At 68.2% G+C, this 57671-nt stretch carries 44 protein-coding genes (1 of these 44 running past the window's edge); 25 read left to right on the forward strand and 19 right to left on the reverse strand.

The annotated features are described in order from the left end of the window. The first annotated feature begins 71 nt into the window (after nt 1–71). The 3 genes from E8A74_RS22095 (at nt 72) to E8A74_RS22105 (ending at nt 2457) form a co-directional block, all read left to right on the forward strand. Nucleotides 72–353: a hypothetical protein gene (locus tag E8A74_RS22095; RefSeq protein ID WP_136931040.1), complete on the forward strand. Its 282-nt coding sequence runs from the start codon at nt 72–74 to the stop codon at nt 351–353. A 27-nt stretch (nt 354–380) separates the two neighbouring features. Next, the gene (locus E8A74_RS22100) at nt 381–1286 is read left to right on the forward strand and encodes a hypothetical protein (RefSeq protein WP_170229285.1); all 906 of its coding nucleotides are present in this window, start codon (nt 381–383) and stop codon (nt 1284–1286) included. A gap of 67 nt (nt 1287–1353) precedes the next feature. Then, nucleotides 1354–2457: a sterol desaturase family protein gene (locus E8A74_RS22105; RefSeq protein WP_136931042.1), complete on the forward strand. Its 1104-nt coding sequence runs from the start codon at nt 1354–1356 to the stop codon at nt 2455–2457. Between the two features lie 105 nt (nt 2458–2562). On the opposite strand, the gene E8A74_RS22110 is transcribed toward E8A74_RS22105, so the two are convergent. Next, a complete protein-coding gene (locus E8A74_RS22110) occupies nt 2563–2904 on the reverse strand; it encodes a hypothetical protein (RefSeq protein WP_136931043.1) in 342 nt (113 codons plus the stop codon). Between the two features lie 251 nt (nt 2905–3155). Between E8A74_RS22110 and E8A74_RS22115 the strand changes: the two genes are divergently transcribed. The 3 genes from E8A74_RS22115 to E8A74_RS22125 all read left to right on the forward strand — a co-directional run bounded on the left by E8A74_RS22115 (nt 3156) and on the right by E8A74_RS22125 (nt 8008). Beyond that, entirely contained in the window at nt 3156–4901 is a 1746-nt protein-coding gene (locus E8A74_RS22115; RefSeq protein WP_136931044.1) for a serine/threonine protein kinase, read from the forward strand. Between the two features lie 313 nt (nt 4902–5214). Then, nucleotides 5215–7683: a sodium-translocating pyrophosphatase gene (locus E8A74_RS22120; RefSeq protein WP_136931045.1), complete on the forward strand. Its 2469-nt coding sequence runs from the start codon at nt 5215–5217 to the stop codon at nt 7681–7683. A gap of 118 nt (nt 7684–7801) precedes the next feature. Continuing rightward, nucleotides 7802–8008 carry a hypothetical protein gene (locus E8A74_RS22125; RefSeq protein WP_136931046.1) on the forward strand — a complete coding sequence of 69 codons (207 nt, stop codon included), beginning with the start codon at nt 7802–7804 and terminating at the stop codon, nt 8006–8008. Nucleotides 8009–8119: 111 nt separating this feature from the next. Here E8A74_RS22125 and E8A74_RS22130 read toward each other — a convergent pair whose 3' ends face one another. Both E8A74_RS22130 and E8A74_RS22135 read right to left on the reverse strand, forming a co-directional pair. Further along, entirely contained in the window at nt 8120–8887 is a 768-nt protein-coding gene (locus tag E8A74_RS22130) for an AgmX/PglI C-terminal domain-containing protein (RefSeq protein ID WP_136931047.1), read from the reverse strand. 57 nt (nt 8888–8944) lie between these two features. Next, entirely contained in the window at nt 8945–10765 is a 1821-nt protein-coding gene (locus E8A74_RS22135) for an AMP-dependent synthetase/ligase (RefSeq protein ID WP_136931048.1), read from the reverse strand. 215 nt (nt 10766–10980) lie between these two features. Here E8A74_RS22135 and miaB point away from each other — a divergent pair, with 215 nt between their 5' ends. The 3 genes from miaB to E8A74_RS22150 all read left to right on the forward strand — a co-directional run bounded on the left by miaB (nt 10981) and on the right by E8A74_RS22150 (nt 14584). Next, nucleotides 10981–12495, forward strand: coding sequence for a tRNA (N6-isopentenyl adenosine(37)-C2)-methylthiotransferase MiaB (gene miaB, locus E8A74_RS22140; RefSeq protein WP_136931049.1), 1515 nt, complete (start codon nt 10981–10983; stop codon nt 12493–12495). A gap of 4 nt (nt 12496–12499) precedes the next feature. Continuing rightward, the gene (locus E8A74_RS22145) at nt 12500–13024 is read left to right on the forward strand and encodes a gamma carbonic anhydrase family protein (protein ID WP_136931050.1); all 525 of its coding nucleotides are present in this window, start codon (nt 12500–12502) and stop codon (nt 13022–13024) included. 117 nt (nt 13025–13141) lie between these two features. Further along, a complete protein-coding gene (locus E8A74_RS22150) occupies nt 13142–14584 on the forward strand; it encodes a VanW family protein (RefSeq protein WP_170229286.1) in 1443 nt (480 codons plus the stop codon). On the opposite strand, the gene E8A74_RS22155 is transcribed toward E8A74_RS22150, so the two are convergent. Next, on the reverse strand, nt 14529–15335 hold the full coding sequence (locus tag E8A74_RS22155; RefSeq protein ID WP_232379696.1) for a formylglycine-generating enzyme family protein: 807 nt from the start codon (nt 15333–15335) through the stop codon (nt 14529–14531). The genes E8A74_RS22150 and E8A74_RS22155 overlap by 56 nt on opposite strands. Before the next feature lie 134 nt (nt 15336–15469). Between E8A74_RS22155 and E8A74_RS22160 the strand changes: the two genes are divergently transcribed. Beyond that, nucleotides 15470–16117 carry a hypothetical protein gene (locus E8A74_RS22160; protein ID WP_136931052.1) on the forward strand — a complete coding sequence of 216 codons (648 nt, stop codon included), beginning with the start codon at nt 15470–15472 and terminating at the stop codon, nt 16115–16117. On the opposite strand, the gene E8A74_RS22165 is transcribed toward E8A74_RS22160, so the two are convergent. The 7 genes from E8A74_RS22165 to E8A74_RS22200 all read right to left on the reverse strand — a co-directional run bounded on the left by E8A74_RS22165 (nt 16118) and on the right by E8A74_RS22200 (nt 21215). Further along, on the reverse strand, nt 16118–17107 hold the full coding sequence (locus E8A74_RS22165; protein WP_170229287.1) for a hypothetical protein: 990 nt from the start codon (nt 17105–17107) through the stop codon (nt 16118–16120). A 6-nt stretch (nt 17108–17113) separates the two neighbouring features. Next, nucleotides 17114–17392, reverse strand: a complete 279-nt coding sequence (locus E8A74_RS22170; RefSeq protein ID WP_170229288.1) for a PqqD family protein — start codon at nt 17390–17392, stop codon at nt 17114–17116. Continuing rightward, nucleotides 17389–17814: a lasso peptide biosynthesis B2 protein gene (locus E8A74_RS22175; protein ID WP_136931055.1), complete on the reverse strand. Its 426-nt coding sequence runs from the start codon at nt 17812–17814 to the stop codon at nt 17389–17391. Before E8A74_RS22175 ends, E8A74_RS22170 begins: the two co-directional genes overlap by 4 nt. 20 nt (nt 17815–17834) lie before the next feature. Beyond that, the gene (locus tag E8A74_RS22180) at nt 17835–18890 is read right to left on the reverse strand and encodes a radical SAM protein (RefSeq protein WP_136931056.1); all 1056 of its coding nucleotides are present in this window, start codon (nt 18888–18890) and stop codon (nt 17835–17837) included. A gap of 43 nt (nt 18891–18933) precedes the next feature. After that, nucleotides 18934–19113 (reverse strand): hypothetical protein, encoded by a 180-nt coding sequence (locus E8A74_RS22185; protein WP_136931057.1) that lies wholly within the window; start codon nt 19111–19113, stop codon nt 18934–18936. Between the two features lie 141 nt (nt 19114–19254). Further along, nucleotides 19255–20109 (reverse strand): class I SAM-dependent methyltransferase, encoded by an 855-nt coding sequence (locus tag E8A74_RS22190; protein ID WP_136931058.1) that lies wholly within the window; start codon nt 20107–20109, stop codon nt 19255–19257. A gap of 473 nt (nt 20110–20582) precedes the next feature. Then, nucleotides 20583–21215 (reverse strand): glutathione S-transferase family protein, encoded by a 633-nt coding sequence (locus E8A74_RS22200; RefSeq protein ID WP_136931059.1) that lies wholly within the window; start codon nt 21213–21215, stop codon nt 20583–20585. Between the two features lie 390 nt (nt 21216–21605). Here E8A74_RS22200 and E8A74_RS22205 point away from each other — a divergent pair, with 390 nt between their 5' ends. Together E8A74_RS22205 and E8A74_RS22215 are read left to right on the forward strand one after the other, a co-directional pair. Next, entirely contained in the window at nt 21606–23036 is a 1431-nt protein-coding gene (locus E8A74_RS22205) for a WD40 repeat domain-containing protein (protein WP_136931060.1), read from the forward strand. A gap of 720 nt (nt 23037–23756) precedes the next feature. Continuing rightward, the gene (locus tag E8A74_RS22215) at nt 23757–24086 is read left to right on the forward strand and encodes a four helix bundle protein (RefSeq protein WP_136931061.1); all 330 of its coding nucleotides are present in this window, start codon (nt 23757–23759) and stop codon (nt 24084–24086) included. A gap of 867 nt (nt 24087–24953) precedes the next feature. Here the strand turns inward: E8A74_RS22215 and E8A74_RS22220 are convergent. Continuing rightward, a complete protein-coding gene (locus tag E8A74_RS22220; RefSeq protein WP_136930881.1) occupies nt 24954–25766 on the reverse strand; it encodes an ABC transporter permease in 813 nt (270 codons plus the stop codon). Further along, nucleotides 25763–26422: an ABC transporter ATP-binding protein gene (locus E8A74_RS52540; RefSeq protein WP_170229264.1), complete on the reverse strand. Its 660-nt coding sequence runs from the start codon at nt 26420–26422 to the stop codon at nt 25763–25765. The genes E8A74_RS22220 and E8A74_RS52540 overlap by 4 nt, the downstream gene beginning before the upstream one ends. Before the next feature lie 473 nt (nt 26423–26895). Here E8A74_RS52540 and E8A74_RS22230 point away from each other — a divergent pair, with 473 nt between their 5' ends. After that, nucleotides 26896–32325 carry an AAA family ATPase gene (locus E8A74_RS22230; protein WP_136930883.1) on the forward strand — a complete coding sequence of 1810 codons (5430 nt, stop codon included), beginning with the start codon at nt 26896–26898 and terminating at the stop codon, nt 32323–32325. Then, nucleotides 32325–32702: a response regulator gene (locus tag E8A74_RS22235; protein WP_136930902.1), complete on the forward strand. Its 378-nt coding sequence runs from the start codon at nt 32325–32327 to the stop codon at nt 32700–32702. The genes E8A74_RS22230 and E8A74_RS22235 overlap by 1 nt, the downstream gene beginning before the upstream one ends. Nucleotides 32703–32723: 21 nt before the next feature. On the opposite strand, the gene E8A74_RS22240 is transcribed toward E8A74_RS22235, so the two are convergent. Further along, entirely contained in the window at nt 32724–33446 is a 723-nt protein-coding gene (locus E8A74_RS22240; RefSeq protein WP_136930884.1) for a class I SAM-dependent methyltransferase, read from the reverse strand. A gap of 259 nt (nt 33447–33705) precedes the next feature. On the opposite strand from E8A74_RS22240, the gene E8A74_RS22245 reads away from it, so the two are divergent. The 7 genes from E8A74_RS22245 (at nt 33706) to E8A74_RS22275 (ending at nt 46001) form a co-directional block, all read left to right on the forward strand. After that, nucleotides 33706–37572, forward strand: coding sequence for a serine/threonine-protein kinase (locus E8A74_RS22245; protein ID WP_136930885.1), 3867 nt, complete (start codon nt 33706–33708; stop codon nt 37570–37572). A gap of 235 nt (nt 37573–37807) precedes the next feature. Beyond that, on the forward strand, nt 37808–38122 hold the full coding sequence (locus E8A74_RS22250) for a hypothetical protein (RefSeq protein ID WP_170229265.1): 315 nt from the start codon (nt 37808–37810) through the stop codon (nt 38120–38122). 356 nt (nt 38123–38478) lie between these two features. After that, nucleotides 38479–38907: a SpoIIAA family protein gene (locus tag E8A74_RS22255; protein WP_136930887.1), complete on the forward strand. Its 429-nt coding sequence runs from the start codon at nt 38479–38481 to the stop codon at nt 38905–38907. A gap of 19 nt (nt 38908–38926) precedes the next feature. Further along, entirely contained in the window at nt 38927–40030 is a 1104-nt protein-coding gene (locus tag E8A74_RS22260) for a terpene synthase family protein (protein ID WP_136930888.1), read from the forward strand. Nucleotides 40031–40065: 35 nt separating this feature from the next. Then, complete coding sequence (locus E8A74_RS22265; RefSeq protein ID WP_136930889.1) at nt 40066–41865, forward strand: acyl-CoA dehydrogenase; 1800 nt, start codon at nt 40066–40068, stop codon at nt 41863–41865. Between the two features lie 198 nt (nt 41866–42063). Then, entirely contained in the window at nt 42064–44055 is a 1992-nt protein-coding gene (gene traA, locus E8A74_RS22270; protein WP_136930890.1) for an outer membrane exchange protein TraA family protein, read from the forward strand. After that, complete coding sequence (locus E8A74_RS22275) at nt 44052–46001, forward strand: OmpA family protein (protein ID WP_136930891.1); 1950 nt, start codon at nt 44052–44054, stop codon at nt 45999–46001. The genes traA and E8A74_RS22275 overlap by 4 nt, the downstream gene beginning before the upstream one ends. 192 nt (nt 46002–46193) lie before the next feature. Here the strand turns inward: E8A74_RS22275 and E8A74_RS22280 are convergent, their stop codons facing one another. Beyond that, nucleotides 46194–46811: a hypothetical protein gene (locus E8A74_RS22280; RefSeq protein WP_136931062.1), complete on the reverse strand. Its 618-nt coding sequence runs from the start codon at nt 46809–46811 to the stop codon at nt 46194–46196. Nucleotides 46812–46963: 152 nt separating this feature from the next. On the opposite strand from E8A74_RS22280, the gene serA reads away from it, so the two are divergent. Next, nucleotides 46964–48211, forward strand: coding sequence for a phosphoglycerate dehydrogenase (gene serA / locus E8A74_RS22285; RefSeq protein WP_136931063.1), 1248 nt, complete (start codon nt 46964–46966; stop codon nt 48209–48211). Here serA and E8A74_RS22290 read toward each other — a convergent pair. Continuing rightward, nucleotides 48208–49599 carry an FAD-binding oxidoreductase gene (locus tag E8A74_RS22290; protein ID WP_136931064.1) on the reverse strand — a complete coding sequence of 464 codons (1392 nt, stop codon included), beginning with the start codon at nt 49597–49599 and terminating at the stop codon, nt 48208–48210. The genes serA and E8A74_RS22290 overlap by 4 nt on opposite strands. Before the next feature lie 84 nt (nt 49600–49683). Between E8A74_RS22290 and E8A74_RS22295 the strand changes: the two genes are divergently transcribed. Next, on the forward strand, nt 49684–50988 hold the full coding sequence (locus E8A74_RS22295; RefSeq protein WP_136931065.1) for a type III PLP-dependent enzyme domain-containing protein: 1305 nt from the start codon (nt 49684–49686) through the stop codon (nt 50986–50988). 8 nt (nt 50989–50996) lie between these two features. Here the strand turns inward: E8A74_RS22295 and E8A74_RS22300 are convergent, their stop codons facing one another. The 3 genes from E8A74_RS22300 to E8A74_RS22310 all read right to left on the reverse strand — a co-directional run bounded on the left by E8A74_RS22300 (nt 50997) and on the right by E8A74_RS22310 (nt 53452). Beyond that, nucleotides 50997–51698 (reverse strand): class I SAM-dependent methyltransferase, encoded by a 702-nt coding sequence (locus tag E8A74_RS22300; protein ID WP_136931066.1) that lies wholly within the window; start codon nt 51696–51698, stop codon nt 50997–50999. Nucleotides 51699–51761: 63 nt separating this feature from the next. After that, nucleotides 51762–52679: a DNA adenine methylase gene (locus E8A74_RS22305; protein ID WP_136931067.1), complete on the reverse strand. Its 918-nt coding sequence runs from the start codon at nt 52677–52679 to the stop codon at nt 51762–51764. A gap of 146 nt (nt 52680–52825) precedes the next feature. After that, nucleotides 52826–53452 carry a CDP-alcohol phosphatidyltransferase family protein gene (locus E8A74_RS22310; RefSeq protein ID WP_136931068.1) on the reverse strand — a complete coding sequence of 209 codons (627 nt, stop codon included), beginning with the start codon at nt 53450–53452 and terminating at the stop codon, nt 52826–52828. 146 nt (nt 53453–53598) lie between these two features. On the opposite strand from E8A74_RS22310, the gene E8A74_RS52545 reads away from it, so the two are divergent. Further along, the gene (locus E8A74_RS52545) at nt 53599–54804 is read left to right on the forward strand and encodes an LIC_10091 family protein (protein WP_170229289.1); all 1206 of its coding nucleotides are present in this window, start codon (nt 53599–53601) and stop codon (nt 54802–54804) included. Nucleotides 54805–55035: 231 nt separating this feature from the next. Beyond that, nucleotides 55036–57671: the 5' portion of a carboxypeptidase-like regulatory domain-containing protein gene (locus E8A74_RS55570; RefSeq protein ID WP_136931071.1), read on the forward strand. The gene runs 304 nt beyond the window's last position; 2636 of the gene's 2940 nt are visible here — the first part of the coding sequence; the start codon lies at nt 55036–55038; its stop codon lies off the right edge, out of view.

Here is a 57671-nt window from a genome sequence, read left to right on the forward strand (position 1 = left end):
GCTACCGGCTGGTGTAGGTCCACCCTGGGCCGGGTGGGTTTCGCACCCACTGGACGACGATTCAGAATTTCATGAACCTCGCATGTTCAATCCTTCCTGACCAGTCTTTCCTGGTCGCACGGCAAGCGCACCATATCTACGAGACGGCAAGGATGATCGAGGCCGGCCTCGATGCCCTGGATGGACCGGCGGTGATCCTGTCGAAGGAGGCGCACACGGTGATGACGAACAAGCTGCGCGACGCTACGACGGGCATCGGTCGCGACCAGCTACCGAGGCTCTGGAACGCATACAAGAAAGTCTATGCTGATTGTCCCCATTGGCTCAAGGCGATCAAGCATTACTTCGATTGACGGGTTGGGTGAACCGGACATCGAGCGATGAAAACCAAGGTAAAAATATCTTTCCATGGCCACCATGTCCCTGGGGGAGAGCAGGCTATCCTCGCTCCGGCGGGCTGCGGGACGGATGTCGTCACCGTGCACGATTACAAGGCTCTACGGCAGGTTCTCGTCGACGTCACCATGGCCGTTGACGACCCTCGTCTGCCTCTCCTCCTCCAGCTCCTCCTCGCCTACAAGGTCGAATGGTTCGAGGATCGCTGGGACGAGTACACGGACGACGACTTCGAGTCCGCGCATTTGATCCTGGTGACCGATACCTTCGAAATCTGCGTCCTCGGAGGCCCGCGGTTCGGCACGGAGTACGACCTGTCGAATGCGTGCCCCGCGTGCGGGGCGGGGATGCGGCAGACCTCGGCGTACGTGCTCGATGGTGCCGACGCCGAGAGCATGGGAAAGCTCGGAACGTTTCGCGCCGTGGATAGCTACAGCGACATTTTGGTCGACCATCGGCTGGCAGAGACCCTCGAAGGCGCAGGCCTCTCGGGGCTCTCCTTCCAGAGCGTGTACGCCCGGCAGGAAGACATGCGTCAGATCAAGCTGCCCTGGCGGCAGATGTGGGCATCCCACACGCTGCCCCCCATGTCCCGGCAGTCGACGGGGGTCTCCTGGGACCGCGTGTGCAAGTCTTGCGGGCACAGCAAGGTGGAGATGACGCACCCTGGGCCTCTGCGGGTCGCCTACCGCATCCAGGATCTCATCGGGGCAAAGGACGTGAACCGGATGTGGGAGCACTTCGGTCTTGCGCGGTGGAACGGCGACCTGAAGACAGCCGTACTCTCGCAACCCAAATTTCTCGTCACCCCCAAGGTCTGGCGCATCTTCCGCGATGCAGGCGTAACCGGCTTCCAATGGCTCCCCATCCGCGTCGTCGAGGAGGAATGACGAGACAGCCCGGACGCCCCGCCTCTCCCGTGACGCCGCCCTCCCACCCCGCTACCATCTCCCCGCCGTGAACGTCGTCACCCTCTCGATCCCAGCCTTCTTCCTCCTCATGGGCCTCGAATGGACCGTGGGGCGCTTCAAGAAGCGGCGTGTCTACCGCGGCCCGGACGTGCTCGCGGATCTACTCCTCGGCTCGGCGCAGACGCTTTTTGGGGTCGTCGCGGCGGGCGCGCTCCTCGGCGGGTACCTCTTGCTTTACGAGCGGCGCTTCTTCGACGTCTCGCCGAGCTCGGCGCTCGCATGGGTCGGTCTGCTCGTCGGCCTCGACTTTCTTTATTACTGGTTTCACCGCGCCTCGCACCGCATGAACCTCGCCTGGGCCGCGCACGCCCCGCACCACCAGAGCGAGGATTTCAATTTCGCCGTCGCCCTCCGCCAGGGGCCCGTCCAGCCGCTCGTCTCGCGCTTCTTTTACCTCCCGCTCGCCCTCTTCGGATTCCCGCCCGCCATGTTCGCGACGGCCCTCGGAATCAACACCGTCTACCAGTTCTGGATCCACACCGAGCTCGTCGGCAAACTCGGCCCGCTCGAATGGGTGCTGAATACGCCCTCCCACCACCGCGTGCATCACGGTTGCAATGGGCGGTATCTCGATCGCAACCACGCCGGCATGCTGATCATCTGGGATCGGCTCTTCGGGACGTTCGAGCCCGAGGCGGAGAAGCCGGTCTACGGGACCGTCAAGCCCGTCGCCTCGTGGAACCCGCTCGTCTGCGCGTGGGCGCCCTTCGGCGACATCGTGGAGACCGCCGCGCGCGCCCCACGCTTCCTCGACAAACTCAAGGTCTGGTTCATGCCCCCCGAGTGGCGGCCGCAGGGGTTGGAGCCGGCCGCGCTCGACATCACGCCGGATCGGCCGAAGTACGACGCGCGCCCGACGCGCGGCGCGGGGATCTACGCGGCCGTGATGCTCGTCCTCACGCTCGCCGTCACGGTGTACTTCCTCGTGAAGGGCGCGTCCGCGCCGCTCGGCACGCAGCTCGTGTTCTCGGCCTGGTTCGTGGCGGCGCTCGGCGGGCTCGGGGGCGTGCTCGAAGGGCGCGCGTGGGCGAAGCCGCTCGAAGCCGCGCGTCTCGTCGCCACGCCCTTCGTGCTCTGGATGCTCGTCTGACGATCCCGCACCGAGCGTTTGCCGAGGAACCAACGGCCTGGCGCGCCGAACCCGCGCGCCGCTCGCGCGTCGTGTTCGTGCTCCGTTCGTCCCGCGAGGTGTTGGTCAGCCGACGCGGACTTTGGCGTCGCCGCGATGCCGGCCGGTGCGGGAGCGGATCTCGATCCTGTACACGCCGAGGGCCGACACGACGAACTCGATCGGCGGAGGGCTTTGCGGCGCGCCGGTCGGCGGATCACGCACGAGGGAGTCGACGATGTTCGTGCCTGACGGCGCGAAGACCTTGAGGGAGTAGGGCGGGTCCGCCGTCTCGCCGGGGACGAAGACGAGCGAGAGCCGTTCCCCCTGCGGGATCTTCTCGAAAAACGGCACGGTGCCGCGGTTCGAGGAGCGGGCCGGGTGGCAGTAGATCTCGATGTCGCCTGAGCTCTCGATCGGTCCTGACATTGTTGGCGGTGTCGCCCTCCGCGGCGGCTGTGAGGCCAGGGGCGAGGAGAGGACGCTAGCAGCCTTGGGGCTGCGCCATCAAGCCCCGTCGACGTGGCGCGCGCTCCCCTGGTAGTATCCGCGATGATGCCGAAAGGCCTCGCCTCCGCGAGCGCAAGACACCACGTCGGGCGCATCCGCGGCAGATCGAGCGGGCGGCGCGTGGATCGTCACGCGAGCCAGCCCCGTACCCGAGGAGAACACGAAGGAACATGGATCAGCGCGCTCTCCAGCGATCATCGTTAGGCCCGAAGACCGCGAGCGCCGACCCGATGATCGGCAAGGTCGTCGCAGGTCGTTACCGCCTCGAGACCCGGATCGGCGAAGGCGGTATGGGCGTGGTCTACCGCGCCCGCCACGTGCTCATCGATCGGGTCGTCGCGCTCAAGCTCATCCGGCCCGATCTCCGCGGCGAAACGCACCTCCGCGCATGGATGCTCCGCGAGGCTCGCGCCGCGAACCGGGTGGATCACGCCCACATCATCGACATCCACGACATCGGCGAGACCGAGGAAGGCGAGCTCTATCTCGTGATGGAGTACCTCGTCGGCACGCCGCTCAGCGCCGAGCTCGCGCGCGGGCCCATGCCGATCGCGCGCGGCGTCGACATCCTCGAGCAGATGTGCGCCGCCCTCGCCCGCGCCCACGACCTCGGCGTCGTGCACCGCGATCTGAAGAGCGACAACATCCTCCTCACGCAGCGCGGCGGTCGAAAGGACTTCGTCAAGATCCTCGACTTCGGTCTCGCCGCCATCGCGCGCGACCCGCGCCTCGCGCCGAAGGGCGCGGTCTTCGGGACCCCGGAGTACATGTCGCCCGAGCAGGCCCGCGGCGAGGAGGCCACGCCGCACGCGGACCTCTACGCGCTCGGCGTGCTCTTCTACGAGATGCTGACGGGGCAACTTCCTTTCCGTGCAAACGATCGCGAGACGTTGCTCGAGATGCAGCGGACGGCGATCCCCCGTCGCCCGCGCACGGTGCGCCCCGACGCGCACCCGCAAGGCGAGACGATCGCGATGCGGCTGCTCGAAAAGGACATCCGCAAGCGCTACCGCGACGCCCACCATCTCCAGGAAGAGCTGAAGGCCCTGCAGCGCAGCCTGCCGAGCACGCCCTGGGAGATGGAGACGGGCGAGGCCCTGCCCGCGCCGCCGCCGCCGCCGCCGCCGCAGTCGGCCGGCGTGACGGAGTGGGCGAACCGGACGGCGCTCTTCGCCCGCATGGCGGCGCGCGCGTACCCGGCGGGCAACGCGCCGCCCGACATCCAGACCGCGCTCGCGCAGCTCTGGGAGCTCGCGGCGAAGGCGAACCGGCTGGAGGGCGAGGTCGCGAGCCACACGCGCAAGCTCGACGCCCTCGAGCGGCGCGGGCGCGCGCTCCGCGCAGAGATCGGCCGCAAGGTCGAGGAGCTCGCGCACGAGGAGTCGCGCGTGATGCGCGAGGCCGGGGCCGACGGCGAGGACGTGGACAAGGTGCGCGGCGAGCTCGCGCAAGCCGAGAAGCTCGCGACGGAGGCGAAGCTGCTCGCCGACGGAGCCGCGCGGCAAGGCGCGTTCGATCGGACGGTGTTCGAACGCGCGGGCGCGACGGGCGCGACGGTGCAGGCGAAGCGCGAGCAGCTCGCGCGCTACGAGGCGAAGAAGAACACGCGCGAGACGACGGCGCGGGATCTGCGGCGCCAGATCGACGAGCTCCGCGGGCAACTGACGCGGTACGCAGAGGCGCTCGAAGAGGATCTCGGGCAGGGGCGCGAGAAGGTCGCGCAGCGGACGCGCGAGGGCCTCAGCTTCGAGAAGTCGTTCAGCGACGCGTCGAACCTCCTGCTCGCCCACCTGCGCAACAAGCCCGAATGCCGGGATCTCGTGGCAGAGCTGCTCACGGCGAACAAGGACGCGAACCCGGCGTCGAGCGAGAGCGGTGAGCCCAAAGCCACGCTCGACAAACGCCCGGGGAATTGATCTCCCGGGTCCCGCCAGGGGGCCGGCCGGGGCCGGCCCCACCTCCAACAAAAGATGGATGACGGCGAAGGCGTGCTGTGGTAGTCAGCGCGCGCCTCGGCGGGGAAAACCGTCGAGGGCGAGGCTGTGCTGAAGCGTCGGCGTCAGGGCTAGCGGGTCGATTTCGACGGAGCCTGCGCCGCGGGGGCGAACCCCGTCGGTGCCCGCTCATCCGCGTCTCACGCAGGCGGCCAACCCCTCGGAACCTGGGAGATCGCCGCGGCGGCGGAAGCCGGACGTCGGCAGTCTCCTCGTTTGAAGGAGGCACACCGTCATGAACGTAGAGGGTTCTTCGCGCCCGAGCGGGGCGCGAGCGTGGCCCGCGCGCGCCTTGGCCGTCGTCGGCGCGCTGTTTGCTATCGCCCTGGCTCGTCCCGCGCACGCGGACGAGGCTTCGCTGAAGCTCCCCGATCTGGGCTCTGTTTCCTTCGCCGGAAACATGGACGGACGCACCCTGCTCCTCGCGGGCATGGGCGTCTGCGCGCTCGGGTTGATCTTCGGAATGACGATCTACTTGCAGCTCAAGAAGATGGCCGTGCATCGCTCGATGCTCGAGATCTCGGAGCTGATCTACGCGACCTGCAAGACGTACCTGATCACGCAGATCAAGTTCATCATCCTGCTCGAGGTCCTCATCGGGGCCGTCATCGCCGTCTACTACGGCTATTTCAAGCACTTCGACGTCGGTCGTGTCGCGCTCATCCTGTTCTGCAGCCTCGTCGGCATCGCAGGCAGCACGGGCGTCGCCTGGTTCGGCATCCGCATCAACACGTTCGCAAACAGCCGCACGGCGTTCGCGTCCCTCCGCGGCAAGCCCTTCCCGACCTACGCGATCCCGCTCAAGGCAGGCATGAGCATCGGCACGGTGCTGATCAGCGTCGAGCTGCTCGTCATGCTGATCATCCTGCTCTTCGTGCCCGGCGAGTACGCGGGTCCGTGCTTCATCGGCTTCGCGATCGGCGAGTCGCTCGGCGCCTCGGCGCTGCGCATCGCCGGCGGCATCTTCACGAAGATCGCCGACATCGGCTCCGATCTCATGAAGATCGTCTTCAACATCAAGGAAGACGACGCGCGTAACCCCGGCGTCATCGCCGACTGCACCGGCGACAACGCAGGCGACTCGGTCGGCCCGAGCGCCGACGGCTTCGAGACCTACGGCGTCACCGGCGTCGCGCTCATCTCGTTCATCCTGCTCGCGGTCGCGGACGTCAAGACGCAGGTCCAGCTCCTCGTCTGGATCTTCGTGATGCGCATCATGATGGTCGTGGCGAGCGTCTTCAGCTACCTCGTCAACGAGGCGATCGCGAAGGCCCGCTTCGGCACCGTCGACAAGATGAACTTCGAGGCGCCGCTCACCTGGCTCGTGTGGCTCACCTCGTTCGTGTCGCTCGGCCTCACGTTCGTCGTGTCGTACCTGCTCATCCCGAACCTCGGCGACGGGACGCTCTGGTGGAAGCTCTCGCTGATCATTAGCTGCGGCACGCTCGCCGGCGCGATCATCCCCGAGGCGGTCAAGATCTTCACCTCGACCGAGAGCAGCCACGTGCGCGAGGTCGTGACCTCATCGCGCGAGGGCGGGCCTTCGCTGAACGTCCTCTCCGGCATGGTGGCCGGTAACTTCAGCGCCTACTGGCTCGGCATGGTCATCGCGGGCCTCATGGGCGCTGCGTACCTGGTCGCGCTCCAGGGCCTCGCGACGATCTTCACGTCGACGATGGCGGCGCCGGTCTTCGCCTTCGGCCTTGTGGCCTTCGGCTTCCTCGGCATGGGCCCGGTGACCATCGCGGTCGACTCCTACGGCCCGGTGACCGACAACGCGCAGAGCGTCTTCGAGCTCAGCGTGATCGAGTCGCTCCCCGGCATCAAGGAGGAGATCAAGAAGGAACACGGCTTCGACGTCGACTTCGAGAAGGCCAAGCACTACCTCGAGGAGAACGACGGCGCGGGCAACACGTTCAAGGCGACGGCGAAGCCGGTGCTCATCGGCACCGCGGTCGTCGGCGCCACGACCCTGATCTTCTCGATCATCCTGGAGCTGCAGGCGGAGTTCGGCGTGGTGCAAGCGATCGAGCGCCTCTCGCTCATCAACGCGCCCTTCCTCCTCGGCCTCATCGTCGGCGGCGCGGTGATCTACTGGTTCAGCGGCGCCTCCTGCCAGGCCGTCGTGACCGGCGCCTACCGCGCCGTCGAGTTCATCAAGGCGAACATCAAGCTCGAAGGCGCCGAGAAGGCGAGCATCGAGGACAGCAAGAAGGTCGTCGAGATCTGCACGCAGTACGCGCAGCGCGGGATGATCAACATCTTCCTCGCGGTCTTCCTCGGCACGCTCGCCTTCGCGTTCCTCGATCCGTTCTTCTTCATCGGCTACCTGATCTCGATCGCGCTCTTCGGTCTGTATCAAGCGCTCTTCATGGCAAACGCCGGCGGCGCCTGGGACAACGCGAAGAAGCTCGTCGAGGTCGAGCTGAAGGAGAAGGGCACCCCGCTCCACGCAGCGACGGTCGTCGGCGACACCGTCGGTGATCCCTTCAAGGACACCTCGTCGGTCGCCATGAACCCCATCATCAAGTTCACCACGCTCTTCGGCCTCCTCGCCGTCGAGCTCGCGATCAAGATCCCGCACCAGACGAGCATCGTGCTCGCGGGCATCTTCTTCGTCGCGTCGACGATCTTCGTGTGGCGTTCGTTCTACGGCATGCGGATCAAGACGGACGTGAAGGCAGCGGCGCCCGCGGCGCACTGATCACGTCCCACACAGCGGACCCACGATAAGGTCCCGGTCGAGCGCCCTCGCTCCCCACAGAGCGAGGGCGTTCGCTTTTTCGAAGCGAGCGTTACGCCTTCGAACTATAAATCAGGCCATGCGTGCCCTCTGTCCGTCGTGCGGTTTCCACCACGAGGTCGTCCGCGTACTCGAAGACGGGCACGGAGAAAGCCGCAAAGACGTCTACCAAGTCGCCCCGCTGGCCGAGTGCGAGCGCACATGGATCAGCGACCAAGAGCTGCTCGAAGCACGCGCCCGCTTCGGCACCGAAGCCATCGTGCAGGACGACGAGTACGACGTGTAGCCGGCTGCCGGGGTTTCACCCCGGGCCCCACCAGGGGCTGTCCGCCCCTGGACCCGGACCAGGCACGGCCTGGACCGAGGCTGCATCGACCGCGATGCGGTCGATGCAAGGTCAGAAGACGACGGGGACGAGGACTTTGACCTGTTGCGCAGGCGCAGGGAAGCGGAACGTGCCCACGACCTGCGCAACGCAGCTCGCGAGCTCGCGCTGCCAGAAGGTCGACTCGGGGACCCACACCTCGTCCACGCGGCCCGCGCCGTCGATCGTGAACGACAAGGTCATGCGGCCCCGGACGCGGTTGCCACGCTTGGCTTCGAGCAAGTAGCAGTCCTGCACGTCCTCGCGGTGATCCGCGAGGATGCGCTGCACGACGTCGTCCGTGAGCGGCCCCGAGATCGTGGCAGCCTCGATGCGAGCCTTCACGCGCTCCCCCGGGCGACTCGAACCGTAGCCGTAGCCATGCCCGACGGTGCCGATCGAGCCAAGGCCAAGGACCCCCTCGCCCGTCCCACCGCCGCCGATGCCGATCCCACTCAGGCCGATGCCGCCGGTGCCAAAGACCTTGCTCGGGCCGCCGAGGACGCCGCCACCGGCGACGCCACCAAAGACCCCGCCTTCCACGCCGCCGATGAGCTCCCCCGGGCCTCCTTGAAGCACGCCGACCATCCCGTACTCGGCGGCCTCTTCGAGCGCCTTCCTGCGCGCGTCATTCGGATCGTTCGTGGCGGTCGTGCCGGGTTTGTCCGCCGCCTTGGCCTTGACCCCGTCGCCGACCATCACGACGGGCTCGGGCCCCGCGGAGCGCGCGGCGCCGCTCGCGCAGCCCCCCACGAGCCACGCCGCCGTCGCGAGTGCCGCCACGCGAGCCTGATTGTGCATGAAGCGAGGGTAGGAGCGGAGGCGTGAGGCGTCAACGAACGACGCCCCGAGGAGGCTTCACGCAGCGGTCGACGCGTCCTCGCCCCGGGACTTGCCCTCGGCGTAGAGCGCCTCGATCTGCTGGCCATAGCGCTGCCACACGACGCGGCGCTTCACCTTGAGCGAAGGCGTGAGCAAGCCGTTCTGCGTGGTGAAGTCCTCGCTCGTGAGCGTGACCTTCTGGATCTTCTCGAAGCCCTTCCACTCAGCCGAGTACGTCTGGATCTCGTCCATCACGAGCTGCTTGACGCGCGCGTTCTCGCACATCGCCGCGTCGCTCTCGAACGAGAGGCCCTGCCCTTGCGCCCACGCCTTCACGGCCTCGACGTCGATCGCCACGAGCGCGACGTTGTAGAGGCGGTTGTCGCCGTAGACCATCGCGTTGAGGATGTAGGCCGAGAGCTTGAGCTGCTCCTCGAGCGGAGCCGGCGAGACGTACTTGCCGTTCTCGAGCTTGTACTGCTCCTTGATGCGGCCCGTGATGTAGAGGTAGCCCTCGTCGTCGAGGTAGCCGAGGTCGCCCGTGCGGAAGCCGCGATCCTCGGTGAAGACCGCTTTGTTCTCCTCGTCGCGGTTGTGGTAGCCCTGCATGATGTTCGGGCCGTGAATCACGATCTCGCCGTGCTTCGGGTCGCCCGAGGCTTCCTTGTCGATGACGATCTTCACGTGCGGGATCGCCTTGCCGACGCTGCCGATGCGTTGCGCGCCGGGCCGATTCGCCGTCGCGATCGGGCTCGTCTCCGTGAGGCCGTAGCCCTCGTAGACCGTGATGCCGAGCGCGTCGATGAACTCGGCGACCTCGCGCGAGAGGGCCGCGCCGCCGCTGAACGCGTACTTCATGCGGCCGCCGAACTTGGCGCGGATCTTCGAGAAGACGAGCTTGTCGGCGAGCGCGAGCTTGATCTTCTCGCCAAGCGAGAGCGAGCCCTCGCCCTCCTTGCGCTTCTTCGTGGCCGCGCGGATGCCAGCCTTGAAGAGCGCCTGGATGGGCTTCGGCTTGCCGGCCATCTGCTTGTTCACGCCGTCGTAGATGCGGTTGAAGATGCGCGGGACGCTGCAAAGCATCGTCGGGTGCACCTCCGCGAGGTTCGCGATGATCTTGTCGACGCCCTCGGCGAGGGCCATCGCGCCGCCGAGCGAGAGCAGCGCGTGGAGCTCACACGTGTGCCCGAACGAGTGCGCCCAGGGCAGGAACGAGAGGCTCCGGTCGTCGGTGACGAGCGGCAGGATCTCGTGCACGGCGTTGATGTTCGAGGCGACGTTGCCGTGCGAGAGGATCACGCCCTTCGGGTTGCCCGTCGTGCCCGAGGTGTAGATGAGGCACGCCGTGTCGGCGGGCGTGGGCTTGATGGCCGGGACCGGGCTCTTCGCGCCGGCTTCGAGCAGCGCCGCGTAAGACGAGGGCTCGCTCTTCGGCCGGGTGAGGCCGATGATGTGCTTGAGCGAGGGCGCCTTCTCCGGGATCTCCTGAGCCGTCTGGTAGATCTCCTCGGTCGCCACGATGAGCGCGACGGCCTCGCAGTCGTTCACGATGAAAACCCACTCCTTCGGGAGCTGCGCCTCGTACATCGGCACGAGCGCCGCCCCGAGCCCGTAACACGCGTAGGCCGCGACGGCCCACTCGATGCGGTTGTTCGAGATGATCGCGACGTTGTCGCCGCGCTTCACCCCGAGCGACGCGAGCCCCGCGCGGAAGTCGTCGACAAGCTTGCCGACCTCGCCGTAGGTGGTCCACACCCACGTGCCGTCCTTCTTCACGCCGAACAGATCCTTGTTCTTGAACTGTTTGACGGAGCGCTCGAACAGGTCCACGAGTGTCTCGAATTTCGCCGACGACATGTCCACTCCTTAGCTCGGTCCCTTGAACCCGTCTTGTCGTGCACGTCCGCCGTGCCTGCAAGGGGCCACGCGCGGTCGGACGTCGGAAGAGCGCCTTTTCCCCGCGCTGGCCGCCATCATCGCGGCTCCTTTCGCCCACTGCAACAGCCTCGGCGTGAAGAAGCGCGTCCGCGCGCTGGCCGCCCCTCCGCCGTTTTGTTACATGAGCGGCGCCCATGCCTCGTTACGCCATCACGACGTTCGGATGCCAGATGAACGTCCACGACTCCGAGCGGATGCACGAGGTCCTCCGTCGCGCCGGTTATACGGAATCGGAAGACCCGAAGGCCGCGGACGTGGTCGTGCTGAACACCTGCAGCGTCCGGGAAAAGGCCGAGCAGAAGCTCCTCAGCGAGGTCGGCCGTCTCGCGAAGTGGAAGCAGACGCACCCCGAGATGGTCCTCGTGGTGGCCGGGTGCGTGGCCCAGCAGGAGGGCGAGCGGCTGCTCACGCGCAGCCAAGGCATCGATCTCGTCCTCGGCCCCGACAACATCCCCGAGCTGCCGCGCCTGCTCGACGACATCGGCCTCGGCGCGCCTCCGCTCGTGCGGACGGTCTTCGACCTCGAAGCCCCGCGTTTCCTGACCGCGCTCTCCGACGAGGGGGACGTCGCTCGAAACCCCACGGTCGACGCGCGTGCGCCCACGGCGTTCGTGACCACGATGAAGGGCTGCAACGAGCGTTGCTCCTTCTGCATCGTCCCGTACACGCGGGGGCCGGAGCGGTACCGGCCGAGCGCGGAGATCATCGCGGAAATCGCGGGGCTCGTCGCGGCGGGCGTCCGCGAGGTGACGTTGCTCGGGCAAACGGTGAACAGCTACCGGGACCCGAGCAGCGAGCTTTCGCGCGCGCCCGGCGCCTCGCCCGATGACCCGGACGAGAGCGAGTTCGCCGCGCTCCTGCGGCGCATCGCAGCCGAGGTCCCCGGGCTCGTGCGGCTCCGGTACACGAGCCCGCACCCGCGGCACCTCACGCCCTCGCTGATCGAGGCGCACACGGATCTCCCGGTCCTCGCCCGCCACGTGCACATGCCCGTGCAGTCGGGCGCCGATCGCATCCTGAAGCGCATGATCCGGCGCTACACGCGGGCCGAGTACGTCGCGCGGGTGGGCTCGCTCGTGGCGCGGCTGCCCGATCTCTCGCTCTCGACCGACATCATCGTCGGGTTCCCGGGCGAGACCGAGGAGGACTTCGCCGCCACGCTCTCGCTCGTGCGGGAGGTGGGCTTCCGGGGACTGTTTGGGTTCAAATATTCGCAGCGTCCGTACACGCCGGCCCGCAAGCTCGCGGACGACGTGCCCGAGGCCGAAAAGAGCGAGCGCCTCGCGCGGCTCTTCGAGGTGAGCGAGGAGCTGCTCGGCGCGCATTTGCAGCGGCTCGCAGGCAGTCGCCAGCGTGTGCTCGTGGAGGGCGCGGGCAAGGAGGGCACGAACGCCTGGACGGGTCGCACGGAGCGCAACGAGATCGTGCACGTCGCTGGGGCCGAGCGGCTCGATCTGCGCGGGTCGATCGTCGAGGTCGTGATCACGCGCGCGAACAAGCACTCGCTCCAGGCCGAGCTCTCGGACGAGGCGCGCGCGGCGGCCAAGCCGCTCCCCGCGGCCCCGCCCGCGGCGCCGGTGGAGGCGCCGAAGCCACGCGCGGCCGGCGAGCGGCGCTCGCTCCCGATCGTGGCCGCCGGGGGAGGGTAGGCGCTTGGCGCTCGTCCTTCCTTACGGAGACCATGCCCCGCGGCTCGGCCGGGACGTCTTCCTCGCGCCGAACGCGACGCTCGTCGGCGACGTCGAGCTCGGCGACGAGGCAAGCGTGTGGTTCGGCGCCGTCTTGCGCGGCGACATCGGCCCGATCCGCATCGGCCCTCGCACGAACGTGCAGGATCTCGCCTGCCTGCACCTCACGGACGGCGTCTCGAAGACGACGATCGGCGCGGACGTCACGATCGGCCACGGGGCGATCCTGCACGGCTGCACGGTCGAGGACGGTTGCCTCATCGGCATGGGCAGCATCGTGCTCGACAACGCGGTGATCGGCGCGGGCTCGGTCATCGCGGCCGGCGCGCTCGTGCCGCCGCGGATGGTGATCCCGCCGCGATCCATGGTGAAAGGCAGCCCCGCGAAGGTCGTCCGCGAGGTGACCGACGAGGAGGCGCAGCTCGGCCTCGCCGGCGCGGTTCATTACGTGGTGAACGCGCAGAGGTACCGCGGGATCTGCGGCGGCTGAGCGAAGCGAATCGGCGGCGCGGGCGTTCTTGGTCACGCCATGCGTGATCTTCCTCCATCGCCGATCGAGAAACTTCCAAAGACGGAAAGGTCTCCGCTACGATCGCAGCGGTCTTCCGTGCAAAAGTCCACTCTCCTCCTCGTCCTGGGCATCGGCACCTCGGTCGCCGCAGGGCTCGGGCTCGGCGCCTATCGGTACGGGCCACGTTCGCCGGTCGTCGAAGGCTTGTTCCTCGGCGAGCAACGCGTGCCCGACGAAGGCTCGCCCGCCTCGTGGCTTGCCCGCCGTCAGCTCGACGCGCTCGGCTGGGAGGCGCGGTTCCATCACGACGGCGAGATCGTGGAGACCACGCTCGGCGCGGTCGGCGTCGAGATCGACGTGCAAGCCTCGCTCGATCGTGCCGGCGAGGTCGGGCATGTGGGCTCGCTCCTGCGTCGCATGCGGGAGGCGCGCCTCGCGCGGAGCAGCCAGGTCTTCGTGCCGCTCGCCTTCTGGATCGACGAGGCGAAGGCGCGTCGTTTCCTCGAGTCGATCGCGCCGCGCTTCTCCGTCGCGCCTGTCGACGCGGTGCTCGACCTCGAGAACAAGCGCAAGATCGAGGACGTCCCTGGCCGTGAGCTCGACATCGACGCCTCGCTCGCGGAGATGCGCGCGACGAGCTTCGAGGACGGCGTCGTGATCCGCCTCGTCACGAAGCGCGTGCCGGCGAAGGTGACCGCGCTCGATCTCGCGCAGGTCGACGTGACGAAGGTCGTCGCCGCGTTCGAGACCTCGTTCTCGCTCTTCGGCTCGGGCGCGGGGCGCGCGGTCAACATCCGCAACGCCGCGCGCAAGATCGACGGCGTCGTCTTGCCGCCGGGCGCCGGGTTTTCCTTCAACGACCGCGTCGGGGCGCGCACGCGGGAGAACGGTTTTACGCTCGCGCCCGAGATCCAGGGCGACGAGCTCACGGACGGCATCGGCGGCGGCACCTGCCAGCTCTCCTCGACGTTGCACGGCGCGGCCGTCTACGGCGCGCTGGAAGTCCTGCATCGGCAGGGGCATTCGCGCGCGTCGAGCTACACGAAGCTCGGCCTCGACGCGACCGTGAGTTTTCCCGTTGTCGACCTCAAGCTCAAGAACCCCTATCCGTTCCCGGTCATGATCCACGCCCATTTCCCGCAGCCGAACAAGGTGCGCGTGGAGATCCTCGGCGGCGAGCCGGTCGCGAAGGTCGAGTACGGCTACGGGGTCGGGCAGTCGTATGATTTCGTCCGTCGGATCACGGTGAAATCGCACCTGCCGCCCGGGAAACGCATTCATCGGCAGAAGGGCGTGCGCGGGTACGACGTCACCTCGACGCTCCGCATTTCGTATGTCGACGGCCGCGTCGAGGAGCGGCGCTGGTTCAGCGGTTATCGCCCTTCGCCCGAGGTCTACTGGGTCGCGCCCGGGTACGACGAGGCGAACCTGCCGCCGCTGCCCGAGCATGCGAAGGGCATCGAGGGCCGGCTCGCGGACGCCTCTACGGCGACGGCGTCGTTTCCGGTGTCGACGCCTGCGCAGGCTCCGGCGCCGTGACGGGCTCCTCGGGGTCCTTGCAGCAGCGGAAGCCAATCTCGTAATAACGAAACATCGGCCCGTGCGAGTCGTTCGTCCCGCGGCAATGGGCCCAGGGTTTGGCCCAGAATCCCCCCTTGAGCGACGAGCGGTAGCGCCACTCCTTGCGTGACGTCCGCACCCACTCCTCCACGTTGCCCACGAGGTCCTTCACGCCGAAGCTCGACGCGCAGCGCGGCCGGGATCCGCTCGCCTCGCCCTGGTAGAGGCGCCACGTCTCGATCTCGCGCACGCGCCGCTCGTCGGCGTTCAGCTTCCCCTCGTCGTACGGGATGAAATCCTTCGAGGCGTTGCAGGCGTTCGGGTCGAAGGTGTGGCCGTAGGGCCAGGGCGTCGTCTCCGGGCCCTCGCACGCGAGCTCCCACTCGAATTCGGTGCAGAGGCGCTTGCCCACCGAGGCGCATTTCTTCTCCGCCTCGACGAACCGCATCATCACCTCGGGCCGCTTGCCCTCGCGGTTCGGCCACTCGTGCTCGTCCATGCACACGTGCACCGGCGTGGCCACGGGCTCCTGCGCCAGCATGCCCGGGAGGAACGAATAACAGTGCCCGAGGCGCCACGTCGTGCAGAGCCGCTGCACGTGCTCGTAGTGCGTGCCCGAGACGAGCCGCGTGCCCGAAGGACAGACGTCGGCCGGGGGTGTGACCTGAACGGCGGCAGGCGTGGCCTGCGGCGCGGCGAAGAGCTGGGCGAGGAGCGTCGGAAGGAGCACCGAGGCGGGGCATCCTAGCGCAGAAAACGCGCCCTCGGGCGGCGCAACGCTGCGACGCGACGAACCCCCTCGACGAGAGCGTGCCCGCCGTCCACGTTCTCGCCCGTCCCATCTGTCCAGGCTACGATGCCGCGATGCAACGGACGATGCTTGGCTTCCTGGGGATCATGACGCTCGCGGTTGCGGGGGTCGGTGCTTGCGGCGGCAAGGTGGTGATCGACGCGGACGGCACGGGCGGCGCGGGCGGCGCCGGCGCGGGAGGAAGCGGGAGCGCCGGGACGAACACGACGACGAGCTCGAGCGGGACGGGGGGCGGCGGCCTGCAGAGCCTCTGCGAGGCGGCGTGCGCGAGCATGAGCAAGATCCCGGGGTGCGCGGAAGAGGACTGCGTCGACGATTGCGTGCAGGAGTTCGAGGACGAGGCCGGCCCGTGCTTGAACGAGGTCACCGCCTTGCTCGAGTGCGTCATCGAGAACGCGGGCTTGAACGGCGAGTGCTTCAGCTCGACCTGCTTTCCGTTCGTCGAGGCGCTCGATGCGTGCAAAGCCCCGAGCACCGGCTGCTCCAGCGTGCTTTGCTCCCAGGGCTCGGACGGGTCGTGCGACTGCTCGGGCCAGTGCAACGGGGCCTCGGTGACCACGCAGTGTTTCTCCCAGCCGGGCAGCACGCAGGTCTGCGTTTGCTCCATCAACGGGCAGGACGTCGGCAAGTGCGAGGCCAGCCTCGGCATCTTCGCCTGCAGCGTCGACCAGGGCTGCTGCGCGCAGTTCTTCCTCCCGTAATTAGAAGTCGAGGCTGTCGATCCCGGCCGCGAGGATCGAGGGGTCGTCGAGCAGATCCCGGCCCATGCGCAGCTCGTAGTGGCGCGCGCCGTTCGTGAGGCGGGTCAGCAGGGCGAGGTGCTCGGCCTTTCCGGGCACGTCGTCGATCACGAGGCCGCCGCTCGACGCGATCAGGTGGCCGAGGCCCTCGGCCTTCGCGATGGGGGCGAGCTGGGTCGGCTGATCCGGCTCGACATGCGGGTAAAGCACGAGGGTCGGCGCGAGGCAGGTGGACCGGGCTTGGCCCGGGAAGGCGCGCTTCGGGTCGACGTCGCGTCTGTCGCCGTGGCTCTTCGGGGGGCCTGCAAAGGGCGCGAGGCGCGGGAAGGCCGAGAGCGTGGCCGGGCCGACGTGAAAGGGGCGCGGGAAGGCGCAGAGGCGCGGCCGTCCGACGGGGGTCTCTTCGAGGAGGAGCGCGTCGTCGCCGAGGAGGTCGTAGCCGGCGGACGCGAGCGTGATCGTGGTGGTCGTCTTGCCCGCGCCCGTGCCGCCGACGACGAGGATGGCCTCGCCGTGCGTGCGATGAACGAGGGCCGCGGCGTGGAGGTGATAAAGGCCGTGCGCGCGGAGGGCGAGCGAGAGCGCGATCTCGAGCGCGCCGCGGGCCGAGCCGGGGACGACCTCTTCGCCGGCGAGGAAGGCCTCGATGTGCGAGGTTCCCTCGGGGACGAGGATGCGGCTCTTCCGATCCCAGAGCAGGAAGGCCCGAGGCAAGCCCACGGGCTCGCGGTAGGCCTGCACGATGCCGTGGAAAAACGACGGACGATACCCCTCGACGAACGGATCCGTGTCGAGCGGAGCGACGCCGTGGCGGAGGGCGATCTCGATGCGGCCGCGGCTGCCGTCCGTCTGGCCGATGCCTTCGTCGAGGCCGAGCTCGCGCACGAGATCGGGCGCGCCGTCCTCGGTCGTCCAGGCGAGCGTCACGCCGTGCAGCGCCGCGGTTTGCATCACGCCTCAGGGCGGTAGCACGAGGCCGTCTTCGAGCATCTCGCGCAGCACGCTGTCGACGTCGCGCGCGGCGGTCTCGCGGTCGACGCGGAAGAGCGCGGTGATCCGCTCGGCGATCGCGCCTGGATCGGCGATCGACTCGGCGAGGGATTTCCACACGATCACGGCGGCCGCGTTCAGCGTGAAATAGAACTTCGTGTCGAGGTGGAGCAGGACGCCCGTGCCGTCGTCGAGCTCGGTGAAGAGCACCTGGGGGTTTGGCCTGGGAAGGTGCGGCTCGGTCACGCGGCGGGCTCCTTGAGGGATGAGGCGTAACAAGGGTAGGCGTACGTCACGACGAGGTCGGGGTCGAGCTCTTCGCCGTACGGCGCGCCGTCGAGCTCCACCCACGCGTGCCCCTCGATCTCGCCGGGCCGCGAGAGGCCCATGACGAACCGCGCGGCATGCCCGGCACGTCGGAGCAGCGAGAAACGCGCGAGCGAGCGGTAGAGGCAGGTGTCGGGGACGAACGGCAAGTGATGGGTGATCACGTCCGCGTGCGCGAGCGCCTCGTCGATCACGTCGAGCGGCGCGGGCTCGATCGTGCCCCGCGCGAGCGCGTCGAGCAGCGCGGGCAGGCTCGACTGCGCGACCCGCAAGGGCAGCGAGAGGCGCAGGCCGACAGCGGTCGCGGAGAGGCGGAGGTGCTTGGGCCAGGCTGAAGGCATCCCGCGTTCCCCCGCGCCGCCTAGCGCACGACGGGCAGGGTGACCTTCTTCGCCCACGCGCCGCGCCACCGCTCCCGCTGCGCCGACGGGCCGCCTGCGCCTTCGTCGGTCCAGTGGGGCTTGTCGAAGTGCTTCATGCACCAGTTGCAGGGGAAGTGGTCCCACGTGTCGAGCGAGCCCCGGGCCATGGCGGCGAGCCGCGCGGTTTGGGTCTCGTGGATGATGCCGAGCAGGCGGCCGTGGGCCTCGCGCAGGCTCGTCGTGGCGAGGTCGGCGGCGACGTCGCGCGGCGGGCCCTCGCTCGGGACGCCCGCGTGCTGGCAGCAGAGGTTCAGGCGGCCCTCGACGTCGACGTGGAGCGACTCGCTCTTCATGGCCTCGCAGACGTGGAAGGTCTGCTCGCGGTAGAACCCCTCGGGCATCGTCACGGGCATGGTGAGCGCGGCGGAGAGGCGCTCGATGCGGTGCTGCGCGTCCTGCCAGGCGCGGGGCGGCAGGTACAGCGCCTCGTCGTGGTGCGTGCCGGTCGCCTGGAGCATGGAGAGCGACGCGCGCGCCGCGCCGAGCTGCGCGGCCATGAGGCCAAACGCCTCGATCTGATGCACGTTGCGCGCGTGGAGGACCATCTGGAGCGCGAACGGGAGGCCGTGCGCGGTGCAGAGGGTCACGGCCTTCATGACATCACGAAAGCTCCCCTTGCCGCGGATGCCGTCGTGCGTGATCTCGTCGGCGCCGTCGAGGCTCAGGTTGACGGCGGTGAGGCGCTCGCGCCGCGCGGGGCCGTCGCGCAGGAGCCCGAGGAGCTGCTCGAAACGCCTGCCGTTCGTGACGATGTGCCACGTGAGATCGTGCTCCACGATCGCGTCGAGCACGCCTTCGAGCTCGGGGTGGAGCGTGGGCTCGCCGCCGGTGAGCGCGACTTGGCGGGTGCGGTAGAGCCGCTTGGCCTCGGCGAGGACCTTGCGGATCGTGGCGAGCGAGAGATCCTTCGGTTTCTGGCCGGGATCACGCAGGCAATGCTGGCAGTCGAGCTGGCAGCGATCCGTGAGGTGGAAGGCGATCCAGGTGACGGCCATGGCGGTGGGGGCTCCGGGGCGGGCGCGCGGGGAGGGTGGCCGCTCAGCCCATGACGGTCATGCCCGTGGCGGGACCCATCGGCGTGAAGAGCGTCGCGCGGGCCACGGAGCGCTTCTTCGTGAGGCGCGGCGGCTCGTAGGGCTTGCGCGGATCCTCGACCGGCTCCCTCGCGTCGCCCTCCGAGCCTTCGAGCGTTGCGTTCCGGTCGTCGATGTCGGCCATGCGCGTCGTTCTCCTTCTGCCGCGCCGCGGAGGCGAGCGCCTCGAGGACACTCCGCGCAGCGTATCACCGGGGCGCAGAGGTCACAACGAGGGGCAGCCGTGGGTTCGTTGCGCACGCGCGGCGTGGCATTCATGCCTCACTCAGGCCGCGCGCGGGAAGGGGACGAGGAGCGCGTGCGGATAGGGTCCCTCCTCGAAGAGCGCGACCTCGTAGCCGGACTCGAAGGCGACGCGCGGGATCTCGTCGGGCGAGAGGTACGAGAAGAATCCACCATCCGCGTAGAACTGATCGCCGGGCTCACTGCGGCCCGGCGCGCCCATCGCGGTGAAGGCGCGGCGAAGCGCGTCGCGCAGGCGTCCCTTGGTCTCGGTCTTCGCTTCGCTGTCATGGCGGAGCTGGAAGCTCGTGAGCACGACGGCGCGCGGCGCGAGCGTGCGGACGGCGCGAAGGAGGCCGAGCCGCGCAGCGCCGGGCAAGACGTGCGAGAGGCTGCCCCAGCCGAGGATCACGGCGTCGAAGGAGAGAGGATCGCCGAGCGAGGCGAGGGGCCCGCCGCGGCCCTGGGCAGCGGCGACGAGGTCGTCGTAGGAGCCGAGGAGGATGTCGGCGGGGCGGTCCTTGGCGAGCGCGCGAGCGCTCTCGACGAAGGCCTCGCAGGGGTCGAAGGCGGTGACCGTGTAGCCACGTTCGAGCAGCGCGACGACTTCGCGACCGGCGCCGGCCGCGCCGACGAGGACACGGCCCGCGCGGGGGAAGGCGGGGGCGTCGAGGGCGCGTTTTTCCCAGGTGAAGAGGCCGCTTTCGAAGCGGTGGCCGCCGGGGAGGTAGGTCTTCTGGCGCGCGTAGAGCGCGGCGGTGAGGGCGGCGCGATCCGCTTCGGGGATCCAGGCGAGGAGGAGCTCGTCGCGCAGGCCTTCGCGTGCGGTGGCGATGCGGTGCGCGAGGCGGTCGGCCGCGAGGAGGGCGCGGACCCAGGGGGGGATCCTGTACGTCACGGGCGGGCATCGTAGCGGGTGGAAGCGGGAGCGGGAGGGGGAGCGGGAGCGGGAGCGGGAGCGGGAGGGGGAGCGGGAGCGGGGGCGGGGGCGGGAGCGGGGGCGGGAGCGGCAAGCGGGATCTTTTGTGTACCGCTGTTGAGGAGGGGGATAGGTCCAGTGCCGGATAGGCCATGGGCCTTGCGAGGTGTGGCGGGCCGTCAGGGATGATCGATGAAGAGCTCGGCAATCGGCGCGCCTTTCGTTTGGCACGGCGTGCGCGATGGCGCCGCGCGTGGGTTCTTCCAACGCGCTTTCCGCATTGTACGGCGCCCTGTCATGCTGTAGCTGGGGATACAGCCGCGGCGGCGGCGCCGCGGTGACGGTGTTCGGGCGTGAGGGCAAATGGGCGGGTTGTTCACCCTATGCGCTCGGGGAGGTAGAGCGAGTCGAAGCCGCGCGCTTCTACGGCGCGCGCCAGCCTTCAGGGCGCTCTAAGCCCCAGGCATCTTGAGGCCGCGCTCGGCCATTACGGATTTGTTGCGCGCCTCGCTCTTCGCGTACGCCGGGCGGGCTTTGACCCGCTCGGCATATCCGGTGAAGCTCGGGCGCGGCTCGAGCATCTTGAAGTCGAGCATGTACGCGATGGTGCCGCCGAAGATGACGTCGGCCATCGAGAATTCCTTGCCGAGGACGAAGTCACGGCCAGAGATGGCCGATTCCATCGTCGCAATCATGTCGTCGTAGTTGCCCCAACCGGCGGAGCCGGCGCGGAACTCCCAGTTGCCGGCCTTGGCCATCGAGCCGGGCTCGATGACCGAGGGGGCGAAGAGCGACCAGCGAAAATAAGTGCCGCGCGCCGCGTCGTCGAGCTTCGGCGCGAGGCGGCCCGGGGCATAACGATCCGCGAGATAGAGGCCGATCGCCGCGGATTCGGTGACGACGGTGTCGCCGTCGACGAGCAAGGGCAGCTTGCCCATCGGATTGAGCTTCGTGACGTCCTCCTTCTTCTGGCCGCCGGCCATGATGTCGACGAACTTGAGCTCGTACTCGACGCCGACTTCCTCGAGCATCCACACAGTGTTGGCGGCGCGCGAAAACGGGTGGTGGTAAAGAACGATGGCCATGGTGGTGTCTCTTTCTCCGTTCGTTTCCGCCGGTCGGTCGGCGGCGCGGCGGAGGCTACCAGAGGCCGGTCCCGTTGGGCGCGGCGCCAGGTGCGGCAGATTTGAATTCCTCTGCCCGCCGCGTTCATGGCGCCCGTCTCGGCGCGTGGCGACCTCGACCGCTACCCGGCGATGATCACCGGCTCGAGCCGCGGCCACACGAACGAGAGCGCGCAGGCGCCGCGTCGGCGCCTCCAAAGCTCGTCCAGCGGGCCGAGCACGCGGGCCTGCGCCGCAGGCTGTGGAGTGAGGGCGGCCCCCTGGATGGGATGAGGCAGCCCAAGCGGCGCCGGATCCGCCGTTTGGGGTTGACGCGCGGGACGGGGACGTACCCAATCCCGAGCGATTTCGATGAAGAGCCACCTTCACAGGCCGGGCACGAAGCTCACCGGCCATTCCACGAGTATCCTCGCCGCGGACTTCAACGCAGACGGGTCCCGGCTCGTCTCGACGGCATGGAAGGACCGCACCGTTCGCGTATGGGACGTCGAAGCCGCGCGGACCGTATCGACGCTCGAGATCGCGAAAGACGTCAACAAAGCACGCCTCTTCCCGACCGGGGACCGGCTGGCTGCCACGTTCGACGACCAGGTCGTTCGCATCTACGAGCTCGAAAGCGGCAAGGAGCTCTCGCGCGCGCGCCAGAGGCTCCATCCCCGGGCGCTTTGCGTGTCTCCGGGCGGCGGGGTGTACTGGGCGGGCTGGGGCAGCGACGACACCGTCGTCTGGTCGTGGCTCCCCGACGAAGCCCCGAAGCCGCTCCTTCGGGAGATTCAATCCTTCGAGCCCGAATGCAGCTTATCGCTCGCCCGGGACGGCGAGGAGCTGTGGTGCTTCTTCGAGTGGGATCTCGTGGGATTCGACACGCGGACGGGCGCGGAGATCGCGCGGTTTCACGGCGACAGGGACGTGGCCCTCGGGGAAGGCTTCGTGCTCTCTCCCGAGCGATGCGCCGTGGCCGTGAAAGCAATGCTCAACCGTGATGACGATCCGGTCCGGCCGCGCATCTACAAGTGGAACCTCGATTCCGACATGCATGAATGGGGCACGGAGATCTTGGGACATCCCTATGGCGACAAACCGCTGCTGACGATGGCCCGGAGCCAGCGCTGGGTCGCGAGCGTCGGCAAGGGGGGCGTGATGTTTCATTCGCTTCGCAGCGGACGAGCGCTCGGGCTGCTGCCCTTCGAGGCGCCCGAGGCGACGCTTTCTTGCCTGAGCGTGTCACCGGACGATGACCTCCTCGCGGTAGGGGCTTCGAATGGCGACCTGGTCGTTTATGCCCTCGGCGATTCCTTGGTCGAACCGAGCGTGGCGACGCCGCAGATCGCCACGCGCTCTCGCCAAGGAAGCCAGCTCCTCTTGCGATTGCAGAAACGACCAGGGCTCTGGTTACGGGTGCACCAGGACGGCTCTCTCGAGCAGGCCGAAGGTGATGCCCGCGCCGATTCGAACATCACGACGCTGGCCATCCGGGCGGACCATGGGAAAAATGTGTCCGTTTATCCTCCCCGCCTTCGATGGGACCTTTGCAGGCGCCTCTGGCAGCACGACCTCACGAAGCCGTCGCCCTTTCGCACGTCTCATCCCGTGCAGGTCTTCCTCAAAGCCGATCTGGTCGTCGAGGGTTACCTCGGCGTCGGAAATGACCCGGGAGCGGGGCAAACCCTTCTCGGCGTCGACCATGATCCCGACGGCGTGGGAGAGAGGGTCGCCGGGGAGCTCAGCGCCCGGACGATCCTCGCCGGCATCGACGAGCTGCTGGCATTGCTACCGGATTGAGACGCGAGGGGCCTCCCGCGCGAGCCGACGCTTTCGATGCTCATCTCTCTCCTTGTCGAGGATGACAAAGCCGTGTCCCGCATCAGGAATCCCCCCGTCAGGCACGACGACCCACGCGTGCTTGTACACGGGGAGAAGACGGGCGCGTGCGCCGCCCGCGCGGCGGCTGTGCTGTCATCGGAGTCCGCGATCATTGCGAGGCGTCGGGCATCGGCATCGTGCGCGACCACCGCAGCGTCGATGTCGCCTGCCGCCGCCGCCGTGACCTCCCCTTGCACGAGCACGGCCTGAAGGGTCCCGCGTGGGTTGGCGCCGGGGATGCCCCAAAGGGCGGCCACGGGGTCCGAAGTGGCACCAACGCGCGCCAACGGGGCCGATCCGGCGTCAGCAGGACGCGGAGCCAGCGGGGTATGCCGGGGTAGGGGTGACGGAAGCGGAAGCGGGAGCGGGAGCGGGAGCGGGAGCGGAAGCGGGAGCGGGGGCGGGAGCGGGAGGGGGGGCGGGAGCGGGAGGGGGAGCGGCATTCAGAGATACCGCTCGGGGACGGCGAGCGTACCGTCGTGCTCGGCCTCTTCAAGGCCAAGCCGTCCTCGCCGTCCTCGCAGCACTGCGTGCTGCTCCGGGCGGCTCCGGGCGGTGCTGCGCAGCCTTGAAGAGGCCTGCGCGCGACGGTGTGGGACGGGGGCCCGGCGAGAGGGTCGTCGGGCGGAGGGTTTCGTCATGCTGAGGATTTACGAGGTCGTTTTGGTTATGGCTGGGGACGCGGCGGGGATCGCAGAGCAGATTGAACGGCGGGATTCCGATCTGGCTCGGCAACTGCGCAGGGCCATGCATAGCGTCGCCCTCAATGTCGCCGAAGGAGCCGGGAACACGGCGGGACATAAACGGCAGCGTTATCAAACAGCCCTCGGTTCCGCCCGGGAGGTGCTCGCCTGCATCCAGGTCGCACAGGCCATGCGCTACATCGGCACGGTCGATGCCCGCGTGCTCGATCGCATGGACCACGTCATCGCCACCCTGGGCCGCCTGGTCTACCGCCGCGCTTCGTAAGGAAAAGCCTCCCCTCGCCCCTCTCCCGGAACGCTGAGCATGGGTCTCCTCTGGGAAGCGCCCCGTCGGGGCGCTGCCCCGGACCCCGCGAGGGGCTGTCCGCCCCCTCGACCCCGGACCAGCGAGGCGCTGGACCCAGGGTTGAAAAACTGCGCGGTGCGCAGTTTTTCAAACAGTCCGACGAAGAAGCCGGGGGGACAGCAGTAGCCGCAGCGCGGCTGTCTTGGTGAGGAACGCCGCCGCCGGTCAAAGACCAATGGTGGTCTTGTCTACCAAAGGCCGCAGCGTTGACAGGTCGGCGGCCAACGCCTCGTCGCATGACGTCGTGGCGTGATGCGGTGGCCTCACGTTCCAAACAGCACGGCTCCGTCCCTCCACGTGATGGGGCCGTAGGTCTTCGGGCGATGAGCCTATGGTCTCCTGCATCGTGCCCATCTCTCGACGCCACGAGCCCGCCGCTCCTTCCATCGCCCCCGTTCCTCCAAGACACGGCCTCGTACCTCCGGAGGCTCGACCTCGTGTCTCCGGAGGCTCGACGTCGTCTCTTCGGACACATGCCCCCATCCCTCGCACACACGTCCCCGTCGCCTTTTGGCTCGGCCCCCAGGCTTGAAGACACGGCCTCATCGATGAACTGCGTATCGCGCAGCTCATCGAACCGACGCCAGCGAACCTCCCCATACTCTTGCCACCGGCCCCCTGGAAGGCCGCGCGCCTGTCTCGGTTGACAACGTCGCTGCCGGTCTTGACCGGGCCTGTTCGATGAACTGCGCATCGCGCAGTTCATCGACCCCGGGTCCAGCCCCTGGCTGGTCCGGGTCCAGGGGTGGACAACCCCTGGTCGGGGCCCGGGGTGAAACCCCGGCGCTACGCCCGCATGTCGCTCGCCGGCGCGCGCTTGGGCAGGCGAAGCTGGGCGTGCGGCGTGAAGAGCAGGCGCCTTCCGAATTCCCCTGCGAGCACCCCGGAGACCGCAGCCACGGCGACGAGCTGATACAGGATCACGATCTGGTAACGCACGGCCTGCTCGGGCGCCGTGCCGCTCACGATTTGACCCGTCATCATCCCCGGCAGCGCGACGAGCCCGACCGTGAGCAGGCTGTTGATGGTGGGGATCATCGCGGCGCGCACCGAGGCCCGCACGTGCCGGGCGAGCGCCTGCTCGGGCGTCGCCCCGAGCGCGAGGAGCTGCTCGATCTCGCCTGCATGTGCATGCGCAGCGGCGAAGATGCGCTCGAAGACCTGTGCCACGACGTTCATGGCGCTGGCGATCATCATCCCGCTGATGGGCACGAGATATCTCGCCTCGTACATCGGGTGCAGAGGCACGACGAAGATGAAGACCGGGGCCAGCGCCACCACGGAGCCGAGCACGATGGCCAAAAGCGCATAAGGAAACAGCGTGCGCGCCGAGGGCCCGTGCTCGACGCGCCGCGCGCTGGTCGCTGCGGCCACGCCGAGCATCCCCGAGATGGCCAGCGCCACCCATTCCGGCCGCTCATGCTTGAAGAGCAGGAGCAGCACGTGACCGATGGCGAGAAGTTGCACGGCCCCGCGCAGCGCGCCCCAAGCGAGGTCACGCTCGAGGTCGAGCCGCTTCCAGCGCGAGGCGAGGATCGCCAGCGCGACGAGCCCGAGCGTCACTACGAGCCGCGGCAGCGGGATCTCGAGGTAGCTCACGGCCCCTCCGCGACGGCCACGAGCTTCCCCGCCTGGAAGACGTAACGCCTCCCAGAGAGCGCCTCTGCGTGCGCCGCGATGTGCGTGACCATCACCACGCCGCGCCCTGCGGTCGCCATGCTGCGGACGAGCTCGATCACCTGCAGGGCCGTCTCTGGATCGAGCGCGGCCGTGGGCTCGTCGAGGAGCAGCACCTTCGGTTCGTTGGCGAGCGCGCGGGCCAGCGCGACGCGCTGGCGTTCTCCGCCCGAGAGCTCGTTTGCCCCGCGCGTGAGGAATGCTTCGTCGAGCCCCACGGCCCGCAAGAGCTCGATTTGCCGCTCGGGCGCGAGGGTCTCGCCGCGTAGCGCCGGCCCGGCAGCCACGTTGTCCGCGACGGTGCCAGGCAGCATCGGCGGCGCCTGGGGCAGATAGGCGATGCGGGTCCGAAAGCGGGTCGGAGGCAACGCGATCGCATCCACCCCGTCGAGCAGCACATGCCCGCTGTCGATCGGAATCAGCGTCGCCATCGCCCGAAGAAACGTGCTCTTCCCGCTGCCGGAGGGGCCCGCAATCGCGACCTTCTCGCCGTACGAGACCACGAGGCTGGCGCCGTCGACGAGGGTGCGTCCTTCGCGGATCACGCGGATGTCGCGGGCTTCGAGGGCAGAGGGCATGGGGCGTCCCGTCTGCTCGTCTAGCTTCGGGGATGGGCACGCGCCAGACGTGCGTCCTTGCGATGCGCCGGGCAGCCTCGGCCTCCCGGCGCGAAGCTCGCCCGTCTGGCGCGCCGTCGAATTCGAGGAAGCCGCGCGCGGAAGAAATCTTTGCCATCTCCGGACGACGACCGGCGACGGGGGAACGAGGCGCCTTACGAAAATGGGGCGCGTGGATGCGGTGCAATCGCTCGATTTTCCTATCCGCGGGCCCACGTTGACAGCGCGGAGGGACGTTTGTAGGCATGCGATATGGGGGAACTTCGGAGATACGACATTGCGGCCGATCTGCCCCGACCGTCGTACCTGCGGATCAGCACGCTCGCGCCGTGTCTTGTTCCGCTTCCCTGTCGACGCGTCGTTCCTGCTCGGAGGGTTGCATCCGCGAGGGCGCTGGCGCCTGCTCGGCATCGGGCCATGCAGAGGGCCTCCCCATGACGCACCTTTCGACCGAACCAGGAATGGTTCCGATCCAAGGGTATCGCGTCATCGCGAAGACCGGCGAGAGCGCAGGATCCGTCACGTACCGGGCCTACCGCGAGGCCGACGGCGTCGAGGTGGCGGTGAAGGTGCTGCATATCGACTCCGCACGGATGGCTGCCGACATCACGCGGTTCAAGCACGCCTACGGCATCATCAAGCGCATCGATTCGGAGAGGATCGTCAAGGTCCACGATGTCGAGGAGCACGAGGAGGGGCTCATGCTCATCACCGAGTCTTTCCCGGGCACCGCGCTGTCCGCGAAGCTCCCCGGCAAGCTCGACCTCCGCGCGTTCCTGGACGCCGCCGTCTCGATGGCCGAAGCCCTGGTCGACATCCACCGGTGTGGTGTCATCCACGGCGACGTGCGGCCTCCGAACATCCTGCTCGGCGCGGGAGGTCAGGTAAAACTCACGGGATTCGGCGTCGATTCCATCGTGACGCGTGAAAAAGAAGCGATCTACAGCCCCCGCGTCCTCTCGGAGGTGCTCCCCTACACATCCCCCGAGCAGACCGGCCGCATGAATCGCAGCGTCGACGACCGCACCGACATGTATTCGCTCGGGGTCGTCTTCTACGAGATGCTCGCCGGGCGAAAGCCATTCGAGGCGGCGGATCCGCTCGAACTGATGCACGCTCACATGGCCGTGAAGCCGGCTCCCCCCTCGGACATCCATTCCGAGGTGCCCGACGCGCTCTCGGCCATCACGATGAAGCTCCTCAGCAAGAACGCGGAAGACCGCTATCATGGCGCCGATGGGCTGAAGGCCGATCTGGAAGCGTGTCGATCACAATGGGAGCGCACCGGCAGGATCGGCCCCTTCCGCCCCGGCCAGTACGACAGGCGAGATCTCTTTCAGATCCACCAGAAGCTCTACGGCCGCGAAGGGGACATCCGAAAGCTCATCACGTCGTTCGACGACGTGCTCCAGGGCAAGCGCGCGATCGTCCTCGTTTCGGGCTATTCGGGCATCGGCAAATCGTCTCTCGTCCAGGAGATCCTGAAGCCGCTGGCGCGCGAGAAGGGCTACTACATCAGCGGGAAATACGACCAGCACAACCGCGACACGCCCTACAGCGCCATCGTCCAGGCGTTCGACGCGCTCATCAAGCAGCTCCTCTCTGAAAGCGAGGAGAGAATCACGACGTGGCGAGACGCCATCCGGAGCGCCCTCGGGAGCAACGGTCAGGTGCTCTGCGACGTCCTCCCTTTCCTGAAGCACATCATCGGCGAGCAGCCGCCCATCCCTGCGCTCGGACCGATCGAGGCACAGAATCGATTCAATTTCTACTTCCAAACATTCGTCTCGGTGTTTGCCAGCCACGCCCACCCGCTGGCCATGTTCCTCGACGACCTGCAATGGGTGGATTCGGCCAGCCTCAGCCTGATCACGGCCCTCCTCGCGAACGAGGACATGAAATCACTCTTCTTTTGTGGTGCGTATCGCGACAACGAAGTGAGCCCGACACATCCCTTCCTCGTCGCGCTGAAGGCGCTTCAAAAGGGCGGACTCGGCGTGGTGAACATCGTCCTCGAGCCCCTCCGGCGGGTCCACCTGATCGCGCTCATCAACGACAGCCTCCAGGTCACCGACGGAGCTCCGCTCGCGAGCGCGGTTCTGAAAAAGACCAGGGGCAACCCGTTCTTCGTCAAGCAGTTCATGAGGCACCTTTACGAGACGAAGGTGCTCGTCTTCGATCCCAAGGCGGGTTGGGGCTGGGACCTGCCGCAAATCGCGCGGCTCGGGTGCACCGACAACGTCCTCAGCCTCATGGTGGAGACCCTCCGGCGCCTGTCGCAGGCGACGCAGGAGGTGCTGCGGCTGGCCTCGGCGATCGGCAACATGTTCGCGCTGGACGTGCTGAACACCGTCAGCGAGCGCCCTCCCGAGGAGACGTACGGGAGCCTCGACAAAGCCCTCGGGGAAGGGTTGATCGTGAGCGCCGACCAGCAGTACCGCTTCGCGCACGACAAGATCCAGGAGGCTGCGTACTCGCTGATTCCCGAGGGAGACCGACCGGCGTTCCACGACCGGATCGCAAAGCTCCTGCTCGGCAAGCTGGACCTCGCCGAGGGGCGCAACCTGTTCGACATCGTCAATCACTTGAACAGCGCGGGCGACCTGATCCGGGCCCCGCACGAGCGCATGCAATCGGCCAGGCTCAACCTCGAGGCTGCGGGGCGAGCCGAGGAGTCGGCGGCCTTCACCGCGGCGTTGAAGTACCTGGAGCATGGCATGGCCATGTTGCCCGAGGACGCGTGGACCTCCGCGTACGAGCTGACGTTCGTCTATCACACGAAAAAAGGATTGATGGAGTCGCTCTGCGGGCGGCACGACGACGCGCTCGCGACCCTCGCGGGCTGCATCGATCATGCGAGGGGACGCCTCCACAAGACCGAAGTGCGGCGCCTGAAAATGAACGTGCAGATCCTCGAAAACGATCTGCCTGCTGCCCTGGAAGAGGGGCTCGCGGCCCTGCGGGCCTTCGACATCCATTTGCCGCCCTACCCCGATGACGACATGCTCACCGCCGAGTTCGAACGGACGATCGCCATGATCGGGGACCGCCCGATTGCATCGCTCGTCGACCTGCCCGCGCTGAACGATCCCGAGATCGCCGTCCTGCAGGATGTCCTGCAAGAGATGTTTTCGCCTACCTATCAGCTCGGGACGAACAATTTCGAGATCACGGTGATGCGGATGCTACAGAATTCGATCGAGCATGGTGTCTCGAAGAATTCGATCTACGCGTACGTGAATTTCGGGACGGTCCTGTGCGCCAGGCACGAGATCGAGAAGGGATATGCGTTCGGGCGGGCGGCGGTCCGCCTCAACGAGATCCATCCGGACAAGAAGTCCGAATCCATGCTGTGCAACATGTGGGGAGCGTGGGTCCAGCACTGGAAGGACACCTACGAGGAATCGAAGGCTTCCTTGCGCAAGGGCATCCACGCCGGCATCGAGACCGGGCAATACATCTGGGCCTTTTACAACACGTGCAACGCGACCGTGAACAGCCTGCTTCGCGGGGCACACCTGCGCGACATCCTCGAGGAGGCGAAGCAGTATCTGCCGCTGTGCAAGCTCGACAAATTCAATGCGATCACGTGGATGGTCGGGGCCGTCGCGCAGGTCGCCGAAAAGCTCTGCGCGACTTCCGAGGGCGAACGGACGCACGCGGCGTGGGCGGACATCGACGCCGTCGCCGAGGAGGCCCGCAGGATCAACAACCAGGCGTCCCTTTACTTCTTGAACATCTTCGGGGTCCTCGCCGGCGTCTTTCAGGGCGCGTACGAGGAGGTGGCGCAGCGATGGGGCTCGACCGACCCGGAGAGCCTGGGAATGCTCGCGGCATGGCACGCGAGCCCCTGCTATTCTTTTTATGGCGCGCTTTCGTTCTCGCGGGCCGCCGACGCTGCCGCCCCAGCGCTCAGGGAAACGTACCTCGCGAGGCTCAGGGAAGGCGCGCACAAGGTGGAGTCCTGGGCGCAGCTCGGCCCGGCGAGCTTCCGCCACCGCAGCCTGATCCTGCAGGCAGAGCTCGCCCGGGTGGAGGGGCGCGAATGCGCGGGCACCCTGTACGATCGCGGGATCGCCGCCGCGCGGGAGGGGCGATTCCTGCATGACGCGGCGCTGGCCAGCGAGCTCTGCGCCCGCCATTACATCGATCTCGGCAGGGAGTTTTTGGCGTGCGCCTACATGACCGAGGCGCATCGCCTCTACGCTCGGTGGGGCGCCTTTCGGGTCACGAAGCGCCTGGAGAGAGACTTCCCGCACCTCCTCCCGCGCGAGGCGACGCGCCGGCAGCAGGATCGGGGCGCGCCCGGGCCTCCCGCCTTGTTCGACGCCTCGCGCGCGGAGCTCGAGTTCGCCACCGTGCTCAAAGCCTCGCAGGCCGTCTCCGGGGAGCTCGTCCTCGACCGGCTCATCGAGACGCTGCTGTCGATAGCGGTCGAGCACGCGGGCGCCGAGCGGGGCCTCTTGATCCGCCCCCATGGCGCCGAATGCGACATCGAGGCCGAGGTCGTCACCGTGCGCGACCGGGTCGAGGTCACCCTGCGCGAGGCGCCCATCACCCCGGCCGATCTTCCCACGGCCATTCTGCACTACGTGATTCGCACGCGGGAGACCGTGATTCTCGACGACGCGGCCGCGCCCAACCTGTTCTCGGAGGACGCCTACGTGCGCGAGCGGCGCCCCCGCTCCGTGCTTTGCCTCGCCCTCGTGAAGCAAGGCACGCTGGTGGGCATGCTTTATCTGGAGAACAACCTGACCCCGCGTGTCTTCACCGCCGACCGGATCGCGATGCTGGAGCTTTTGGCCTCCCAGGCCGCCATTTCTCTGGAGAATGCGCGCCTCTATACCCAGCTCCAGCAAGAAAACAGCGAGCGAAAGCGGGCAGAGCTTTTGCTGCGGGAAAGGGAAGCGCGGATCCGACGCCTGGTGAACGCCAACATCATCGGGATCAATTTTTGGGACCTGGATGGCAGGATCACGGACGCGAACGATGCATTCCTGCGCTTCATCGGCTATAGCCGGGAGGATCTGGTCTCGGGAAACCTCGACTGGATGAAGATCACGCCTCCGGAGCATCACGCCGTCGACGAGCGGGCGCGGGCGCAAGTGCGTTTGACGGGCCAGTTCGGTCCTTTCGAGAAAGAATTTTTCCGGAAGGACGGCAACCGCATCCCGGTGCTGCTCGGCGTTGCACGATTCGAGGGGTCGGAGAGCGAGGGGGTGGCGTTCGTCCTCGACTTGACCGAGCGCAAGCAGGCGGAGGAGCTCCAGAAGCTCTTGCTGAACGAGCTGAACCATCGGGTGAAGAACACGCTGGTGATCGTACAGGCAATCGCCGCGCAGACGCTGCGCATGGCGGATTCGCCCAAGGCCTTCACGGAAGCCTTCATGGCCCGGCTGCTGGCCCTGTCCCAGACGCACAACCTCTTGAACCAGACCTCCTGGCAGAGCGCCAGCCTCCGCGATATCGTATGCGCCGAGCTGGCGCCGCACGCCAATGGCGACGCCGGCCGCTTCAGCCTGGCCGGTCAGGATGTGCGCCTCCGTCCGGAGGCAGCGGTGACGCTCGGCATGGTCTTCCACGAATTATCGACCAACGCGGCCAAGTACGGAGCGTTATCGCTGCCGTCCGGTCACGTCCAGGTCACGTGGAACGTGAACACCTGCGCGGCCGAACGGCGGCTCCACCTGGAATGGCAGGAGATGCACGGGCCGCCGGTGCGGGTGCCGCGCCGCAAGGGATTCGGCTCGCGCCTGATCGAACGTGACCTCGGGCGCCAGCTCGAAAGCGAAGTGCACCTCGAATTCCTGCCCGAGGGCGTGCGTTGCGTGATGGACCTGCCCTTGGAGCGCGTGGCCGCATGATGACCGTGGATCCCAAGAATGCGGGCGTGCTGCAGGGACTCCGTGTCCTCATCGTCGAGGATGAAGCCTTGATTGCCTCGTTCCTCGAAGACGCGCTGACCGACCTCGGCTGCGAGGTGATCGGCCCGGCCTCGAACATGAAGGACGCGCTTCGGTTGGCCCGCGAGGCGGTGATCGATGGGGCGGGACTGGACATCAACATCGCCGGCGAGAAGGTCTATGCCGTGGCCGACATCCTCGCCGAGCGGGGTCTCCCGTTCGTCTTCATGACGGGATATGGGAAAGCAGGGCTGCGCGAGTCCGATCGCGGCCGGCCCGTGCTGCAGAAGCCCTACAATCTCGATCGGCTGGTGGAGATCATGACGCAGTGGCGATAGCCGCGGGGCGCGCGGCGTCGTTCACGCACCGATCGAGGATGGCTCGTAGCGCGTCACCCAGACGCGGAACTGAAGCTCGCCGAAGATGAAACGGGGCGCCGTGAAGCCTGCCTGGGCCAGGAGCGCGAAGACCTCGGCATCCGAGGCCGGGATCCGCAGCGATGCCATTGCCTTCCGTCGGTGCTCCACCACCTCGGGCGGCTTGCCATTCAATACGATCCGCTGCTCCTCGACGGCCCTGAGCAGCGGCTCATCTCCAACCCGACAACCGATCACGAAGTGCGCCCCCGGCGCGAGCCGCCCGGCGATCTCCCGCAGGAGCGCGATACGCGCATCGTCATCCGGAAGATGATGCAGGACGCCGATCATCTGCGCGCCGTCGAACAAGGGCCCGCGCGGGAGATCACGGAGCTCGCAGGCATGCAGGCTCGTCCGTTCGAGCAGGCCTGCCGCCTCGAGCTTCTCCCTGGCAATGGCGAGCATCTCCGGCGAGGGATCGACGCCCGTGAATTGAAAGGCGGATCCTGCGTAGCGCGCGAACGGCTTCACCTCGCTCCCGGTCCCGATGCCGACCATCAAAAGCGACGCGGCCTTCTGGTCCGCGAGCGCCGCGACGAGCACCTCCGCGGCGACCTGGTGCATGGCCTCGTAGCCCACGATCGAGAGGCGCACCTGGCTGTCGTACTGCAATGCACGCTCGCGCTCGAAGATCACCGCATGTTTTCCGTGCTCGTCCGTTTTCATCACGCGCTCTCCTTGGACCGACGGTCATCGGACCGCCGGCAAGCAAGACGTAGCCCTCTCCGCCAAAGCACGACAGGGCGGGGCTTTTGATCCAATCGGCGGATCTTTCGAAGCCGGCCCACACGCACGATCCTCGCGCCCTGTCAAGGCAAACTCCATTTCGGACGCGGCGCGCGCGGGTCCTCGGTCACCTTCACACGCGCGCAACGCGCCTCTGCTTGGCTCCCGGAGGCTCCCGGGTCAGAATCCTGGTTCGCGCATGCGCCCTGGGGACATCATCGGTGAGCGCTTCCGTGTCGAGCGCCTGGCCGGCGTGGGCGGCATGGGGGAAGTGTATCGCGCCGAGGATCTCCAGACCGGACACGTCGTCGCCGTGAAGCTCCTCCGCGCGTCGGAGCTCTCGAACAGCGAACGGCTCGCGCAAGAAGCCCGCGTGCTCGAGGCGCTCGGCCACCCGCACATCGTGCGCTACGTCGATCACGGCGTCGCCCCCACGGGCGCCCCCTGGCTCGCCATGGAGTGGCTCGAAGGCGAGAGCCTCGCCGCGCGCCTCGGCCGACAAGGCCTGCGCCTCGAAGAGTGCATCACGCTCGCCGTGCGCGTCGCCGACGCCCTCGCCACAGCCCACGCGCGCGGCGTCGTCCACCGCGACATCAAACCCAGCAACCTCTTCCTCGAACGCGGCGAGATCGAGCGCGTAAAAGTGCTCGACTTCGGCGTCGCGCGGGATCGAGGTCGCGGTCGCTTGACCCTCACCGGCACGATCGTGGGCACGCCGGGCTACATGGCGCCCGAGCAAGCGCGCGCCGACAAGGCCGGCGTCGACGCGCGCGCGGATGTCTTTTCCCTCGGCGCCGTGCTCTTCGAGTGCCTCACCGGGCAGCCCGCCTTCGACGGCGAGCACGCGTTCGCGATCCTCGCGAGCCTCTTGCTCGCCGAGGCCCCGCGCGTGCGCGACCTGCGCCCCGACGTGCCTCAGGCCCTCGACGATCTCGTGTCCAGCATGCTCTCGAAGGACGTGGCGAGCCGGCCCTCCGACGCAGGCGCCGCCCTGCGCGCGCTCGTCGCGCTCGGCCCCGTCGAGGGCAACGCCACGCCCGTGCAAACAGCCTCCGCAGAGGTCATCACCGACAGCGAACGGCAACTGCTCAGCATCGTCGCCGCGCTGCCGCCCTCGCTCCCCGACGGCAAGGAGGCGCCGTCGCGGTTCTTGCCGCGGGATCGGATCGCGGCCATCGAGCAGGAGATCGCGAAGCTCGGCGCCCGCGTGGAGGAGATCGACGGCGGCGCGCTGCTCCTCGGCCTCGTCGGTCGCGGCAACCCCACCGATCAGGCCGCACGCGCAGCCCGCGCCGCGCTCCGCCTGCGCGCCCTCGCCCCCGAGGCCCGCATCGTGCTCGTCACGGGGCGCGAGGAGACCTCGCACGGGCTCGCGCTCGGCTCGATCTCGAAGCGCGCCGCCGCCCTGCTGGATCTCGGCGAAGAGGCGGGCGCCGTGCGGATCGACGCCTCGACACAAGCCCTGCTCGACGTGCGCTTCGACGTGAGCGCAGGCGCCGACGGGATCTTCCTGCGCGGCGAGCGCGAGGTCGGTTCGGGCACGCGCACGCTGCTCGGCAAGCCGAGCCCGTACCTCGGCCGCGAGCGTGAGCTCCGCAGCGTGCGCGACTTCCTCGAAGAAGGCCTCGACGAAGGCAAGCCGCGCGTCGCCGTCGTGCTCGGCCTGCCCGGCATGGGCAAGTCACGCCTGCGGCACGAGCTCGTCGAGCAGCTCCGCCGCGGCGCCGTGGAGCCCGCAATCGCCATCGGCCGCGGCGATCCGATCGGCGCGGGATCGGCCTTCTCCATCCTCGGCTCCGCCATCCGCACGATGGCCCAGATCGGCATCGGCGAGCCCGTCGCCTCGCGCAGGCTCAAGCTCGAAGCGCTCGTCGCGACCTACGTCGAAGGCGACGATCGCGCCCGCGTCACGGCGTTCCTCGGCGAGATGGTCGGCGCGCCCGCGGGCGACGAGCGCCCCGACCTCCGCGCCGCGCGCCAGAACGCCACGCTCATGGCCGATCGCATCCGCGAGGCGTGGATCGACTTCGTCGAGGCGCTCTCGGTCGTGCGCCCGCTCGTGGTCGTCCTCGAGGATCTGCACTGGGGCGACCGCGCATCGATCAAGCTCGTCGACGCGGCCCTCGCGGTGCAGGGCGAGCGCCGCTTCGCCGTGCTCGCGCTCGCCCGGCCGGAGCTGCACGATCTCTTCCCGAAGATCTGGGCCGATCGGGAGCTGCTCGAAGTGCGCCTCGGCGAGCTCGGGCGCCGCGCGGCCGAGCGGCTCGTCCAGCATTTCTTGGGTGAAGTCATGTGCGAGGAGGAGATCCAGCGCCTCGTCGATCGCGCCGCGGGCAACGCCTTCTACCTCGAAGAGCTCATCCGCGCCGTGGCCGAGGGCCGCGGCCGTGATCTGCCCGAGACTGTGCTCGGCATGGTCGAGGCGCGCCTCCTCTCGCTCGAACCCGAGGCGCGGCGCGTCCTGCGCGCGGCGAGCGTCTTCGGCCAGTCGTTCTGGTGGGGCGGCGTCGCCGCGCTCATCGGCGACGCGTCCTTGCCGAACGGTCGCGTCGGTCTGCTCGATCGCCTCTGCGAGCGCGAGCTCATCGTGCGCCGCCGCGAGACCCGCTTCCTCGGCGAGGAGGAGTATGCCTTCCGCCATGCGCTCGTACGCGAGGGTTCGTACGCGATGCTCACCGAGCGTGATCGCCGACGCGGACATGCGCTCGCGGCCGAGTGGCTGCTCGCGTCGGGCGAGACGGACCCGACGATCCTGGCCGATCACTTCGAAAGCTCGGGCGACATGGAGCGCTCGGCCGAGTTCTTCGCGGCCGCGGCCGAACTCGCGCTCTCGGCCGGTGATTTCTCCGCGGCCGTGAGCTTCACGGATCGGGGCCTCGTGGCGAACCCACGCGCGGACATCGTGGCCCAGCTCCGCGCGATCCGCGCCGACGCGTGGAACTGGACGAGCTCCTCCGCGAAGGCCTACGAGGCGGCCATGGAGGCGCTCGAGAGCGCGCGCTCGGGCAGCAAGGAGTACGGCCGCGCGCTCGGCGCCGCCCTGGGCAGCGCCTTGCTCCTGCGCAAGAAAGACGCCCTCGACGCCCTCATGGGCGAGCTCTACCGCATCGAGCCCGCCGAAGACGCCATCCCCGCGCTCTCGTTCGCCTACAGCTCTGCGATCATCTCGCAGCTCGTCATGGGTGAACGCGCCATGGCCGAGCGTTTCCTGCGCCGCATGGAGCAGGTCGTCGGCCCTCTCCTCGCCCGTGATCCGTCCGTCGCCGGCCGCTTCGGCTACGCCCGCGGCTACTGGCATAGGTACGCCGAGCAGGATCCGTACACGGCGCTCGGCATCGAGCGCGAGGCCATCGCGAACTTCATGGTCTCGGGCGATCGACGGTTCCTGCCGCTGCTCCGCGCCCATGTGGGCCTCGACCTCGTGCTGCTCGGCGCGTACGACGAGGCCGAACGCGAGTTCGAGCTCGCCCTCGCGATCGCGTCGGCCGACAGCGTCTCCGCGCTCCTCGCCGGCTGCTTCCGCGCCGGGCTCCTCGTCGAGCGCGGCGCGCTGGACGAGGCCATCACGCTCGGCACCACCGTCGCGGACGAGGCCGCCACGCATAGCGAGGGAGTGATCAGCGTGAGCGTGCAGTACTTCATCCTCGAAGCGCATCTGCGTCGTGGCGACCTCGACGCGGCTCGGCGCCTCCTCACGGCCGTCGCGCCGCTCGTCGAGCTCCTCCCGCTCGGGCGGATATGGGCGCTCGCGGGCCACGCAGCGCTCGAGCTCGCCGAGGGCCGTCCCGCGAGCGCCGTCGAGCTCACCGAGAGCGCGCTCGCACAGACGGCCGAGATCGGCATGCGGCACACGAGCGCCCACGCGCGCATCGTCCTCACGCGCGCCGAAGCCCTTTGGGCCGTCGACAAGCACGGCGAGGCCCGCGCCACGATCGAAGACGCCCGCGCGGATCTCCTCGCCCGCGCTGCGCGCATCGCGGATCCGGCCTACGCCCGGACCTTCCTCGAGGCGGTCCCGCTGCACATGCGGATCCTCGACCTCTGGAAGGCGTGGAGCGGCGTCTAGAACCGGCCCTCGCATTGCCTCTGCGCCCGCGCCCGGTACGCTCCATCGTATGCGCCGAAACTTCGCTCCCCTTATCCTTGCTTGTTTCTTCGTCTCCTTCACCACCTCGTCCGCACACGCGGACGAACCCCCGGGCTGGGTGCCCCGCGACGAACCTGAAGCCCTCCCGCCACCTCCTCCCGCGCCGCCGCCCCCGCGCCCGGGACCCACGACCTACACGATCGAACAGCGGGAGTTGTCCGAGACCCCGACGAAAATGGCGAGCCCGACGGCGTTCTACGTCGGCACGATCCTCGCCGGCGCGGGGCTGCTCGGCGTCGTCACGGGGCTCGTGATCCGGGCGGATCTCCCGCAAACCGAATGCACCGACTGTCCCGCGGCGGAGAAGCGCTCGGCGTCGCTCGGCCTGATCCTCGGCGGCGGCCTCGGCATGTTGATTGGCATCCCCATCGCCGTGGTCGGTGGGCGAACGATCTCGGAGCAACCGTCGTGGGCGCGCCCGCAGGTATTCGTCTCTCCGCGCGGCGGCGCGCTTCAGTGGACGTTCTGAACGTCGCGTCACCCTCCGATTGACGAATTCGTCCCCGTCCGCCGAGCCTTGGAATGCGGCGCGCACCCGGGACGTCGCGCCTCCCAAAACGAGCCCGAATTGCTCGAAATGGCCCGCCTCTCCGGGACGTCGCCGCTGGATGCGGTGTGCATGCCGTACCCACGCCGCACGACGGAATCCTGCTCGCATGCAATGCATGCACGGCTGCAATCTGGCTCGCGCGAATTTCCCGACCGTCTGTGGATTCCCTGGTGTCTTGATCGACCAAGCTGCCCGGGCATGACGCGTGCACCCCTGGGGGTGGGCGACCTAGGCGCTTGGCCTTGTTGTGGAAAGGCTCTCACGTGCTTCTAGCCATGCAGGAACAAGGAATTCGATACGACTTTGGTTCGAGCCGGATGTGCTTCGAGCCGCCGAACACCTGCTTCGTGACGTATGTCGGCGACCTCGACGCCGACATCGTCGCGCGGATGAACGCGGCGCTCGAAGAGACCATGCGGCGGCACGAGCCCGTCGACTTGCTCGTGGATCTGTCTCGTACGGGACAGGTGACGGAGCTCGTCCGGCGCCACGCCGTGGGCGGCATGCTGGCCCTGAACCCGCGCGCCACCGCCGTGTTCGGCGCCGATTTTCACCTCCGCGTGGTCGTGTCGATGATCACGAAGGCGATTCGATTGCTCCACGTGGATCTGCGCGGGCAGATCAAGTTCTTCGACCGCGAAGCGGACGCGCGCGCCTGGCTCGCCGAGGTCAAACGGAAAGAGAGATTGCAGCGCAGCGCTTGAGCGCTTTGGGGGGGCGATCATGCTTGCAGCCAAGGAACGGCCCGACGAGACCATCACGGTTTGTCCTGCCAGGGAAATCACGGCGCCTCACGCGCCGGACCTCGCGCTCGGGATCCCGCGCCACTGGTGGCCCGATCCGCTCGTGAACGTGCACGCGGCGCGGATCGAAGAAGAGACGCTCGCGTGGTTCCGCGAGCTCGGCTTCGGCGAGCGCTCGATCTGGATCGTCCGCACCTTCGCGCCGGCCGACTATGCGGGCATGCCCTTCCCGCTCGCGGCCCCGCGCGAGCTCTTGCTCCTCGCCAAATACCTCTCGCTCTGGCTGCTTTGGGACGACGTCGACGTCGAGGGCCGCGAGCGCACCTTCCCCTTCTGCGGCCCGGCCGTCCTCGAGCCCAGCGCCTCCGGCGTCACCACCCTCTTCGGCGCCACGTGGTCGGCCCTGCTCCGCGAGCTCGCCACGACCATGAGCCCCGCCTGGATGGCGACCCTCTGCGAGGCCATGGACACCTGGAGCACGGCCGCGCTCAAGGAAGCGCGCACCTCGAAGCAGCGCCGCGCGGGGCTCGCCCACATCTCGTACGAAGAGGCGCTCCGCTCGCGCATCGACACCATCGGAATGGCCGCGACGGGCTACCTCCTCGAATACGCGCGGGGCATCGAGCTCCCGCCGGACTTCCACGCCCACGAGACCGCGCTCGCCTTGAAGACCCTCTCCGGCAAGATCGTCGGCTTCGGCAACGACATCTGGAGCCTCGGCAAGGACTGGGCCTCGGGCTACGTCAACGTCATCCTCGCGCTCCGCGAGGAGCAAGGGCTCACCATGCTCGAGGCCGTGCGGCGCATCATCCGCGACCACGACGAGGCCATCGCCGAGTTCGACCGCCTCGCCCGCGCGCTCCCGAGCTTCGGCGCGGCGTGGGACACGCACATCGCGACCTGGGTGCAGGACCTCCGGCACGCGTCCCTCGGCTTCACGCTTTGGGAGTCGCGCGCCCCGCGGTACGCGGCGTTCAAGATGCTCGTGAATGGCACTCCGATCGATCCTTCCTTCATCGTGCCCACGTCGCTCGCCCCGCGCGCCGCCGCCGCGACGGCGTCCGCGTATGCTCCCCACGCTTGACACCGCCTCGCGGCTGGCATCACGTGCGCCGCGCGATGTCGTCCACGAACCCCCTGGTCAGCGATCGATTCGTCGACTTCCTCCTCTACGAGGTGCTCGACCTCGCAGGCTTGCTCGCCCTGCCCGATTTCGCCGAGCACACGCCCGAGACCGTGGGGATCTACCTCGGCACGGCGCGCAGGCTCGCGCGCGAGCTGCTCTTCCCGGCGTACAAGCCGATGGACGAGGCCCCGCCGCGCCTCGAAAACGGCCGCGTGCGGGTCCACCGCGCCATGCACGACATCTATCCGCGCCTCGTCGAGCTCGGCGTCCTCTCGGCCACGCGCCCGCCCGACGCGTACGGCCAGATGCTCCCGCTCACGGTCGCCTCCCTCGCCGCGAGTTATCTCATGGCGGCGAACCTCTCGGCGTACGGGTATCTCGGCCTCACCACGGGCGCTGCTCGCTTGCTCGAATCCTTCGGCTCGGACGAGCTCAAAGAGCGCTTCATGGGCCGGCTTTATCGCGGCGAGTGGACCGGCACCATGGCCCTCACCGAGCCCCAGGCCGGCAGCAGCTTGAGCGACGTCGAGACCCGCGCCACGCCCGCGGAGGGCGGCCATTACCTCATCAAAGGCTCGAAGATCTTCATCTCGGGTGGTGATCACGACCTCACCGAGAACATCGTCCACTTGACGCTGGCCCGCATCGACGGCGCGCCGCCCGGCATCAAGGGTGTCAGCCTCTTTGCGATCCCCAAACTCCGCTCCGAGCGGGGCGGCCTCGTCCCGAACGACGTCGAGGTCGCCGGCGTGATCCACAAGATCGGCTGGCGCGGCCTGCCGAGCCTCGCCCTCAATTTCGGCGAGGCGGGCGATTGCCACGGATATCTCGTCGGCGAGCCTCACCGGGGCATTTCGTACATGTTCCAGATGATGAACGAGGCGCGCCTCATGATTGGCATGAATGGCGCTTCCACCGCCTCGGTCGCGTTCCACGAGTCGCTCGAATACGCGAAGACCCGGCCCCAGGGCCGCTCGCTCGGCGACAAGGATCCGCGCACGCCGCAGGTCCCCATCCTCGAGCACGCCGACGTCCGCCGCATGCTCCTTCGCCAGAAGGCCATCGCGTGGGGCAGCATCGCGCTCCTCGGCCTCACGGCGCGCCTCTCGGATCTCGCCGAGCATGCCACGGAAGAGACCTCCCGCGCGCGCGCCGCCATGCTGCTCGACCTGCTCACGCCCATCGCCAAGAGCTTCCCGGCCGAGCGTGGCTTCGAGTCGAACGCGCTCGCCGTGCAGGTCCTCGGCGGCTACGGCTACACGAGCGAATACCTCCCCGAGGCCTGGCTACGCGATCAGAAGCTCAACAGCATCCACGAGGGAACGACGGGCATCCAGTCGCTCGACCTGCTCGGCCGCAAGGTCATCGCGGCCGGCGGCGCCGCGTTCGGCGCGCTGCTCGAAGAGATCGCGGCCACCTGCGACGGCGCGCGCGACGCGGGCGTCCACCCCGATCTCGTCCAGCGCGTCGAGGGCGCGGCGATGGCCATGCGGCAGGTCACGCTCCACCTCGGCGCGCTCGGCGCGCAGGGAGACGTCCGAGGCATGCTCCTGCACAGCGCCGATTACCTCGACCTCGCCTCCACCATGGTGATCGGCTGGACGTGGCTGCGCCTCGCGGCCACGGCGCAAAAAAACCAGCAGGATCGCCCGCAGGATCACGATTTTTACAACGGCATCGCCTCGGCCGCCCAGTATTGGATTCGCACCGAGCTGCCGCGCGTCGGCTACCTCGCCCAGCTCTGCCGCTCCGGCGAAGATTCATACGAACGCGTACGACCGGAGTGGCTCTGACGCGCACGGATCCGACGACGACGGTCGACGATCCCCTGTCCTCCGCGGCCGTCCTCGGGCTGCGCCGTAAGCCTGCGATCTTGTACGGATCACGCGGTCCGTGGTAGGGTCCGCGGCAGTGCCGCGGAGTGCGGCGCGAAGGCCGACGGTGACATGGAACTCAGACGAATCCTCCTTGCTTCAGTCGCCCTCCTCGCGATGGCTCCTCGGGTCGCGAGCGCTGCGCCGGTCACGATCCCGGAGGGCGTTTCGGACCCGCTCGACGGCCTCGGCACGGGCCTCTGCGCGGCCTCGGCGATCGCGGCGAGCGTCAACGAGTTCGGCGGCTTCCTCAACTACACGGGCGACGTCAATGCGTTCATCGAGGCGCACGCCGTCGATCGCACGGAGCACGTCATCCGCACGCTGCTCGACCTGTCCAACAACAACGCCGCGAACCAGGCGCTGAGCTACGGCGACTTCATCGACGCCGCGCTCGATCAGGGCTGCAAGACGGGCGGCTGCGATTTCTTCGTGAATGACACGTCGACGAGGTTCGGCAGCCGCATGCGTGGCTACCTCAACGTCACGGCCGACCTCGTGAACAAGCCCATTCACTTCGGGTTTTACGTGGACGACGCCGTCAGCCTCACCATCTACGACAAGAACAAGGGCGTCTACAACGTCGTCACGCGCCCTCCCGTACTCGGCGCGACCACCTACCGCTTGACGAACCAGGTCACCTTCCAGAAGGCCGGCCTCTACCCGATCGAGATCCTCTACGTCGAGCTCATCGAGCACGCCGCGCTCGAGATGTCCTACTTCGTCGGGGACTTCGTGGACTTCGAGCGAGAAGCGAACGTGCCGCCGATCACGAAGCTCAATGACTTGGGGTTCACGGTCTTCCCCGAGACGATGTTTTTCCAGACGCTGAGCGGCAGCCCCTCGTACCCCGACCTCGGCGTCTGCAAGCAGTGCAGGCGCGAGTTCGCCGACCAGGGAGGCAACAACGGCTGCGACCCGGGGCAATACTGCAACTCGGCCGCGCTTTGCGCCCCCTGCGACACCAAAGATCTCTGCGGCCCGAGCTGCTCGCCCTGCGGCGTCGACACGCCGTTCTGCGTGAACATCAACGGCACCCTCCAGTGCGGCGCATGCAAGACGGACGAGGACTGCAAGGAGGGGTTCATCTGCAACCCCGACACGAAGACCTGCGACGAGTGCAATGAGAGTTCCGACTGCCCCAAGGGCGCGGCGTGCATCGAGAACAAGTGTGAGCCTTGCGCGACGAGCGCCGAGTGCGCCGGCGCCTCCTGCAACTGCTGTCCCGACGGCGCGAACGGCCAGCAGATGAAGTGCGCCCCGCTCGAGCCGAACGGCAACCCGAGCTGCGTCGAGTGCACGACCGACGCCGAGTGCGGCGGCGGCATCTGCAACCTCTCCGTCGGCCGCTGCCAGGGCACGCTCCCCGAGAACAACACGCCGACCTGCTGCGGCGACGGCTGCGTCAACTGCACCGCGCTCGAGGTCATCGTCGTCAACGGCACGGCCCAGCCGCGCTATCCGTTCTGCCTGCCCGGCCCCGTCGGCACCGCGTGCGCCGAGTGCCGCCACGACATGGATTGCGGCGAGGGCGCCTTCTGCCTCAGCGGCACCTGCACCCCCTGCACCCGCGACAAACGCTGCGGATTGCGCTGCGATAGCTGCGGCGGCGACACGCCCTTCTGCTCCGGCCAGAACGCCGCCGCCGCTGCGTGCGTGCGTTGTGTCGACGACGCGCAATGCGGCGCGGGCTCGACCTGCGACACGGCGACCCACACCTGCACGGTCAGCACGGGCTGCATGCTCACCTGCTCCTCCGAGACGCCTTATTGCAACGGCACGGCCTGCGTCGCTTGTTACGCCGACTCGCACTGCCCCTGCGGCGGCACCTGCAACCTCTCCTCGAACACCTGCACGCCCTCGTGCAAGACCAATGTCGACTGCCTCGGCAGCGACCACTGCCGCTGGAACGAGACGGAGACCGCGAAGGAGTGCGCGCTCGGCCCGATGCCCGACGGCGTCGATTGCGGTGGCACCCTCGCCACGATATGCTCAGCACGGCCCGGTCGACATGGAGGTGGCGCGCCCGGAGCCGCATTGCTCGTCCTCTCCGTCCTTGGCCTGCTTGGCCGCCGCCGCCTCCGTTCAACCCTCCGAGGTGAGTCGTGAAGCGATCGATCTCGTTCTTGCTCTCGCTCGCGACGCTCGCCGTGGCGCCTGTGGTCGCGGAAGCCGCCGAAGAAGGCCGCTTCGACGCGCAGACCTTCCGGCCCTCCGCGGCCCCGCGTGATCTCGTGATGATCCAGAAATCCGAGGTCGTCAGCCATCTCTCGCCGACGTTCGGCATCTACACGGACATCGGCCTCGATCCCCTCGCGGTCGCGGCGATCACGACGGGGCAACAGATCCGCGCCGTCGGCGCGCGCCTTCAGGTCACGGCCCTCGCGGGCATCGGCTTCTACGACATCTTCGACATCACGATGGCGATGCCGTTGGTCGCCTGGCAGATGTCCGACAACCTGAGGCCGCTCGGCACCGAGGGCGAGATCTCGCCGAGCGCGCTCGGCGATCTTCGTTTCAACACAAAGATTGCGATCCCCTACCTGAACCGGAAAGCCCAAATCAAAGAGGGCTTCGGCATGGCGGTCACGGGCAACTTGAACTTGCCCACGGGGGATCAGAACGCGTTCGCCAGCGACGGCGCCGTCTCTGGCGGCCTCGGGCTCGTCGCGGATTATCGCTTCAACTTCGGCCTGCTCGTCACGGCAAACGGCGGCGTCTGGTTCCGGCCCGACCGACAGTTTGCCGGGACGAAGGTCGGCGACATGGCGAACTTCGGCATCGGCGCGGAGATGTACGTCGTGCAGCGCTGGGGTTGGTCCGTGCTCGGCGGCGTGTACGGCAGCGTCTCGATGGTGAAGTTCCCGGACAGCCCCTCGCAGGTCCCGGCCGAGGCGCTCATGGCGATGCGCTGGCAGTGGGCGAGCGGCTTCTCGCTCACGGTCGGCGGCACGTTCGGCGCGAACTGCGGGTTCGGCGCGCCCGTCTTCCGCGCGTTCGCGGGGCTCACGTGGCAACCTTCGAAGTCGCGTGAGCAGCAGGAGATCGATCGCCTGAAGCAGGTCGACAGCGAGGATCCCGATCACGACGGCCTCATCGGCGACGCGGATCATTGCCCCGAGCTGCCGGGCGTCCCGCAGAACATGGGCTGCCCCGACTCCGACTCCGACAAGGACGGCGTCCCCGATCGCGACGACAAGTGCCCGATGCTCGCGGGCGGCCGCGGCGGTTGTCCCGGCGCGTTCGTGAAGGGGGACGAGATCAAGATCCTCGATCAGGTCCACTTCGCGACGGACAAGGACATCATCCTCGACGATTCGAAGAAGGTGATCGAAGCGGTCATCACGGTCCTCCGGGACAACCCCGAGATCCGCGCCGTCGAGATCGAGGGCCACACCGACGTGCGCGCGGGCGACGTGTACAACCACAACCTCTCGCAGCGCCGCGTGGAGAGCGTCCGGGCGTACATGATCCAGAGGGGGATCGATCCCTCGCGCCTCACCGCGAAGGGGTACGGTCATTCCAAACCCATCTACGACGACTCGATGTGCCTCGGGAAGGATGAAGAGCTCTCAGAAGACTGCAAGTTCATGACGCAGACGAACCGCCGCGTCGTCTTCCGCATCAAGGGCCAGGGCAGCGCGCCCGGCACAGCCGTGGGCGGCGGCGGCACGGTCCTCTCGCCGGGCGACAAGACGCTCGACGGCGAGGGCGTGATCAACGGCAACGGCGTGCTGAACGGCGGCAGCACCTTGCCGAGCGGCGGCATCCTTCCCAAGGGGAACGGCGTGCTCGACACGAAGGATCCGACCCTTCCTGGCAGCACTCTCCCGCGCTCCGGGGAGCAACTGCAGCCCGAGGCGCCGAAGGAGGAAGGCGCGGACAAACCGGCCGACGGCAAGGACAAACCCGGCAAGCCCGGCGCCGCTCCTGCACCCGCAGCGCCGAAGCCTGGTGCCGCTCCTGCGCCCGCAGCGCCGAAGCCCGGCGCCGTGCCTGCGAAGCCGCCTGCGCCCGCGAAGCCCGCCACGCCGAACCCCACGGCGCCGCGCTGATCCCCGAGGCCTCGCTCCGACGAACGGAGCGAGGCCCCGCGCCCCCTCCCCCGCCCTTCCTCACGATCTCGCTCGCTCGCGCGCGCCGCGAGTGCCCGCGATTTTTTGGTGCACAAACGAAACGAGGCCACGAGCGACCCTCCCCTTGCGGAGGCTCGCGCGCGACCTCGTCTCCCGTTGCCTTGCGGCGGGCTACTTCTTCGTCGTGGTCTTCGTCGTGGTCTTCGTCTTCGTCGTCGACGTCGAGCCCGTCGCCGACGTCGTGGGCGTCGGCGTCGGCGCGGCGGCCGTCGTGGTGGGCGTCGCCGCTGCAGTCGGCTGCGGCGCCGGGGCCGATTTCACCTCGGCCGCGGTGTTGATGGGCGTCGCCTCCTTCGGCGGGTTCGGATCCGCCGCCGGCACCGGCTCGGCGCCCTTGTCCGCCTCGGAATGGGCGCCCATGTCGAGCGGCTTCGACGAGGATCCTTCGCGCCGGATCCAGACGATCGCCGTCCCCGTGGCGACCTTTCCATACGAGGCGTCGGGCAGGCGGATCTCCTCCTCGATCGCCTCGATGACGGCGTCGCCGCCTGCCATGCACGCGGCCTTGCGGAGCGACCGCAGGCGCTCGGGCTCGGTGCGGGCCCCGGGCTCGCTCTGCACCGGCTCCAGGCGGTGGAACTCCCTGTCGGGTTGGGTCTTGCCCGCGAAGATGGGCATGTCCGTGCAGAACTCGCCCGACGGCGTGCGCATGTCCTGGAAACGCGGAGGCGCCGCGCAGGCGACGAAGATCGCGGCCGTCGCGGCCGAGAAGAGAACGACACGTTGCATGGCTATTTTCTTACCAGTTTCTATGCACGTCGTGCAAACGTCGCGTCGAGCCAAGAGCCACCGAGTGCACGCCCGCCCCGGGTTGGGCAGCTTTCCGGCTGGCCTACGCCCGCCCATGCGGTAGAGAAGGCGCCCCCGAACGAGGACGCGCCATGACCACGCCTGCCCCGGCCGAGCTGCCCCGCGACACGATCCAGGTCCTCCTGCTCGAGAACATCCACCCGAGCGCCACGGAGACCTTCCACGCCTTCAGCGAGGGGCGCACCTACGCCATCACCAAGAAGAGCAGCGCGCTCAAGGAGGACGAGCTCATCGCCGCCCTCCCGGGCGTGCAGCTCCTCGGCATCCGCAGCAAGACCCGGATCACGGCGCGCGTCGTCGAGAACGCCCACGACCTGCTCTCCATCGGCTGCTTCTGCATCGGCACGAACCAGGTCGACCTCGTCGCCGCCAACGCCCGCGGCGTGCCGGTCTTCAACGCGCCGTTCAGCAACACGCGCAGCGTCGCCGAGCTCATGATCGGCGAGATCATCCTGCTCGCCCGCCAGCTCGGCGATCGCTCGCGCGAGGTCCACACGGGCGTGTGGAAGAAGGTCGCCGCGAATTGCTACGAGGTCCGCGGCAAGGTCCTCGGCATCATCGGCTATGGGCACATCGGCCGCCAGCTCGGCGTGCTCGCGGAGGCCGTCGGCATGCGCGTGCTCTACCACGACATCGCCGCGCGCCTGCCGATGGGCAACAACCGCTCGGTCCCCTCGCTCGCGGCCTTGCTCGCCGAGGCCGACTTCGTCTCGCTGCACGTGCCCGAGACGCCGGAGACGCGCAACATGATCGGCGCGGCCGAGCTCGCGAAGATGCGCAAGGGCAGCTACCTGCTCAACGCGAGCCGCGGCACCGTCGTCGATATCCCGGCGCTCGTCGCGGCGCTGAAGAGCGGGCACCTCGCGGGCGCGGCGATCGACGTCTATCCCGAGGAGCCCGAGTCGAACACGGATCAGTTCAAGACCGAGCTCCAGAACCTTTCGAACGTCCTGCTCACGCCGCACATCGGCGGATCGACGGAGGAGGCGCAGGAGGCCATCGGGCGCGAAGTCGCGGCGGTGCTCGGCAAGTTCGCGACGATGGGCGCGACGACGGGCTCGGTGAACTTCCCGCAGGTCGAGCTCCCGCCGGTGAAGGGCACGCACCGTATCTTGAACGTGCACCGGAACGTGCCCGGCGTGCTCCGCGACGTGAACCGTGTCGTCGCCGATCTCAACGCCAACATCGACAGCCAGTTCCTGGCGACCGAAGGCGCGATTGGTTACCTCATCATGGACCTCGAGCAGGACGTCTCCGCCGAGGTGAGCCGCCGGCTCGAGGCATTGCCCTCGAACATCCGGACGCGCGTCGTCTATTAAAACACCTTCCCCGGATTCATGATCCCCAGCGGATCGAGCACCCGCTTGATCGCGCGCATGATCTCGATCTCGGTCCCGGATCGCGAATACCCGAGGTAGTCCTTCTTGAGGAGCCCGATCCCGTGCTCCGCCGAGATCGATCCACGGTATTTCCGGACGAGATCGAACATCATGTGATCGGCCTCGTGCGTCCGCGCGAGGAACGCCGCTTTCGCCAGCGCGTCGGGCTTCATCACGTTCACGTGCAGGTTCCCATCGCCGATGTGCCCGAACAGCGCGATCTCCCAGCCCGGATAACGCGCCTCGAACACGCGCTCGAGCTCCGCGCAGAAGCCTTCGAGCTCCTGGATCGGCAAGGCGATGTCGTTCTTGTGGGGCATCCCGGTCGCGCTCAGGCTCTCGCTGATCGCCTCGCGCAGCGTCCAGATCGCTGCGGCCTCGCCCGCGTGTTGCGCGAGCGTCCCGTCCGTCACCACGCCTCGCTCGAACAGCGACCCGATCCACGCTTCGAGCGCGTCCGGCTCGGCCCGCTCCACTTCGAGCAGCACGTAATAATCGCTCGGCGTCGCGAGCGGCTCGCGCACGCTCCGGTGCCGCCGCACCCGCGCCATGCACTTTTCCGTGAAAAACTCGTACGCCGTGATCACGAACGGCCCCGTACGCGCCTCCCGGAAGAGCGAGAGCACGCCCGCGAGGTTTGGCACGGCGAACAGGAGCACGTCGAGCTTGCCGGGCAGCCGCGTCAACTTCAGCGTCGCCTCCGTGATGATCCCGAGCGTTCCCTCGCTCCCGATGAAGAGCTGCCGCAGATCAATCCCTGTGTTGTTTTTCTCCAGCGCGCCGCCGAGCTCGAGCACCTCGCCGTTCGCGAGCACCACTTCGAGCCCGAGCACCCACTGCCGCGTCAGCCCGTAACGGATCACCTTCACGCCGCCCGCGTTCGTGGCGATGTTCCCGCCCACCTGGCTCGATCCCTTCGACGCGAAGTCCACGGGCCAGGTCAGGCCGTGCGCGCCCACGTGCAGGTGCACATCCTCCGTCACCGCGCCGGCCTGCACGCGCACGGTCGTGCCGAGCACGTCCACCGCGTCCATCCGCCGCATCCGCGACAGCGACACCACGACCTCTCCCTTTGCCGCCACCGCGCCCGCCGCGAGCCCCGTCCGTCCCCCCGAGGGCACGATCGGCACCTGAAATGCCGTACAAAGCTTCAGGAGGCGCGACACATCGTCCGTCGTGCGCGGCAACGCCACGGCTGCGGGACGCGGCTCGTACACCTTCGTCCAGTCGCGGCCGAACGTGGCGAGATCGGAAGGATCAACCGAGAAGAAATCGGCTGGGAAATCGCGGGCGACGGCGGCGAGGAACCCTTCGGGCAGCGCGGTCATGGTCGCTCGATACAGCGCTCGCGTCCTCCCTGCAACCGGCAAGCGCCGCTTGACGTGGCGGGCCCCACGGCTACCACGAGCGCGATGAGTCGCTGGCTCGAACGTACCCACGTCGAGGATGCCTCGTCCGTGCTCCGGCGCGCCATCGCCGACGGCTTTTTCCGCGAGGACACGCCGGCCGCGCTCTTCCACGACCTCGGCCGCGTCCGCGCGCGTCTTGCCGAGCTCGACGCGTGTTTCCCCGAGGGCACGCTGCACGCCGTCGCGGTCAAGGCGAACCCCCTCGTCGAGATCCTCCGCGCGCTCGTCGCGGCGGGCGCGGGCCTCGAAGCCGCCTCCTTCGAAGAAGTCCGCCTCGCAATGGCGGCCGATTGCCCGCCCTCCCGCATCGTCTTCGACTCGCCCGCGAAGACGAAGGACGAGCTCGCCTGGGCCCTCGCGCACGGCGTCCCGATCAACGTCGACAATTTCGACGAGCTCGATCGCATTGCGTCGAGGATCGGACAAACCAAACCCGCGCACATCGGCCTGCGCGTCAATCCCCAGGTCGGCGGGGGCTCGATCGCGCTCACCAGCGTCGCGACCCGCGCCTCGAAGTTTGGTGTCCCGATCGAACGCCGGGACGAGATCATCGCCGCGTTCGAGGCGCACCCCTTCCTGTGCGCGCTGCACGTGCACGTGGGCTCGCAAGGCATGCCGCTCGCGACCCTGGTCGAGGGCGTGCGACGTGTGGATTCGCTGCGGGCCGAAATCGAAGCTCGCACCTCGCCTGGCCGCGTCCACACCTTTGATCTCGGCGGCGGCCTCCCCGTCGCGTATCGACCCGACGACACGCCGATCCCGCTCTCCGCGTACGTGAATGGATTGAAGGAAACCACCCCCGGGCTCTTCGCCGGCGGCCTCCGGCTCGTGACCGAGTTTGGCCGAGCCATTCACGCGACGGCCGGCTGGGCGGCGAGCCGCGTCGAATACGTCAAGCAGGCCGGCGACGAGCGCCTCGCCGTGATCCACCTCGGCGCCGATCTCCTGGTCCGGCGCGCCTATCGCCCGGAGGAATGGCACCACGAAATCGCGGTCCTCGACGCGGAAGGGCGGCCCAAGGGCGGCCTCACGGAGCCCGTCACGATCGTCGGTCCCCTCTGCTTCTCGGGCGACGTCCTCGCCCGAGGCCTCGCCCTCCCCCGCGTCGATCCGGGCGATTTCGTGGTCCTCCACGACGTCGGCGCCTACACGCTCGGCATGTGGTCGCGCCATTGCAGCCGCGGCCTGCCGCTCGTCCTCGGCTATGACGGAGAAACCCTCTCCATCCTGAAAGACCGCGAAACGCCGGACGACGTCGTCGCCTTCTGGAGCCGCTCCCGCGAGCAACCCCCCAGAAGCGAACCGTAATCCCCTCTCTATCGCCGCGTCCCCTGCGGAATCCTGTGCGGCCGATGCTCCTGCTTCACCCAGAGCCGCAGGTGCGACGCGCCTTCGGGGTCCTCCTCCACGATCTCGTAATCGGGCGGCATCTTTCCGCCGAACCCCTGGTACGTCACCACGCGCATCCCGGGCGGCGCGGCTTCGAGCGCGGCCTCGATCCGCGCCACGTCCTCCTGGAACCGCTCCAGCGAGAGCGGCACCGCTCCGTCCATCTGCCACGACGGCGCGACCAGGTTCTCCTCGAACGGGTTGTAGAAGTAGAGCGCGTCGAAATACGAAAAATCGATCTCCTCGATCGTCCCGTGCACGAGCCGCGCGTTCCTCGCGCCCACGGCCGCCATCACCTCGCGGCCCACGTCGACGAGCGCCCGCCTATGCTCGATCCCCACGAAAATGCTCTCCGTGACGAGCGCGCCGACGAGGCAGAATTTCCCCACGCCTGCGCCCACGTCGAGCACGCGCGCCCGCCCCTCGGGCGCGCAGAGCTTGGCCGCGCGCACTGCGATGGAGACGGGCGTCCAGAATCGTGACGAGAGCTCGCGGACGTCTGCAGGATACAGCGTGTCCAGCGCCTCGTCGGTCACTGGCTCGCCGGCGCGGAGCGCCTCGATCGTTTCCCACTGGGACGCAGAGAGCACGAGGGTGCCTGGACGGTGATGCGGGAGAACGGCGCGCATGCGCGGTTCATCGGACGCGGGATCCGGGACCGGGAGCCCTCCGGAGAGACGCTCGCGGCCGCTTTACCGGATGATGAGCTCCTGGATCCGTCCGCGCCCCGTGCCCTTGCAGTTGATGGCGCGCGAAGCGCCCACCGCGGCGAGCTCGAAGCCGTCCCCATAAAGCGAGTACACCTCGGGCGCCGACGAATTCGAGAGCAGGACGCGCACCCCGCGCTCCTTGAGCTCGCGCGCCACGTCGCGAAGCCTCTGCTGCTCGCGCATCCCGAACCCGCCGCTCGTGTACGACGTGAAGCTCGACGACGCCGAGAGCGGCACGTAAGGCGGATCGAAATACACGAAGTCGCCCGCCCGCGCCCGCGCAGCGACGTCCTCGAACGAAGCATGCCGGATCGAGGCGTGCTTCAGGGCCCGCGAGCAGGCACGGAGGTTCTCCGCGTCGCAGATCGTGGGGTTCTGGTAATCGCCGAACGGCACGTTGTACTGGTTTGCCCGGTTCACCCGGTAGAGCCCGTTGAATCCCGTGCGGTTCAGGTAAATGAACCAGGCGGCCACCTCCACGTCGGTCTTCGTGTCGATGTCGCTCGAGCGCAACTTCATGAAGAAATCGCGATCGTGCGGGTAGGACGCGAGCCTGTCGATCACGTCCTCGACGGCGTCGCGCACGCCGAGGTACGTGCGCACGAGCCGCTCGTTCGTATCGCTGAGCTCTGCGCGCTCGGGCATGAGGTGGAAGAAGAGCGCGCCGCCCCCGACGAAGGGCTCGTGGTACGTATTGAAGCGCGACGGAATGCGCGGCTCGAGCTCGTGGATGAGCTGCCGTTTTCCGCCGACCCACTTGATGAACGGTTTTGCCGTCCCCGGCTCGATTTCACGAATGTCCGGACGCGGCTTTCCACGGGCCTTGAGGGGCCCGGGGCGGACGGACGGAAGGGGAACTGCGGCCGGGGTGGAGAGCGGTCGAATCGCGCGCTCGAGCATGTGGATACCCCAGCACCTACAATGGGGAATCGCGCTCGGCAAAACTTTCGATCGAAGAAGTTCCGGACAAATTCTATCGCTGAAAACTTGTCCCGGATTCGTGCGCTGAAAACTTGTCCCTGAACAACCGATCGGGTCTCACGGGTTCAGGGCTTCGGAATGCGGAGCGTCTTCGATATCATCGCACTGCCGCTCACCACGAAGAGCAATACGATCGGGTGCAGCTCCCACGGCCCGAGCGTGACGGCCCCGCCCGGCAGCGCCGCGCCGATATACCCGTGCGCCGAGAGCGCGCCGAAGAGCGCCACGAGCGCGAGGCTCGTCGGGATCGGCGTCCCCTCGTAATACTTCACCTTCCCGCCCTCGTCGGCGAGCTGGCTTGCCGTCGCGTTGTACCGCGCGAGTCGGCTGATGCCGCAGGCCACGAAATACACGAGCGCGATCGCGTCCCAGCCCCCGCGCATCCCGAGCCCGAACGCGAGCGCGGCCGGGGCCACGCCGAACGACACGAGGTCCGCGAGCGAGTCGAGCTCTTGCCCGAGCATCGAGACCTCGCGCCGCGCCCGGGCCACGCGCCCATCGAGGAAGTCGCAGAACAACGCGACCGGGAGCAGCCCAAAGGCGAGCCGGAGGAACGTGACGTCGCCCGAAGCCACGTACTTCATCGTCGCCAGCATCGACCCGGTGCCGGCAAAACCATTGCCGAGGGTCAAGAAATCCGCGACCTGGAAGTCACGAATCATCGAGAAGCGGCGGCGTCGAGGCTTCTTCATGGCAGCGCTGGCATCCATGGCACAACGTGGGCACGCGGCCAAGATCCCCCGCACGGTACCGCCCCGCGCCTTGACACCCCCCGTGTTTCCATCGGACCCTCGACGCCCTGGACGACGCCCGCCCGCCGAGGCGTTCCCGGTCCGCCATGGCCCCCACGACCCCGCGCCTGCTCCCCCGCCTCGCCCCGATCCTCGCCCTCCTCGTCGCCGCCGCATGCGACCCGCCCAAGACCGAACCCGCCGCCTCCGCTCCCGCTTCCGCTTCCGCGCGCGCCTCCGCCCCCGCGTCCGCATCCGCCGTCACCCCGGCCTCCGCCCCCGCCGCGCCTGCGTTCGGCCCCTTTGGTGAGCTCATTCGCACCCTCTCCGAGCCAGGGGGCGACTTCATCTCGGACAACCTCATCTCGAACGAGACCTCGTACCTCCAGACGGCCAACGCGCTCGCGGCGCGGCCCGCGGGGGGCGTCTACGTCGGCGTCGGGCCGGAGCAGAATTTTACGTATCTCGCCCTCACCCGCCCGCGCCTCGCGTTCATCGTCGACATCCGCCGGGACAACCTCCTCCAGCACCTGTATAATCGATTCCTCTTCGAAGAAGCCGAAAGCCGCTCCCATTTCCTCGCCCTGCTCGTCGGAAGGCCCTACGACGCAGCCACGGCCCCGCCCGCGACCGCGGACGTCGACGCCGTCCTGAAGCACGCCGAGACGAAAGCGCCGGATCCGAAGCTCTTCGCCACGACCGTCGATCGGGCCATGAAGCGCATGCAGGAGGCCTACGGCGTCACGCTCACGGACAAGGACAAACGCGCCCTCGCGCGGATGACGCAGGTCTTTTTCGACAAACAGCTCGATCTCCGGTTCGAGCTCAAAGAAACCTCCGGCCGCAAATACCCCTCGCTCCGCGAGCTGCTCGGCGCAGCGGATCCCGCAGGCAAGAAGCGCGGGTTCCTCGCGACGGACGAAACCTTCCGGTTCGTCCAGACGATGGAGCGCGAAGGCCGCGTCGTCCCCGTCGTCGGCGACTTCGCGGGCGACGGCGCATTCCCCGCCATCGCCGCGTTCCTCCAGAAAAACGACCTCCGCGTGAGCACGTTTTACGTATCGAACGTCGAGCAATACCTGCTCGAACCGCCCACGTGGTCGAAATGGATCCGGAACGTCGCCGCCCTCCCGCGCACGGACGACGCGCTCTTCCTGCGTTGTTACCTCGACCAGGGCAAGAAGCACCCGAAGCAGATGGAAGGCCACCGCACGGCCACCGTGCTCGCCAAGATCGACGATTTCGTCACGCGCGAGCAGAAGGCCCCGACGCGATCGTGGTTCAAGATCGCGACCGAAGGCAACCTCGACTGAAACGAGAACGTGGGCGCGCGCGGGGCTCTGCCCCGCACCCCGGAAGGGGGCTGTCCGCCCCCTTCACCCCGGACCAGGCACGGCCTGGACCGAAAGCGTAGAAGCCGCGCGATGCGCGGTTTCTGAAGCCCGGCGTCTCGCGCTTGACGATCGGGCCTTATGCGCACCGCACCACATCATCTCTTGACATTCGGGAGGTTCCCGATTGAGATCCCCCCCGGAGGATTATTCGTGCACAGATCTATGTTGTTGCAATTCGGATGGACGCTCGTCTGCGCCTCGCTGATCGGCGTCGCGGGATGCGGCCCGGCTGGCGGCGAGTCGAGCGGCAGCGGCGCCAACGGCCAGGGCGGCGACGCCGGGAGCGGCGGTGACGGGGGAAACAACCCCTCCGGAACCGGCGGGATGGGACAGGGCGGCGGGGGCGGCGGCGAGTGCACGGATCAATGCAGCGCAGGGCAGACCCAGTGCTCGAACACGCAGCTCCAGACGTGCGCGCTCCAGGCCAATGGCTGCTACGATTGGTCCACGCCGCAGAGCTGTCCCACCTTCCAGACGTGCTCCGGCGGGCAGTGCGCCTCGTCCTGCACCGATCAGTGCTCCGCGGGGGAGACGCAGTGTTCCGGGGCGAACGTCCAGTCCTGCGCGCTCCAGGCGAACGGCTGCTACGATTGGAACCCGGCGCAGGCATGTCCCACGTTCCAGACCTGCTCCGCCGGCCAGTGCGCGCTCGCGTGTACGGACACGTGCTCGAACGGCGGCACGCAATGCGCGAACGGGCAGATCCAGAGCTGCGGCCTGCAGGTCAATGGCTGCTATGACTGGAACCCCGCGCAGAACTGCCCGACGTTCCAGACCTGCAATGGCGGCCAGTGCGTCAGCTCGTGCAGCGATCAATGCATGGGCGGCGCGACGCAGTGCTCGGGTCCGCAGGTCCAGACGTGCGGGCTCCAGGCGAACGGCTGTTACGACTGGAACCCCGGCGCGAGCTGCCCCTCGGGCCAGGCCTGCGAGGCCGGAGCCTGCGCCTCCCAGTGCGACGACAAGTGCACGCAGGGACAAACCAAGTGCTCGGGGACGCAGGTGCAGTCCTGCGCCATGCAGCCGACCGGCTGCTACGACTGGGCCGCGCCGATGGCCTGCCCGTCGCCGCAGATCTGCCAGGGAAGCGCGTGCGCGTCGTCGACGTGCGTGCAGAACGATCTGCGCTGCAACGGCAACCTCCTCGAGGTCTGCAACGGCAGCAACCAGTGGCAAACCCAGCAGGTCTGCGCGCAGGCGTGTGACCCGGCGATGAAGGCCTGCACGGGCACGACCACCTGCGTGGCCGGCTCGCGGCGCTGCAACGGCCTGCAGACGCAGGTCTGCAACTCCACCGGCACCGCGTGGCTCACGGTCGAGACGTGCGCCATCGCCTGCGACAGCGGGAGCGGCCTCTGCGCCGGCTCGTGTGAGGCGGGCGAGAAGCGCTGCAATGGCAACACGCCCGAGACCTGCAACCCCACGGGCACCGCCTGGACGCAGGGGCAAACCTGCGGGACGTATTGCTTCAACGGTGACTGTGCGCAGCCGAGCCTGGTCATCGACGCCAACGCCAACGCGACACTCAACGGCGAGCAGGTCTTCGCCGGCGACGTGACCATCATCAACTCGAGCGTGCTCACGGTTCCCTCGGGCAAACTCGTGATCCGCGCGAAGAACTTCGTGCTCGACGCGAGCTCGCAGATCGTCGTGACCCCGACGGGCAACGATCCGCGCGGCAAGGGCGGCAACGGCGGCGCGAGTTCCTGCAACGCGCAGGGATATTGCACCGCCTCCGGCACGCTGCCCGCCGGCGGCGGCGGCTACGGCGTCGCGGGCGCCGCCAGCAGCGCGACGTTCAGTTGCTACTACAGCGGCACGCGGTACTGCAGCGTGTCGGCCCAGGGCGGCCCCGTCTACGCGATCGCCGATCAGGATCCGGCGACGGGCTCGAGCGGCGGCACCTGCACGAGCGGCACGCCGGGCCTGGGCGGCGGCATGCTCGTGATTTACGCCGATAACATCACGATCGCGGGTCAAGTCACGGTGAACGGCCAGAGCGCGTCCGGCTGCGCCGGCGGCGGCTCCGGCGGCGGCGTCGTGCTGCGCGCGACGAGCGATCTCAAATTCACGGGCTCCATCTCGACCGCGGGCGGCAACGGCGGCGCGAGCGGCGGCGGCAACGGCGGCAACGGCGCGGTCAAGCTGCTCTACGGTAACTCGAAGACGCTGACCGGCTCGGTCGTGGCCTCGAAGTTCGAGTCCTACATGGCGCCGTTCGACGTCTCGTCGTCCACGCACCCGAGCTCCAACCTCTGGTACAACGACGGGTATCCCTCCTTCGAGCTCGCGTGGAGCAAGCCGTTCACCGCCTCGGCTGGCTACTACTACAAGCTCAACACGGCCTACGGCTTCGTGCCGAATTCGTCGAACGCGAGCTACAAGCCGGAGGAGTCTGTCCTGTACACGCCGGCGGATCTCGCCGTCGGGACGAACTACTTCCACATCAGCACGCTCGGGCCCTTCGCCAACTTCGGCACCGTCGAGTCGCGCTTCGTGGTCAACATCAACGCGACCACGCCCGCGGTTTCGTCGTCGAGCCACGCGAGCGCGTCGACCTGGTACACGAACAACTCGCCGTACTTCGCGTGGACGCTGCCGAAGGCGGACGAGAACACGAAGAACTTCTACTGGGAGTTCGATCCCTACGCGACGACCATGCCGGATCACGACTCGAACAAGATCCCCATGGATCTGACGAGCCCGCAGAACTCGAAGCAGATCCTCCTGCCCGGCAAGGCCAACGGCATCTGGTTCTTCCACCTGATCGCCGAGGACACGATGGG

The sequence above is a fragment of the Polyangium fumosum genome, assembly GCF_005144585.1.
Taxonomy (GTDB): Bacteria; Myxococcota_A; Polyangia; order Polyangiales; family Polyangiaceae; genus Polyangium; species Polyangium fumosum.

Bases quoted from the DNA above. Each gene is read 5' to 3' on its own strand.
- E8A74_RS22130 (WP_136931047.1), bottom strand. From the start codon at position 8,887: ATGCACAATCAGGCTCGCGTGGCGGCACTCGCGACGGCGGCGTGGCTC.
- E8A74_RS22265 (WP_136930889.1), top strand. From the start codon at position 40,066: ATGTCGTCCACGAACCCCCTGGTCAGCGATCGATTCGTCGACTTCCTC.
- E8A74_RS22135 (WP_136931048.1), bottom strand. From the start codon at position 10,765: ATGTCGTCGGCGAAATTCGAGACACTCGTGGACCTGTTCGAGCGCTCC.
- E8A74_RS22290 (WP_136931064.1), bottom strand. From the start codon at position 49,599: ATGACCGCGCTGCCCGAAGGGTTCCTCGCCGCCGTCGCCCGCGATTTC.
- E8A74_RS22255 (WP_136930887.1), top strand. From the start codon at position 38,479: ATGCAGGAACAAGGAATTCGATACGACTTTGGTTCGAGCCGGATGTGC.
- E8A74_RS22125 (WP_136931046.1), top strand. From the start codon at position 7,802: ATGCGTGCCCTCTGTCCGTCGTGCGGTTTCCACCACGAGGTCGTCCGC.
- E8A74_RS22095 (WP_136931040.1), top strand. From the start codon at position 72: ATGAACCTCGCATGTTCAATCCTTCCTGACCAGTCTTTCCTGGTCGCA.
- E8A74_RS22280 (WP_136931062.1), bottom strand. From the start codon at position 46,811: ATGCAACGTGTCGTTCTCTTCTCGGCCGCGACGGCCGCGATCTTCGTC.
- E8A74_RS22305 (WP_136931067.1), bottom strand. From the start codon at position 52,679: ATGCTCGAGCGCGCGATTCGACCGCTCTCCACCCCGGCCGCAGTTCCC.
- E8A74_RS22230 (WP_136930883.1), top strand. From the start codon at position 26,896: ATGACGCACCTTTCGACCGAACCAGGAATGGTTCCGATCCAAGGGTAT.
- E8A74_RS22200 (WP_136931059.1), bottom strand. From the start codon at position 21,215: ATGGCCATCGTTCTTTACCACCACCCGTTTTCGCGCGCCGCCAACACT.
- E8A74_RS22310 (WP_136931068.1), bottom strand. From the start codon at position 53,452: ATGAAGAAGCCTCGACGCCGCCGCTTCTCGATGATTCGTGACTTCCAG.
- E8A74_RS22180 (WP_136931056.1), bottom strand. From the start codon at position 18,890: ATGGCCGTCACCTGGATCGCCTTCCACCTCACGGATCGCTGCCAGCTC.
- E8A74_RS22240 (WP_136930884.1), bottom strand. From the start codon at position 33,446: ATGAAAACGGACGAGCACGGAAAACATGCGGTGATCTTCGAGCGCGAG.
- E8A74_RS22115 (WP_136931044.1), top strand. From the start codon at position 3,156: ATGGATCAGCGCGCTCTCCAGCGATCATCGTTAGGCCCGAAGACCGCG.
- miaB (WP_136931049.1), top strand. From the start codon at position 10,981: ATGCCTCGTTACGCCATCACGACGTTCGGATGCCAGATGAACGTCCAC.
- E8A74_RS22175 (WP_136931055.1), bottom strand. From the start codon at position 17,814: ATGCCTTCAGCCTGGCCCAAGCACCTCCGCCTCTCCGCGACCGCTGTC.
- E8A74_RS22235 (WP_136930902.1), top strand. From the start codon at position 32,325: ATGACCGTGGATCCCAAGAATGCGGGCGTGCTGCAGGGACTCCGTGTC.
- E8A74_RS52545 (WP_170229289.1), top strand. From the start codon at position 53,599: ATGGCCCCCACGACCCCGCGCCTGCTCCCCCGCCTCGCCCCGATCCTC.
- serA (WP_136931063.1), top strand. From the start codon at position 46,964: ATGACCACGCCTGCCCCGGCCGAGCTGCCCCGCGACACGATCCAGGTC.
- E8A74_RS22245 (WP_136930885.1), top strand. From the start codon at position 33,706: ATGCGCCCTGGGGACATCATCGGTGAGCGCTTCCGTGTCGAGCGCCTG.
- E8A74_RS22215 (WP_136931061.1), top strand. From the start codon at position 23,757: ATGCTGAGGATTTACGAGGTCGTTTTGGTTATGGCTGGGGACGCGGCG.
- E8A74_RS22300 (WP_136931066.1), bottom strand. From the start codon at position 51,698: ATGCGCGCCGTTCTCCCGCATCACCGTCCAGGCACCCTCGTGCTCTCT.
- E8A74_RS22100 (WP_170229285.1), top strand. From the start codon at position 381: ATGAAAACCAAGGTAAAAATATCTTTCCATGGCCACCATGTCCCTGGG.
- E8A74_RS22110 (WP_136931043.1), bottom strand. From the start codon at position 2,904: ATGTCAGGACCGATCGAGAGCTCAGGCGACATCGAGATCTACTGCCAC.
- E8A74_RS22260 (WP_136930888.1), top strand. From the start codon at position 38,927: ATGCTTGCAGCCAAGGAACGGCCCGACGAGACCATCACGGTTTGTCCT.
- traA (WP_136930890.1), top strand. From the start codon at position 42,064: ATGGCTCCTCGGGTCGCGAGCGCTGCGCCGGTCACGATCCCGGAGGGC.
- E8A74_RS22165 (WP_170229287.1), bottom strand. From the start codon at position 17,107: ATGCAAACCGCGGCGCTGCACGGCGTGACGCTCGCCTGGACGACCGAG.
- E8A74_RS52540 (WP_170229264.1), bottom strand. From the start codon at position 26,422: ATGCCCTCTGCCCTCGAAGCCCGCGACATCCGCGTGATCCGCGAAGGA.
- E8A74_RS22295 (WP_136931065.1), top strand. From the start codon at position 49,684: ATGAGTCGCTGGCTCGAACGTACCCACGTCGAGGATGCCTCGTCCGTG.
- E8A74_RS22120 (WP_136931045.1), top strand. From the start codon at position 5,215: ATGAACGTAGAGGGTTCTTCGCGCCCGAGCGGGGCGCGAGCGTGGCCC.
- E8A74_RS22160 (WP_136931052.1), top strand. From the start codon at position 15,470: ATGCAACGGACGATGCTTGGCTTCCTGGGGATCATGACGCTCGCGGTT.
- E8A74_RS22185 (WP_136931057.1), bottom strand. From the start codon at position 19,113: ATGGCCGACATCGACGACCGGAACGCAACGCTCGAAGGCTCGGAGGGC.
- E8A74_RS22205 (WP_136931060.1), top strand. From the start codon at position 21,606: ATGAAGAGCCACCTTCACAGGCCGGGCACGAAGCTCACCGGCCATTCC.